Annotated in this window: 56 protein-coding genes (1 of these 56 running past the window's edge); 30 read left to right on the plus strand and 26 right to left on the minus strand. The window is 68.0% G+C overall.

Going from position 1 to position 54,806, the window contains the following annotated elements:
- Positions 1-139: 139 nt before the first annotated feature.
- On the minus strand, positions 140-1,276 hold the full coding sequence (locus R5H32_RS11915; protein WP_318338904.1) for an alkane 1-monooxygenase: 1,137 nt from the start codon (positions 1,274-1,276) through the stop codon (positions 140-142).
- Positions 1,277-1,329: 53 nt separating this feature from the next.
- A complete protein-coding gene (gene mutY, locus R5H32_RS11920) occupies positions 1,330-2,391 on the minus strand; it encodes an A/G-specific adenine glycosylase (protein ID WP_318338905.1) in 1,062 nt (353 codons plus the stop codon).
- Between the two features lie 83 nt (positions 2,392-2,474).
- Between mutY and R5H32_RS11925 the strand changes: the two genes are divergently transcribed.
- From R5H32_RS11925 to R5H32_RS11935, 3 genes are read left to right on the plus strand one after another with little or no spacing between them, the layout of a single operon-like run.
- A complete protein-coding gene (locus R5H32_RS11925) occupies positions 2,475-2,996 on the plus strand; it encodes a DUF721 domain-containing protein (RefSeq protein ID WP_318338906.1) in 522 nt (173 codons plus the stop codon).
- A gap of 4 nt (positions 2,997-3,000) precedes the next feature.
- Positions 3,001-3,684, plus strand: a complete 684-nt coding sequence (locus tag R5H32_RS11930; RefSeq protein ID WP_318338907.1) for a DsbA family protein — start codon at positions 3,001-3,003, stop codon at positions 3,682-3,684.
- A gap of 4 nt (positions 3,685-3,688) precedes the next feature.
- Entirely contained in the window at positions 3,689-4,822 is a 1,134-nt protein-coding gene (locus R5H32_RS11935; protein ID WP_318338908.1) for a CaiB/BaiF CoA-transferase family protein, read from the plus strand.
- A 64-nt stretch (positions 4,823-4,886) separates the two neighbouring features.
- Here the strand turns inward: R5H32_RS11935 and R5H32_RS11940 are convergent, their stop codons facing one another.
- From R5H32_RS11940 to R5H32_RS11965, 6 genes are all read right to left on the minus strand, one after another.
- Positions 4,887-5,333, minus strand: a complete 447-nt coding sequence (locus R5H32_RS11940; protein WP_318338909.1) for a hypothetical protein — start codon at positions 5,331-5,333, stop codon at positions 4,887-4,889.
- 62 nt (positions 5,334-5,395) lie between these two features.
- Positions 5,396-6,400, minus strand: a complete 1,005-nt coding sequence (gene lpxK / locus R5H32_RS11945) for a tetraacyldisaccharide 4'-kinase (RefSeq protein WP_318338910.1) — start codon at positions 6,398-6,400, stop codon at positions 5,396-5,398.
- Complete coding sequence (locus R5H32_RS11950; RefSeq protein WP_318338911.1) at positions 6,400-7,629, minus strand: 3-deoxy-D-manno-octulosonic acid transferase; 1,230 nt, start codon at positions 7,627-7,629, stop codon at positions 6,400-6,402. The genes lpxK and R5H32_RS11950 overlap by 1 nt, the downstream gene beginning before the upstream one ends.
- 12 nt (positions 7,630-7,641) lie before the next feature.
- Positions 7,642-7,887, minus strand: coding sequence for a DUF4170 domain-containing protein (locus tag R5H32_RS11955; RefSeq protein ID WP_318338912.1), 246 nt, complete (start codon positions 7,885-7,887; stop codon positions 7,642-7,644).
- A 203-nt stretch (positions 7,888-8,090) separates the two neighbouring features.
- Positions 8,091-8,870 carry a 3'(2'),5'-bisphosphate nucleotidase CysQ gene (locus R5H32_RS11960; RefSeq protein ID WP_318338913.1) on the minus strand — a complete coding sequence of 260 codons (780 nt, stop codon included), beginning with the start codon at positions 8,868-8,870 and terminating at the stop codon, positions 8,091-8,093.
- A complete protein-coding gene (locus tag R5H32_RS11965) occupies positions 8,857-10,203 on the minus strand; it encodes a TldD/PmbA family protein (RefSeq protein WP_318338914.1) in 1,347 nt (448 codons plus the stop codon). The genes R5H32_RS11960 and R5H32_RS11965 overlap by 14 nt, the downstream gene beginning before the upstream one ends.
- A gap of 166 nt (positions 10,204-10,369) precedes the next feature.
- On the opposite strand from R5H32_RS11965, the gene R5H32_RS11970 reads away from it, so the two are divergent.
- The gene (locus R5H32_RS11970; protein WP_318338915.1) at positions 10,370-11,383 is read left to right on the plus strand and encodes a hypothetical protein; all 1,014 of its coding nucleotides are present in this window, start codon (positions 10,370-10,372) and stop codon (positions 11,381-11,383) included.
- Positions 11,384-11,449: 66 nt separating this feature from the next.
- Here the strand turns inward: R5H32_RS11970 and R5H32_RS11975 are convergent, their stop codons facing one another.
- Positions 11,450-12,937, minus strand: a complete 1,488-nt coding sequence (locus R5H32_RS11975) for a DUF2125 domain-containing protein (protein ID WP_318338916.1) — start codon at positions 12,935-12,937, stop codon at positions 11,450-11,452.
- A 134-nt stretch (positions 12,938-13,071) separates the two neighbouring features.
- On the opposite strand from R5H32_RS11975, the gene R5H32_RS11980 reads away from it, so the two are divergent.
- The 4 genes from R5H32_RS11980 (at position 13,072) to R5H32_RS11995 (ending at position 15,532) form a co-directional block, all read left to right on the plus strand.
- The gene (locus tag R5H32_RS11980) at positions 13,072-13,686 is read left to right on the plus strand and encodes an enoyl-CoA hydratase/isomerase family protein (RefSeq protein WP_318338917.1); all 615 of its coding nucleotides are present in this window, start codon (positions 13,072-13,074) and stop codon (positions 13,684-13,686) included.
- Between the two features lie 135 nt (positions 13,687-13,821).
- Positions 13,822-14,115 carry a (2Fe-2S)-binding protein gene (locus tag R5H32_RS11985; protein ID WP_318338918.1) on the plus strand — a complete coding sequence of 98 codons (294 nt, stop codon included), beginning with the start codon at positions 13,822-13,824 and terminating at the stop codon, positions 14,113-14,115.
- The gene (gene bfr / locus R5H32_RS11990) at positions 14,063-14,548 is read left to right on the plus strand and encodes a bacterioferritin (protein WP_318338919.1); all 486 of its coding nucleotides are present in this window, start codon (positions 14,063-14,065) and stop codon (positions 14,546-14,548) included. Before R5H32_RS11985 ends, bfr begins: the two co-directional genes overlap by 53 nt.
- Before the next feature lie 18 nt (positions 14,549-14,566).
- Positions 14,567-15,532 (plus strand): ornithine cyclodeaminase family protein, encoded by a 966-nt coding sequence (locus tag R5H32_RS11995; RefSeq protein ID WP_318338920.1) that lies wholly within the window; start codon positions 14,567-14,569, stop codon positions 15,530-15,532.
- A gap of 1 nt (position 15,533) precedes the next feature.
- Here R5H32_RS11995 and R5H32_RS12000 read toward each other — a convergent pair whose 3' ends face one another.
- Entirely contained in the window at positions 15,534-15,839 is a 306-nt protein-coding gene (locus R5H32_RS12000) for an HNH endonuclease (protein WP_318338921.1), read from the minus strand.
- 70 nt (positions 15,840-15,909) lie between these two features.
- On the opposite strand from R5H32_RS12000, the gene R5H32_RS12005 reads away from it, so the two are divergent.
- Together R5H32_RS12005 and R5H32_RS12010 are read left to right on the plus strand one after the other, a co-directional pair.
- On the plus strand, positions 15,910-17,088 hold the full coding sequence (locus R5H32_RS12005) for a TIGR03862 family flavoprotein (protein ID WP_318338922.1): 1,179 nt from the start codon (positions 15,910-15,912) through the stop codon (positions 17,086-17,088).
- Positions 17,089-17,181: 93 nt separating this feature from the next.
- Complete coding sequence (locus R5H32_RS12010; RefSeq protein WP_318338923.1) at positions 17,182-17,436, plus strand: YMGG-like glycine zipper-containing protein; 255 nt, start codon at positions 17,182-17,184, stop codon at positions 17,434-17,436.
- A gap of 129 nt (positions 17,437-17,565) precedes the next feature.
- Here R5H32_RS12010 and R5H32_RS12015 read toward each other — a convergent pair whose 3' ends face one another.
- The 4 genes from R5H32_RS12015 to R5H32_RS12030 all read right to left on the minus strand — a co-directional run bounded on the left by R5H32_RS12015 (position 17,566) and on the right by R5H32_RS12030 (position 21,837).
- Positions 17,566-18,639, minus strand: a complete 1,074-nt coding sequence (locus tag R5H32_RS12015) for a Hint domain-containing protein (protein ID WP_318338924.1) — start codon at positions 18,637-18,639, stop codon at positions 17,566-17,568.
- Between the two features lie 120 nt (positions 18,640-18,759).
- Entirely contained in the window at positions 18,760-19,356 is a 597-nt protein-coding gene (locus R5H32_RS12020) for a glutathione S-transferase family protein (RefSeq protein WP_318338925.1), read from the minus strand.
- Between the two features lie 73 nt (positions 19,357-19,429).
- Positions 19,430-21,472 carry a DNA helicase RecQ gene (gene recQ, locus R5H32_RS12025; RefSeq protein WP_318338926.1) on the minus strand — a complete coding sequence of 681 codons (2,043 nt, stop codon included), beginning with the start codon at positions 21,470-21,472 and terminating at the stop codon, positions 19,430-19,432.
- 71 nt (positions 21,473-21,543) lie between these two features.
- Entirely contained in the window at positions 21,544-21,837 is a 294-nt protein-coding gene (locus R5H32_RS12030) for a YggT family protein (RefSeq protein WP_318338927.1), read from the minus strand.
- Between the two features lie 138 nt (positions 21,838-21,975).
- Here R5H32_RS12030 and R5H32_RS12035 point away from each other — a divergent pair, with 138 nt between their 5' ends.
- The 5 genes from R5H32_RS12035 (at position 21,976) to R5H32_RS12055 (ending at position 26,396) form a co-directional block, all read left to right on the plus strand.
- On the plus strand, positions 21,976-22,539 hold the full coding sequence (locus tag R5H32_RS12035) for an acyl-CoA thioesterase (RefSeq protein ID WP_318338928.1): 564 nt from the start codon (positions 21,976-21,978) through the stop codon (positions 22,537-22,539).
- Positions 22,540-22,603: 64 nt separating this feature from the next.
- On the plus strand, positions 22,604-23,968 hold the full coding sequence (locus R5H32_RS12040) for an MFS transporter (protein ID WP_318338929.1): 1,365 nt from the start codon (positions 22,604-22,606) through the stop codon (positions 23,966-23,968).
- 16 nt (positions 23,969-23,984) lie between these two features.
- Positions 23,985-24,875, plus strand: coding sequence for a penicillin-insensitive murein endopeptidase (mepA, locus tag R5H32_RS12045; protein ID WP_318338930.1), 891 nt, complete (start codon positions 23,985-23,987; stop codon positions 24,873-24,875).
- Positions 24,876-24,901: 26 nt separating this feature from the next.
- Positions 24,902-25,738, plus strand: a complete 837-nt coding sequence (locus tag R5H32_RS12050; protein ID WP_318338931.1) for an esterase-like activity of phytase family protein — start codon at positions 24,902-24,904, stop codon at positions 25,736-25,738.
- 34 nt (positions 25,739-25,772) lie between these two features.
- Positions 25,773-26,396, plus strand: coding sequence for a queuosine precursor transporter (locus tag R5H32_RS12055; protein ID WP_318338932.1), 624 nt, complete (start codon positions 25,773-25,775; stop codon positions 26,394-26,396).
- Between the two features lie 417 nt (positions 26,397-26,813).
- On the opposite strand, the gene R5H32_RS12060 is transcribed toward R5H32_RS12055, so the two are convergent.
- Positions 26,814-27,608: a transporter gene (locus R5H32_RS12060; RefSeq protein WP_318338933.1), complete on the minus strand. Its 795-nt coding sequence runs from the start codon at positions 27,606-27,608 to the stop codon at positions 26,814-26,816.
- Positions 27,609-27,955: 347 nt separating this feature from the next.
- On the opposite strand from R5H32_RS12060, the gene arfB reads away from it, so the two are divergent.
- Both arfB and R5H32_RS12070 read left to right on the plus strand, forming a co-directional pair.
- A complete protein-coding gene (arfB, locus tag R5H32_RS12065) occupies positions 27,956-28,375 on the plus strand; it encodes an alternative ribosome rescue aminoacyl-tRNA hydrolase ArfB (protein ID WP_318339127.1) in 420 nt (139 codons plus the stop codon).
- Positions 28,376-28,527: 152 nt separating this feature from the next.
- Positions 28,528-29,946: an oligosaccharide flippase family protein gene (locus R5H32_RS12070; protein ID WP_318338934.1), complete on the plus strand. Its 1,419-nt coding sequence runs from the start codon at positions 28,528-28,530 to the stop codon at positions 29,944-29,946.
- Between the two features lie 40 nt (positions 29,947-29,986).
- Here the strand turns inward: R5H32_RS12070 and R5H32_RS12075 are convergent, their stop codons facing one another.
- Positions 29,987-30,553 carry an acyltransferase gene (locus R5H32_RS12075; RefSeq protein ID WP_318338935.1) on the minus strand — a complete coding sequence of 189 codons (567 nt, stop codon included), beginning with the start codon at positions 30,551-30,553 and terminating at the stop codon, positions 29,987-29,989.
- Positions 30,554-30,747: 194 nt separating this feature from the next.
- Here R5H32_RS12075 and R5H32_RS12080 point away from each other — a divergent pair, with 194 nt between their 5' ends.
- Complete coding sequence (locus R5H32_RS12080) at positions 30,748-31,956, plus strand: glycosyltransferase family 4 protein (RefSeq protein ID WP_318338936.1); 1,209 nt, start codon at positions 30,748-30,750, stop codon at positions 31,954-31,956.
- A 19-nt stretch (positions 31,957-31,975) separates the two neighbouring features.
- Here the strand turns inward: R5H32_RS12080 and R5H32_RS12085 are convergent, their stop codons facing one another.
- The 3 genes from R5H32_RS12085 to R5H32_RS12095 form a co-directional block, all read right to left on the minus strand.
- Entirely contained in the window at positions 31,976-33,355 is a 1,380-nt protein-coding gene (locus R5H32_RS12085) for a hypothetical protein (RefSeq protein WP_318338937.1), read from the minus strand.
- A gap of 122 nt (positions 33,356-33,477) precedes the next feature.
- Positions 33,478-34,113, minus strand: a complete 636-nt coding sequence (locus tag R5H32_RS12090) for a polysaccharide biosynthesis/export family protein (RefSeq protein ID WP_318338938.1) — start codon at positions 34,111-34,113, stop codon at positions 33,478-33,480.
- A 116-nt stretch (positions 34,114-34,229) separates the two neighbouring features.
- Positions 34,230-34,919 (minus strand): sugar transferase, encoded by a 690-nt coding sequence (locus R5H32_RS12095; protein WP_318338939.1) that lies wholly within the window; start codon positions 34,917-34,919, stop codon positions 34,230-34,232.
- A gap of 118 nt (positions 34,920-35,037) precedes the next feature.
- On the opposite strand from R5H32_RS12095, the gene R5H32_RS12100 reads away from it, so the two are divergent.
- The 5 genes from R5H32_RS12100 to R5H32_RS12120 all read left to right on the plus strand — a co-directional run bounded on the left by R5H32_RS12100 (position 35,038) and on the right by R5H32_RS12120 (position 39,628).
- Complete coding sequence (locus R5H32_RS12100; RefSeq protein WP_318338940.1) at positions 35,038-35,175, plus strand: hypothetical protein; 138 nt, start codon at positions 35,038-35,040, stop codon at positions 35,173-35,175.
- A 223-nt stretch (positions 35,176-35,398) separates the two neighbouring features.
- Positions 35,399-36,289: an ExeA family protein gene (locus R5H32_RS12105; protein WP_318338941.1), complete on the plus strand. Its 891-nt coding sequence runs from the start codon at positions 35,399-35,401 to the stop codon at positions 36,287-36,289.
- Complete coding sequence (locus R5H32_RS12110) at positions 36,286-37,821, plus strand: lipopolysaccharide biosynthesis (protein WP_318338942.1); 1,536 nt, start codon at positions 36,286-36,288, stop codon at positions 37,819-37,821. Before R5H32_RS12105 ends, R5H32_RS12110 begins: the two co-directional genes overlap by 4 nt.
- 42 nt (positions 37,822-37,863) lie before the next feature.
- Positions 37,864-38,685: a CpsD/CapB family tyrosine-protein kinase gene (locus R5H32_RS12115; RefSeq protein ID WP_318338943.1), complete on the plus strand. Its 822-nt coding sequence runs from the start codon at positions 37,864-37,866 to the stop codon at positions 38,683-38,685.
- A gap of 73 nt (positions 38,686-38,758) precedes the next feature.
- Positions 38,759-39,628: a glycosyltransferase gene (locus tag R5H32_RS12120; protein WP_318338944.1), complete on the plus strand. Its 870-nt coding sequence runs from the start codon at positions 38,759-38,761 to the stop codon at positions 39,626-39,628.
- A gap of 67 nt (positions 39,629-39,695) precedes the next feature.
- On the opposite strand, the gene R5H32_RS12125 is transcribed toward R5H32_RS12120, so the two are convergent.
- Positions 39,696-40,832 (minus strand): right-handed parallel beta-helix repeat-containing protein, encoded by a 1,137-nt coding sequence (locus R5H32_RS12125; RefSeq protein ID WP_318338945.1) that lies wholly within the window; start codon positions 40,830-40,832, stop codon positions 39,696-39,698.
- A 37-nt stretch (positions 40,833-40,869) separates the two neighbouring features.
- On the opposite strand from R5H32_RS12125, the gene R5H32_RS12130 reads away from it, so the two are divergent.
- Both R5H32_RS12130 and R5H32_RS12135 read left to right on the plus strand, forming a co-directional pair.
- Positions 40,870-41,472 (plus strand): hypothetical protein, encoded by a 603-nt coding sequence (locus tag R5H32_RS12130; RefSeq protein WP_318338946.1) that lies wholly within the window; start codon positions 40,870-40,872, stop codon positions 41,470-41,472.
- Positions 41,473-41,947: 475 nt separating this feature from the next.
- Positions 41,948-42,208, plus strand: a complete 261-nt coding sequence (locus tag R5H32_RS12135) for a hypothetical protein (protein WP_318338947.1) — start codon at positions 41,948-41,950, stop codon at positions 42,206-42,208.
- A gap of 100 nt (positions 42,209-42,308) precedes the next feature.
- Here the strand turns inward: R5H32_RS12135 and R5H32_RS12140 are convergent, their stop codons facing one another.
- Together R5H32_RS12140 and R5H32_RS12145 are read right to left on the minus strand one after the other, a co-directional pair.
- A complete protein-coding gene (locus R5H32_RS12140; RefSeq protein WP_318338948.1) occupies positions 42,309-44,549 on the minus strand; it encodes a LamG-like jellyroll fold domain-containing protein in 2,241 nt (746 codons plus the stop codon).
- A 237-nt stretch (positions 44,550-44,786) separates the two neighbouring features.
- Positions 44,787-45,335 (minus strand): acyltransferase, encoded by a 549-nt coding sequence (locus R5H32_RS12145; protein ID WP_318338949.1) that lies wholly within the window; start codon positions 45,333-45,335, stop codon positions 44,787-44,789.
- Between the two features lie 222 nt (positions 45,336-45,557).
- Here R5H32_RS12145 and R5H32_RS12150 point away from each other — a divergent pair, with 222 nt between their 5' ends.
- Positions 45,558-46,529, plus strand: coding sequence for a glycosyltransferase family 2 protein (locus tag R5H32_RS12150; RefSeq protein ID WP_318338950.1), 972 nt, complete (start codon positions 45,558-45,560; stop codon positions 46,527-46,529).
- A gap of 78 nt (positions 46,530-46,607) precedes the next feature.
- The gene (locus tag R5H32_RS12155) at positions 46,608-48,134 is read left to right on the plus strand and encodes an O-antigen ligase family protein (protein WP_318338951.1); all 1,527 of its coding nucleotides are present in this window, start codon (positions 46,608-46,610) and stop codon (positions 48,132-48,134) included.
- A 9-nt stretch (positions 48,135-48,143) separates the two neighbouring features.
- Here the strand turns inward: R5H32_RS12155 and R5H32_RS12160 are convergent, their stop codons facing one another.
- Complete coding sequence (locus R5H32_RS12160; RefSeq protein WP_318338952.1) at positions 48,144-49,052, minus strand: rhodanese-related sulfurtransferase; 909 nt, start codon at positions 49,050-49,052, stop codon at positions 48,144-48,146.
- Between the two features lie 36 nt (positions 49,053-49,088).
- Positions 49,089-50,321, minus strand: coding sequence for an Hsp70 family protein (locus R5H32_RS12165; RefSeq protein WP_318338953.1), 1,233 nt, complete (start codon positions 50,319-50,321; stop codon positions 49,089-49,091).
- Between the two features lie 141 nt (positions 50,322-50,462).
- Between R5H32_RS12165 and pncA the strand changes: the two genes are divergently transcribed.
- On the plus strand, positions 50,463-51,071 hold the full coding sequence (pncA, locus tag R5H32_RS12170; RefSeq protein WP_318338954.1) for a bifunctional nicotinamidase/pyrazinamidase: 609 nt from the start codon (positions 50,463-50,465) through the stop codon (positions 51,069-51,071).
- Entirely contained in the window at positions 51,072-52,364 is a 1,293-nt protein-coding gene (gene pncB, locus R5H32_RS12175; protein ID WP_318338955.1) for a nicotinate phosphoribosyltransferase, read from the plus strand.
- A gap of 5 nt (positions 52,365-52,369) precedes the next feature.
- Here the strand turns inward: pncB and R5H32_RS12180 are convergent, their stop codons facing one another.
- Entirely contained in the window at positions 52,370-53,734 is a 1,365-nt protein-coding gene (locus R5H32_RS12180) for a tetratricopeptide repeat protein (protein ID WP_318338956.1), read from the minus strand.
- A gap of 91 nt (positions 53,735-53,825) precedes the next feature.
- Positions 53,826-54,539 (minus strand): helix-turn-helix transcriptional regulator, encoded by a 714-nt coding sequence (locus R5H32_RS12185; RefSeq protein WP_318338957.1) that lies wholly within the window; start codon positions 54,537-54,539, stop codon positions 53,826-53,828.
- A gap of 79 nt (positions 54,540-54,618) precedes the next feature.
- Here R5H32_RS12185 and R5H32_RS12190 point away from each other — a divergent pair, with 79 nt between their 5' ends.
- A protein-coding gene (locus tag R5H32_RS12190; protein WP_318338958.1) for a hypothetical protein crosses the window boundary here: on the plus strand, positions 54,619-54,806 show its 5' portion. It continues 58 nt past the right edge of the window; 188 of the gene's 246 nt are visible here — the first part of the coding sequence; the start codon lies at positions 54,619-54,621; its stop codon lies off the right edge, out of view.

Genomic DNA, 54,806 nt, shown 5'->3' on the forward strand with positions numbered 1-54,806 from the left:
AGGACGGCCAGGTCGACGAGGAGGGCGCCCCGGAGAGCCTGCTCCAGAAAAACGGCCTCTTCCGAACCCTCTACGACCACCAGTTCGGACACGCGGAAGCCCGCTGACGGCGGCCTCAGCCGCGGCCGATCCGCCGGCGTCAGCTCGCGCCCGCGGGCATCGGCAGGCGGCCGGAATTGTAGTCGGACCACTCGGCTATGTCGGGATAGTAGGTCTTGCGCCAGGCCCGGACGCGCGGGTTCATGCGTCGGCGCCAGAGCGGCGGCACCATCGCCAGCGCCGTCATCGCCGGGTAGCCGAAGGGCAGCTGCGGAGCTTCGTCGGCGCCGTAGGTCTGGAGCAGCGGGAAGCGGCGGTCGGGTTTGTAGTGGTGGTCGGAATGGCGCTGGAGGTTGATCAGCATCCAGTTCGTGACCTTGTGGTCGGTGTTCCAGGAATGGCGCGGCAGGACGCGTTCGTACTTGCCCTCGCCGAGGTGGCGGCGGGTCAGGCCGTAATGCTCGACATAGTTGACGAGTTCGAGCTGCCAGACCGCCACGAAGGCCTGCCAGGCGAAGAGCGCGAGCCCCGCCCAGCCGCCCACCGCATAGGCGAGCGCGAGGGCCGCGAACTGCAACGCGCCGTAGCGCCAGAACGGGTTCGACGGGTGCAGCGCCGTGCGGCCGGCGCGGGACAGAAGCTGCCTCTCGGCCCGCCAGGCGGAGCCGGGACCGTCCTTCAGAACCCGGAAGAAGGCGCGGTGGAAGCCCTCGTTGTAGCGCGCCGTGACCGCGTCGCGGGGGGTGCCGACATAGCGGTGATGGACAAGCAGGTGCTCGGTCCGGAAATGGCTGTAGAGCACGGTGGCGAGGAGGAGGTCGCCGAGCCAGCGTTCGAGCCGGTTCTTCTGGTGCATCAGCTCATGGGCATAGGTGATGCCGATCGAGCCCGAGATCACGCCGAGGCCGAAGAAGAGCGCGATCTTTTCCCATGTGGCGAGGTGATCCGCGCGGGTCACGTACCAGATGAGGCCGTAGAGCGTGGCCGCCTGTATCGGGAACCAGATGATCGTGATGAACCGGTACCAGAAGAGATCCGCCTCGGGCGTGTCGGGGTCGGGGTTGCGGGTCTCGTTCCCGGCGATTGCGTCGAGGATCGTGGTCCCGATCCAGCCGTAGATTGGCAGCAGCCAGACGGTCCAGCCGCCGACCCCCGCGCCGATCAGGGCGAGCGGAACGAGGACCAGCGACAGCCAGAACGGCGCCGCCGAGGTGAAGCGGGAGATCGGTTGGGACATGGGTGTTCCGCTCGCTGTCATCGCCGGCAGTCTAGGGGTGGCGGCGGGGCGGCTCAATCGGTCAGAAACGCGCGGGACGCGAGGTCATGGACCTTGCGCATGACGGTCGGAAGGTCGGCGGCGCGGAAGGCGTCGCGGGGGACGAAGTGGCCGCGCTCGGGATTCGTGCCCTCAGGCAGGCGGGCGGTGCGGACGGTCAGGATCAGGTGGAAATGGGTGAAGGTGTGGCGCACCTCGCCCGCGATCTCCTGCCAGTCGGCGGCGGCGGGCGGTGCGGGGGCGGGCGCGGTCTCGGCCCAGTCGCTGCCGGGCCAGCCGAGCATGCCGCCGAGAAGGCCGCGTTCGGGCCGGCGTTCGAGTAGGGCCGCGCCATCCTCGCGGGTACCGACATAGGCGATGCCGAACCGGGTGGGCTTCGGTTTCTTGGCAAGCTTGCGGGGCAGGTCGGTCGCGATGCCGGAGGCGTGCCCTGCGCAGAAGGAGCGGAGCGGGCAGATGCCGCAGGCGGGGTTTCTCGGGGTACAGATCGTCGCTCCGAGATCCATCATCGCCTGGGCGTGGTCGCCGGGGCGTGTCTCCGGCGTCAGGCGGCGGGCGAGCGCGGTCAGCTCGGGTTTGGCTGGGGGAAGCGGGGTTTCGACGGCAAAGAGACGGGCGGTGACGCGTTCGACATTGCCGTCGACGACGGTCTCGGGCTCGTCGCAGGCGATGGCGGCGATCGCGGCGGCGGTATAGGGGCCGATGCCGGGCAGCGTGAGGAGCGCGGCGCTCGTCTCGGGGAAGCGGCCATCGTGGTCCGCGACCACGGCGCGGGCGCATTTCAGGAGGTTGCGGGCGCGGGCGTAGTAGCCGAGCCCCGCCCACTCGGCCATGACCTCGCCGTCGTCGGCCTCGGCGAGCGCCGCGACATCGGGCCAGCGGCTGGTGAAGCGGTGGAAGTAGTCGCGCACGGCGGCCACGGTCGTCTGCTGGAGCATGACCTCGGAGAGCCAGACCCGGTAGGGATCGGGGCGGTGGCCGGCGCGGCGCTCCGCCGGGCCGATGCGCCACGGGAGCGCACGGGCATGACTGTCGTACCAGGCCAGAAGGGCGGTGCCGATCTCCTTCTCTCGCAAGTTTTCGCTCCCGTTGCCGTCAATTCGGTGGGCAAGCTCGTGCCCCGCGCCTAGAATAGCGACGGGCTCGGGAAAGGACAGGGATGAGCGGTGCGACTCCGGATCGGCGCGGGCGCGGCTTTCAGTCGGCGGCGCGGCTTCTCAAGGAGCGGATCCGCGTGGCCGGCGAGTCGCGCGGCTTCGCGGTCTCGCGGCTTCTCACCCATTGGGCCGAGGTCGTCGGCGAGGAGATCGCGGCGATGGCGCTGCCGGTCAAGATCGGCTACGGGCGCGAGGGGATCGGGGCGACGCTGACGCTTCTGACGACGGGCGCCGCCGCGCCGGTCCTGCAGATGCGGCTTCCGAAGATCCGCGAGCGGGTGAATGCCTGCTACGGCTACAACGCGATCTCCAAGGTGGTGATCACCCAGACCGCGCCCGTGGGTTTCGCCGAGGGTCAGGTCGCGTTCCGCCCGGCGCCGAAGGCCCCGCCGGCGCCGCCCGATCCTGCCAGCATCGACGCGGCGCGTACACTTTCCGGTGAGATCGGCGACCCGACGCTCCGGGCGGCGCTTGAAGCCCTGGGCGAAAAGGTCTTATCTCGGCCGGGAAAGAGGAAAGGCTGATCCCATGTCCAAGACCTATCTGATTGCCGGCGCCGCTGCGCTTGCCGCCGTCGCTGGCGGCACGTTCTGGATGACGCAGCCCGGCACCGCGCCGGGGGCCAATGTCACGACCTTCTCCACCGCCGCCGTCGCGCAGGAGGCCACCGAAAGCTCGAAGGCCGCGCTCGTGCCCGACATGGTGCTCGGGCAGGCCGAGGCGCCCGTCGAGGTGATCGAATACGCCTCCTTCACCTGCCCGCACTGCGCGAGTTTCCACGAGACGGTCTTCGATCAGCTCAAGGCAAACTACATCGATACCGGCAAGATCCGCTTCGTCTACCGCGAGGTCTATTTCGACAAGTTTGGGCTTTGGGCGGCGATGGTGGCGCGCTGCGACGGCGCGGAGAAGTATTTTGGCATCGCCGACATGCTGTTCGATGAGCAGAAGGACTGGCTGGCTCCCGGCGAGGCGGCCGGGATCGCCGAGAACCTGCGCAAGGTCGGGCTCAAGGCGGGGATCGGGGCGGAGGCGCTCGAAGCCTGCCTGAACGACAACGAGATGGCGCAGGCCATGGTCGCGACCTACCAGGGCAATGCCACGAAGGACGAGATCAACTCCACGCCCTCCTTCATCATCGACGGGCAGAAGTATTCCAACATGTCCTACGAGGATTTCGCCAAGATCCTCGACGAAAAGCTCGCGAACTGAACCGATGGCGCCGCTTCAGGGCCTGAAGGTCGTCGAGCTCGCGCGGATCCTGGCCGGTCCCTGGGCCGGCCAGACGCTCACCGATCTCGGGGCGGAGGTGATCAAGGTCGAAGCGCCCGAGGGCGACGACACCCGGGCCTGGGGCCCTCCGTTCATCGAGCGGGAGGGCGACCGGTCGGCGGCCTATTTCCACGCCGCGAACCGCGGCAAGAAGTCAGTGACGGCCGATTTCCGCACCCCGGAGGGGCAGGCCTTCGTCCGCGACCTCGTGAAGGACGCCGATATCCTGATCGAGAACTTCAAGGTCGGCGGGCTGAAGAAATACGGGCTCGACTACGAGAGCCTCCGCGCGGTCAACCCGCGGCTGATCTATTGCTCGATCACCGGCTTCGGCCAGGACGGGCCCTATGCCCACCGCGCCGGCTATGACTACATCATCCAGGGCATGTCGGGGCTGATGAGCATCACCGGCGAGCCCGACCGCCAGCCGCAGAAGGTGGGCGTCGCGGTGACGGATGTCTTCACCGGCATCTATTCCGTGGCCGCGATCCTTGCCGCGGTACACCAGCGGGCGCGGACCGGCGAGGGCCAGCAGATCGACATGGCGCTTCTCGACGTGGCGACGAGCGTGATGGCCAACCAGGCGATGAACTACCTCGCCTCGGGCACGCCGCCGATGCGGATGGGCAATGCCCACCCGAACATCGTGCCCTATTCGGTCTTCGACTGCGCCGACGGCTGGATCATCATCGCCACCGGCAATGACGGCCAGTACCGGCGGCTCTGCCGGATCCTCGGGCTCGACGCGCTGGCCGAGGCGCCGGAGTTCCTCAAGAATTCGGACCGGATCGCCAACCGGGCGGAGCTCACGCGGCTGATCACCGCGAAGACGGTGTCTTGGCAGAAGGCCGATCTGCTCGCCGCCTGCGAGGCCGACGGCGTACCGGCGGGGCCGATCAACGACATGGGCGAGGTCTTCGCCGATCCGCAGGTCTTGGCGCGCGGGATGCGTGTGGAACTGGACGGCGTGCCGGGCGTGCGTTCTCCGTTCCGGTTCTCGGGAGCCGAGCTCGCACTGGACCGGCCGTCGCCGAAGCTTGGCGAGCATGACGCGGACGTGAAGGCCGGTCGCGGCTGAACGCGGCGGAGCCGGGGGTTTTCCACCCCCGGACCCCCGGAGGATATTTCCGAAAAGGTGAATGTCAGAGACCGCAGCGTTCGCGGAAGGCGAGGCGGGCGGCGCCGGTGCCCTTCATGTCGGTGCGCAGGAATTCCTGCCGCGGCAGCGCGCTGTCGATGATCATCGCGGTGCCGTTCTGGAAGTGGTCGAGGATCTCGTCCGAGATGTAGAAGCGGCCGGAGAGGGACGGTCCGGCGATGGCGACGTCGACGGGGTAGCGGGCGGTGCGGCCGTCGGCGAGCTCGATCCACAGCATGAGCGAGCGGATGCCGGCGAAGCGGCCGCCGCCGGCCGCGTCGGTCAGGCGGAAATCGAGATAGCCCTGCTGGCCGCGACGGCAGCTGAACTCGACGGCAAGGCCGCTGGCGGACTGCCATGAGCGGGCGGCATCGCGCGTCTGCTCTGTCTCCCAGGCTAGGGCCGGAAGGGCGGCGATGAGGAGGGCGGGCACAAGAGCGGTCGGTTTCATGGCGGCCTCCGGGTTGGAGACAGGATAGCGCGGATGCCGCCCCGCTCCAAATCCGGGCGTGTTCAGCGGGGCGGCAGCAGCCGGTCGAGGGCGGCGTCGAGCGTCGACCAGTCGTCGAGGTCGAGCCGGACCGGGAGGGTCAGCACCTTGGGCCGGAAGTCGGACGGCAAGCGCACGGCATCCTTCTCGGTGGTGACGAGCTGCGCGCCGAGGGCGAGGGCATCGGTCTCGAGCCGTCGCAGCAAAGCGGGGCTCAGGGGCTGGTGGTCGTCGAAGGGCTCGGCGCGGGCGATATCGGCGCCGAGGGTTTCGAGCGTGGCGAAGAACTTCTCGGGATGGCCGATGCCGGCGAAGGCCAGGACCCTGAGACCGGGCCAGTCCATCCCGGTCCGGAGCGGCGCGAGCTGGCCGGTCAGATGCGGGATCCCGATCGCGTGACCCCAGGTTGCGGCGAAGTTTTCCTGCGCGGCGGCAGGGCCGATCGAGAGCAGGACATCGGCGCGCGCGAGCCCTGTGGCCACCGGTTCGCGCAAGGGTCCGGCGGGCAGGCAGAGGCCGTTGCCGAAGCCCTTCGCCGCATCGACGACGACGATCGAGAGATGCTTGGCGAGGGCGGGGTTCTGGAAGCCGTCGTCGAGAATGATCAGGCGGGCGCCGGCCTGCACGGCGGCGCGGGCACCGGCGGCCCGGTCGCGGGCGATCCAGGTCGGGGTGAAGCCCGCGAGCAAGAGGGGCTCGTCGCCGCAGTCGGCGGCCGTATGGCGGCGCTCGTCGACGCGGACGGGGCCGGCGAGGCGGCCGCCGTGGCCGCGGCTCACGACATGGGCGGTCAGGCCGCGCGCCGCGAGCCGCTGGGCGAGCGCGATCACGGTCGGCGTCTTGCCGGTTCCGCCGGCATTGAGGTTGCCGACGCAGATCACCGGCACGCCCGGATCGGCGGCGCTGCCAGCGCCGGCGGCGAGGCGCCGGGCCGTGGCGGCGGCGTAGAGCCGCCCGAGCGGGGCGAGCAGCCGGGCCTGCCAGGCCGGCCGGGCGGGATCGCCGTGCCAGAAGTCGGGCGCACGCATCAGGGCGCCTCCCGCGCCGGATGCGCGTCGAGTGTCGCGAGCGCCAGATCTACCACCCGTTCGGCCACCTCGGCGCCGCCGGAGGAAGCTGCCCAGGCGTTGTGGGCCAGGACCGCCGCCCTGTCGGGCGCAATCAGGTCGCTGACCGCGGCCCCCAGCGCCTCGGGCGTGGCGATGCGGCGCACTGCGCGGGCCTCGGCGAGGCGGGCATAGGCATGGGGGTAGGGGCCGGGATAGGGGCCGTGCAGGATCGCCGAGCCCAGTGCCGCCGGTTCGAACGGATTGCGGCTCGCGCCGCCCTCCGACAGCGTGCCGCCCATGAAGGTGACCGGCGCGAGCCGGTACCAGAGACCGAGCTCCTCCTCGCTGTCGGCGATGAAGACCTGGACCTCGGGTTCGGGTTCCTCATCTCGGGACCGTATGGCAGTGATCCAGCCCTCGCGGGCGATGCGGTCGGCCAGTGCCGGGGCGCGGTCGGGTTCCGACGGGACGAGGATCAGCAGCATCCGGTGCGCGAGCCGCATCGCATGGGCCTGGGCGGCGATGACCGCCTCCTCCTCGGTCTGCGGGCAGGCGACGGCGAGCCAGACCGGGCGGGTCTGGAGAAGGTCGGCGAGCGCGGCGCGCTCGGCCTCGTTGCCGGGCAGGGGATCGGTGGTCTCCTCGATCCGGCCGGCGATGTCGATGGACAGGTTCCGGCCGCCGAGGGCGCGGAGCCGGGCCGCGGTCTCGGCGTCCTGGGCGAGGATCCGGGTGAAGCGGGCGAGAAGCGACGCCGCCATGCCGGGTCGCCAGCGCCAGGCGGCGGCCGATTGCGGGGTCAGGCGGATGTCGGCGAGGATCAGCGGGACCGCGCGGGCCGCGGTCTCGGTGACCAGCGCGGGCGGCAGGCTGGCGCCGGCGAGGATCGCGAGATCGGGGCGCCAGTGGTCGAGGAAGGGCCGAAGCGCGGGCAGCCGGTCGGGCGGCAGCAGGTCGGACCGGGTATTGGCGGGAAAGCCGGCGAGGTCGGGCGGTGTCTGCCCCTCGCCGGTGACTAGGAGCCGCAGTTTCGGACGGGCGCGCTGGAGCCGCTGGGTCAGCTGCGCGAGGCTGCGCAGGGTGGCGCCGCGGCCGACATGGAGCCAGACGAGACGGCCGTCGGGGCGCGGAGCGCGCGGCGGGACCTCGCCCGGCGCCGCGCGGGACGCCGCCAGGAGGTAGAGCGCGAGGGCGAGTGAGCGTCCCATGCCGGTTAAGGCTCAGAGGCCGAGTTCCTCGGTCGGGCTGGCCGCCGCCGCCTCGTCCCGCAGGCGGTGGATATGGGCGATGAAGTAGCGGGTGTGGGCGTCGTCGACGGTGCGCTGGGCTTCCGCCTTCCAGGCGTTGTAGGCGGTTTTGTAGTCGGGGAAGATGCCCACGACGTGGATCTTCTCGGGATCCTTGAAGACGGTCTTGGTCGGGTCCACCAGTTCGCCGCCGAAAACGAGGTGCAGGCGTTGGGTCATGGGGCTCTCCGGGCTATGGGGTTCGGTTTCGCGCGCCACCCTATGCCAAGGGACGGGGCGCCTCAAGGCGGCTGGCAGGGAGCGGGCTGTGGTGCCAGGCCGCGGCGGCGGAGCGGGGGGCTGTCTGCCCCCCGGATTGCCCGGGGCGGGCAATCTCTCCCCGAGGATATTTCTGCAAGATGAAAGGGAAGGCGGGTGTGCGCTCAGTCCTTGAGGGCGCCGCGGAGTGCCGTCCAGAGCGGGTCCGGAGCGGCGATGACGCCGGCTGTACGGGGATCGGCGGCATTGAAGCGAAGCGGACGGCCGGTGCGATCGGTGACAGTGGCGCCGGCCTGCCGCGCGATCAGATCGCCCGCGGCGATGTCCCATTCCCAGCTCGGCCGGAGCGTCAGCATCGCGTCGTAGCGGCCCTCGGCCACGAGGCAGAGCCGCCAGGCGAGCGAGGCGCGGAACTTCTGCCGGAAGGGTGGCGGCGCGCCCTCCCTCCAGTGCTCCGGGGAGAGGTTCGGCTTTGCCGTGAGGAGCGTGGCGCCCTCGGCCCCGGTCCTCACGGAGGCGCGGATCGGGGTGCCGTTCAGCGTCGCCGGCCCCGCCTCGGTCGCGGCGTAGAGCATGTCTTTCATCGGCAGGTAGACGACCCCCGCGCTGATCCGGCCGCCTTCGGCCACGGCGAGCGAATGGGCGAAGCTCGTGTCGCCCTCGATGAAGGCGCGGGTGCCGTCGATCGGGTCGACGATGAAGGTGCGCTCGGTACCGAGCCGGGCGTGGTCGTCGGGGGTTTCCTCGCTCAGCCAGCCGTAACCGGGTCGGGCGGCGCCGAGTTCGGCATGGAGCATCCGGTTCACCTCGAGGTCGGCCTCGGTCACCGGGCCGGCGCCGCCGGGCTTGTGCCAGATTCCGGGCGAGCCGCGGAAGAAGCGCCGTGCAATCTCGCCGGCGGCGCGCGCCGCCTCGGTCAGGAGGTCGAGGTCACTCGCCGGCAAGGGTGAGCCCTTCGACGAGGAGCGAGGGGACGACATGGCTGAGATGGGCGCGCGCGTCGTTCGCGGGCGTGATGCGCATCAGCATCTCGCGCAGGTTGCCGGCGATGGTGCATTCGTTGACCGGATAGGCGAGCTGGCCGTTCTCGACCCAGAATCCGGAAGCGCCGCGCGAATAGTCGCCGGTCGTGGGGTTGATCGAAGAGCCGATCATCGAGGTGACGAGAAGGCCGGTGCCGATCTCGTCGAGGAGTTGCTCGCGGCTCTTGTCGCCCTGCGTCAGCGCGATGTTGGAGACCGAGGGCGAGGGCGGCGAGGAGGTGCCGCGCGAGGCCGAGGCGGTGGATTTGAGGCCAAGCCGGCGGGCGGTGCCTAGGTCGAGCGTCCAGGTCTGGAGGATACCGTCGCGGACGATGTCGCGGGCTTCGGTCGGCAGGCCCTCGGCGTCGAAGGGGCGCGAGCCGGGGATGCGCGGGCGGTGCGGGTTCTCGAAGACCGAGAGGCCGCGGGGCAGGACCTGTTCACCCATCGCGTCGCGGAGCCACGAGGCGCCGCGCACGATCGCGCTGCCGTTGATCGCGCCGAGGAGATGGCCGATCAGCCCGGCCGAAATGCGCTCGTCGAAGACGACCGGATAGGCGCCGGTCTTCGGTTTGCGCGCGCCGGCGCGCGATACCGCCCGCTCGCCGGCGAGCTGGCCGATTTCCTCCGGGCTTGGCAGGTCGGACTGATAGACGCGGGACTCGGCGGCCCAGTCGCGCTCCATCTTCAGCCCCTCGCCGCTGATGGCGACGGCCGAGGACGCGCGCGAGGTCCGCGCGTAACCCCCGGCGAAGCCGTTCGTCGCGGCGAGGTGGAGGCGGCGGTGCGAATAGCTCGCCGAGGCCGACTGGACCTGGCTCACGCCCTTGACGGCGAGGGCGGCTGCCTCGGCGCGGCGGGCATCGTCCTCGAGCATGGCGGCGGCGGGTTCGGCGGCGGGATCGGCGAGGTCGAGCGCCGCGAGATCCCAGGCGGACGCAAGCTCACCCGGATCGGCGAGGCCGAGGCTCGGATCCTCGGGCGCCTCGCGGGCCATCGCGACGGCGCGCTCGGCCATCTCGGCGATGGTCCGTTCGGAGATGTCGGAGGCCGAGACGCAGGCCTGCCGCTGGCCGATCAGGACGCGGAGGCCGATTTCGATCCCCTCCGCGCGCTCGGCCTGTTCGAGCCGCCCGCCGCGCACGTCGACGGAAAGCGCGGTGCCGTCGACGGCGATCGCGTCGGCGGCTTCGGCGCCAGACCTGGTGGCGGCGGCGAGGAGGGCCTCGGTCAGGGGGGCGAGCCGGTCGGTCATGCGGTCGGATCCTGTGTCTCGGAACGTTTCCTAGGAGGTAGTCCGGGCCGGGATCACGCGCAAGGGCGCGATGGTGCGGGGCTGACCGTCGTCAATGCGGCGGCTGGACGGACGGCTACTTTGGACACTCGGGTCCGGCACGGGGCCGCAAAGCGAAGGGCGGATCATGGATCAGCACAGTTTGTCGGGGCTCTCGCCGGAAGAGCTATATGCGGGCTTCACCGCGGCGAGGCGGTTGGTGAGCAGCGCGGTCGAGGCCGAGCATGCGGAGGGACGCGACGCCGAGATTCGCACGGCCTGGCTGGAGGCGCGGCGAAAGGCGCTCGACCGCGACGTGCTGGGAAAACTCGGGCTGACGCATGAGGAACTGGCGATGCAGGCCGAAGCCGAGGAGACCGCCTATCTTCGGCATGCCGGTGCGCGCCTCGAGGGGCAGGCTCGGCAGAGCGACGATCCCGGTTTCGGGCTGCGATCGGTGCCTGCTCCCGGGACGGTGCCGGCGCATCCTTATGCGGTCGTCGCGGTGGGTCGGAGCCGGGATACGATCGCCAATTTCGCGGCCGAGGCCTCATCCAATCCGGATGCATGGACCATGGCCGGCTATTCCGAACGGCAGGAATTCTTTCTCGACATCCGGGGAAAGGGCACCGGGCTTTACGATTTCTCGGTCATCCCCGAATACAACTCCTTCGACTGGATGGAGATCCAGTGGTATTTCCTGCACATTCCGTTCGGCGATAGCGACTGGAGCTGCAGCGCGCGGCCGTGGCTGCACGGCGCCTACCGGGTCTGGAGCGACGACTGGTTCCTGACCAGCCGTTTCGCCAGCGTCGCGATGACGGCGCGATTGTGCCTGTTGCCGTTCGGTTTTCCCTCGCCCAAGTACCACGACGCGCAAGTCACCAGTGCTGTGGCGATCGACGAGGGGGGCCAGAACATCGACAAGGCGCGCTGGGGCGGCTGGTTGCCGAAGCTCGCGCCGCTCACGCCGCTGCCCAACCACCGGCAGAAGGCGCACTGGATCATCGTCTCGGTCTTCGGGCAGGTTACGGTGCGCGGGCTCGCCCATGCCCGCCTCGACTTCAAGCGGTTCTGGACCTCGACCGGTTCGAAGGAGGGCGGCAGCTACCGCGAGACGAAATACGGTGTCTATTGCCCGCCCGCGACGATCCACTGGTGACGGCGGCGGGACCAAGGCAAAACCGCCCGCGGCGGGCGCGGGCGGTTTCGGCCAATGTGGCGGAGGTTACTGGATGCGCTGGCCGTTGGCGTAGACGCCGCCATCCTCCTTGAACTCGATCTTCGAGGTCAGCGTGTCCTCGCCCGAAGGCACTGCGAAGAGGCCTATCATCATCTTCGCGCCCATCGCCTGGTCCTCGGGCAAGAAGCCCATCGCCACGAGATTGTCGATCAGACCGTTGCCACCGACGAGTTGCAGGTCGACCGCGCCGCGCGGCTGCGGCATGGGAGCGGAGTTGTCGAAGGTCAGCGCGCCCGAACCGGTGAGCTCGGCACCGGCTGCCGTCAGCTGGATCTGATTGATGTCGAGCGACTCGACCTCGCCCGGGCTCGCGTCGGCTGGCGCCGGCGTGTGCATGTCGAAGACGTCGAACAATAGCTTCGCCGCGCCGGACAGGTCGACGATCAGCGTCGCCGGATCGCGCGGCAGCTGGGTCGTCGGGTCGAACATCGCCCAGATCCCCTCGGAGATCTCAAGGTCGATGAGCTTCACGAGAAGGCCGAAGGGCTGCGCCTCCTCGCCCTTAGAGACAGGCACCTTCATGTCGAACGCGGTCTCAGCGACCGAGAGATCGAGCGGCACCGGTAGGGCGGACGCCTGGACCGCGATCTGAGCGGCCTGGCCGGTGCCGCCGTAGCGCATCCCGTCGCGCGACATCGCGAAGTTGACAGAACCGGCGCCGCCGGTGGACTGCACGTTCAGCGTGTCGGCGCCGTCCTTGCCATCGATGACATAGCCGCCGCCGATGAAGTTGAACGTGCCCTCCATGGTCATCCCGGCCTGAAGGGCGGCGCTCATGTCCTCGAGGTCAACCGCGTCCGGCATCGTCGCGGTCGAGGTGCCGCTCAGTCCGGTGAGCGAGCCCGACGCGGCGAAATCTGTCTCGGCCTTGGGATCCTTGCCGGAGACGGCGAAGTCGAGCTTCTCGGCCGTCATCGTCGAACTCACGTTGCGCGCGCCCTCGGTCACCATCCGGTAGTTGCCGGCGTTCCCGGTCAGGGTGGCGTCCAGTGTCATCGGGATGGCATCACCCTCGACCTCGGTCTGCTCGGTGCGGATGCCGATCGTGTCGGCGGTGAAGTCGAAGGTCATGTCCGTCGCTTGGCCCGAGACGAGCATCGCGAGGCCGGACTGGGTGATCTTCATAGCCATGTCGACCGCCTCGCCGGTCGCCGGCTTGGCCGTGATCGCGATCGGGATCTCCTCGGACATCGTGACCTCGACCCTGCCGTCGCCGAGTTCCTTGAGCCGGACTTCGGCGACCGTAGCCGATGTGCTGCCCTCGGGCGTCTCGGAGGCGAAGACGGCATCGGTGATCACAAGCGTGTCGCCCTCGGTCACGCTCGACCCGGTGGTGACGGTCTGGCCGAGATCGCCGTAATAGTCGGTGAGGCCCTGCCAGACCTCGGCCGCGGTCACATCGGCCTGGACCGCCGTGGTCCCAAGAAGAAGAGCGGTCAGCGCGCCTGCGCCGCGGCCTGTCCAATGTCTCATGTCTTTGCCCGTGTCATTACCCGTTTCGGGCCGTACCATCGGCCCGTGAGCGGGCCGGGTCAAGTGTCCGGGCGGTATGGAATTCCGCCCGGGGATGCTGCTAGAGGTACACGATCAGGTGAGCGGAGGCGCGGATGATCCGGCTGGAGAAGGACGGCGGGCTGTGGCGGGCGGTCATCGCGCGGCCGGACAAGGCGAACTCGCTGACGAAAGCGATGCTCGCGGAACTGGCAGAAATCGCCGAGGCTGCGGGGCGCGAGGAGGCGCGGGCGCTGGTCCTGACCGGCGAGGGCAGGGTCTTCTCCGCCGGCGCCGATCTCGAAGAGGCGCGCGCGGGGCTCGCCACCGATCCGGTCTGGGAACGGCTCTCGGGCGCGATCGCGGCGCTGCCCTGCCTCACGGTCGCGGCGCTGAACGGCACGCTCGCGGGCGGCGCCTTCGGCATGGCGCTCGCCTGCGATCTCAGGATCGCGGTGCCCGAGGCGAAATTCTTTTACCCGGTGATGAAGCTCGGCTTCCTGCCCCAGCCCTCCGACCCGGTGCGGATGGCGCGGCTCGTCGGGCCGGCGCGGGCCAAGATGATCCTGATGGCTGGGGCGAAGGTCGGCGCCGCCGAGGCGCTCGACTGGAGCCTCGTCGACCGGATCGTCGCGCCCGAGGCGCTGGCGGCCACGGTTGCGGAGCTGACTGCCGACGTGCTCGGCGCCGACATGGCGCTGGTCGGCGCGATCAAACGGCTGGTCGGTTGAGGCGCCCCGCCGGGCTTGACTAATCCGATTGTTTTTGTCAGGAAGTTCGCGCGCCCCGGTTCCGGGGCGCTGTCGCGAGGCTTGGGGACCGATGCGCGCAACACGGACAAATCGACGGCCGAGAGGCGGGACGCGATGATCGTCTGCCATTGCATGCACATCAGCGATCACGACATCCGCGCCGCGGTCGACTGGATGCGGGCCGCCGATGCGCGTACAGTGATCACGCCCGGCCGCATCTACCACGCGCTCGGCAAACGCGCCGATTGCGGCGGCTGCCTGCCGCTGTTCGTCGAGACGATGCGGGGCTGTGACAGCCTTGAGGTTCCCGCGCCGCTGCGCGGCCTTCGCCGGTGCGAGCCGAAGGGAGGATCCGATGAAAGGCGACAAGAAGGTCATCGAGTACCTGAACTCCGCGCTGCGGAGTGAGCTGACCGCGGTCAGCCAGTTCTGGCTGCACTACCGTTTGCAGGAGGATTGGGGCTACGGCCGGCTGGCGCGGAAATCGCGCGCTGAGAGCATCGAGGAGATGCACCATGCCGACAGGCTGATCCAGCGCATCATCTTCCTCGAAGGCCATCCGAACCTGCAAAAGCTCGATCCCCTGCGCATCGGCGAGACGGTCCGCGAGGCGCTCGACAGCGATCTTGCCGCCGAGCACGATGCCCGCAAGCTCTATATCGAGGCGCGCGACCATTGCGACAAGGTGGGCGACCATGTTTCGAAGAACCTCTTCGAGGAGTTGATGGCCGACGAGGAAGGGCATATCGATTTCCTCGAGACCCAGATCGGGCTTTTCGACAGGCTTGGCGAGGAACGCTACGGGCTCCTCAACGCGCTCCCGGTGGACGCGGCCGAGTAACACTATGGGAGTCGCGCGATGAGTGAGGAAGGCGGGCTCGTCTATCTTTCCGATACGGTTCTGGACGGGCTCGGCATCTCGACCGCCGATGTGGTCGCGGCGGTCGAGCGCGCGGTGCTCGCGCGGGCGCAGGAGCGGCTCTGGACCGCTCCGAAGTCGGCGGTTCTTCCGGGGGACGGGCGCTACATGATGGCGACGCTCGCTGCGGCCGACGATCCCGGCGTGATCGTTGTGAAGTCGGTGATGGTCGCGCCCGGCAATGCCGCGCGCGGACTGCCCGGCATCAACGGCGCGATCCTCATCCTCGACAGCGAAACCGGGGTCCTGAAGGCGGTGATGGACGCCAACTGGGTCACCGCGGTCCGGACCGCCGCCCTGAGCGCCGTGGTCGCCAAGCGGCTCGCCGACCCCAAGGCGCAGAGCGTCGCCTTCATCGGCTGCGGGGTGCAGGCGCACAGCCACCTTGCGGCCTTTGCCGAACTGTTCCCACTGCGCGAGATCCGCGCGTTCGGGCGTGGCCGGGCCAGGGTCGACGCGCTCTGCGAGGCGGCGCGCGGCCTCGGGCTGGAGGCGCGCGCGTTGCCCGCGCGCGAGGCACTCGACGGAGTCGATCTGGTGGTGAGCTCGATCACGCTCGACTATTCGGTCGCGCCCTCCCTCGACGCGCGCTGGCTGAAGCCCGGCGCCTTCGCGACGATCACCGACCTCGCGATTCCGTGGGCGCCCGCGGGCATGCCGGCCTTCGACACGGTGATCATCGACGACCGCGTGCAGGAGGCGGAAAGCGCGAAGCCGATGGTCGATCCCGGCCTCGTCGCCGGCGACCTGACCGAGCTGATCGGCGGCAGGATCGCCGCTAGTTTCGCGCCCGACCGGCGCGCGGCCTTCGTGTTCCGCGGGCTCGCGGTCGGGGATTTCGCGCTGGCGGCTCTGGCCTATGACCGCGCCGTCGCCTCCGGGGCGGGCACGCGCGTCGCCGGCTGACCTAGCGCCCCCGCCGGGGCCCCGGCACGCGCGATCGGAAGCCGGGCGGGCGCTTGGCGACCCAGTCGATGAACTTCGCCAGCCGCGGATGGGCGCGCAGCGCCTCGACCGTGGCATAGTCGCGGGCAAGCTCGGTCTCGCTCAGCGTGGCATGGATCTCGGCGTGGCAGATCGCGTGCAGAAGCACCGTCGGGCCGCCCTTGCCGCCGCGCAGTTTCGGCACCAGATGGTGCAGGCTCTGCGCCACATCCGCCGGGATCGGGCGGCCGCAGAGCGGGCAGAGGGGCGGGTCGGGCTCTTGTGTCATGGCGGGCTTCCTGCGACAGGATGGCGAATGCGGGCCGGGGGAACAAGGCGGCGATGAAGCGGGAACGGCGATGCGGCAGGTGACGGATGCGCTGGTGATCGGCGCCGGGCCGGCCGGGCTGATGGCGGCCGAGGCGCTTGCCGCCGCGGGTCGGCGGGTGGTGATCTGCGAGGCCAAGCCCTCGCCCGCGCGCAAGTTCCTGATGGCGGGCAAGTCCGGGCTGAACCTGACCAAGGACGAACCCTTCGCCGACTTCGCGGCGCGCTACGACACCGACTGGCTCCGGCCGATGCTGGAGGCGTTCGGTCCCGACGCGGTGATGGACTGGGCGCGCGGGCTCGGCCAGGAGGTGTTCGCGGGCTCCACCGGGCGGGTCTTTCCGGTGGCGATGAAGGCCTCGCCGCTCCTGCGCGCCTGGCTTGCGCGGCTTGCTGGCGCGGGCGTGGCGCTGCGCACCCGCTGGCGCTGGGCGGGGTTCGAGAAGGACGGGTTGGCCTTCGAGACACCGGAGGGGCGGCAAATCCTGCACCCGGCGGTGACGGTGCTCGCGCTCGGCGGCGCGAGCTGGGCGCGGCTCGGCTCGGATGCGGCCTGGGTGCCGTGGCTGGCGGCGAAGGGCGTCGACATCGCGCCGTTCAAGCCGGCCAACATGGGGTTCCGGGTCGAGTGGTCTGGGCACATGGCGCGGTTCTTCGGCGCGCCGGTAAAGGGCGTGGCCCTGCATGCGGGCGGTCAGGTCGAGCGGGGCGAGTTCGTGATCTCGGCGCGCGGCATCGAGGGCGGCGGCATCTACGCGGTGTCGCGCGCGGTGCGCGAGGGCGCGGCGCTGACGCTCGACCTCGTGCCGGAGCGGAGCCTTGCCGAGGTCGCGGGGCGGCTCGCGCCGGGGCCGGGCAAGGAGACCATCGCGAACTGGCTTCGGAAGACGCTCAAGCTCGACCCGGCGCGGATCGCGCTCCTGCAGGAATGGGGGCGGCCGCTGCCGAAGGACGAGCGGCTGGCGCGGCTGGTCAAGGCGCTGCCGGCCCGCCACGCCGGGCCGCGCCCGCTCGACGAGGCGATTTCGGCCGCCGGCGGGATTCGGCGCGCGGCGTTGAGCGAAGGCTTGGAGTTGCAAGGGCTTCCCGGTATCTTCGCCTGCGGCGAGATGCTCGATTGGGAAGCGCCGACAGGGGGATACCTTCTGACGGCCTGCCTTGCGACCGGGCTCTGGGCGGGGCGAGCGGCGGCAAAAGATCGCCGGACTTGATGCCCGTCAAGGGAACCGGTGCGCGGCTGGCGCAGTTTGGGCGGTGAACTCGCAATTTTGACAAGGACGGATAGTCCGGAAATGGAGGATAGAATGAAGAAGTTGATGCTGATGCTGCCCATCGCCCTGTCGCTCGCGGCCTGCCAGACGACCGAGCAGCGGAGCACCGCGACCGGTGCGGTGGCCGGTGCGGCGCTTGGCGCCGCGGTGGCGGACAACGCGGTCGAGGGCGCGATTATCGGTGGGCTCACCGGCGCGGTCGCCGGCAACCTGATCGGCAGGGCGAACACGCCGGGCGACTGCGTCTATCGGGACGCCAACGGCAATCAGTATGTGGCATCCTGCTGATCGCGTAGCGATGAGCTGAGAAAACGGATTCGGGGCGGCGCTGCCTTTCGCCTTCGCCGCACGAATGACTGGAACCGAACCGCCGCGCTGACGGGTGCCGTCGGCGCGGCGGTCTCGTTCGGGCAAGTATCACGCGACGAGGGCCGTCTCCGTGTGGCCGGCGCGCGCGCCGGTCGCCGGTCCGGCCGGCTCCCCGAAAATCCTCTGGGCCAGAACTTCGGCCTCGTGGGGCTTGAGGCTGGGCATCGCGTCCGCGCGTGCGAAACAGGCCATCAGGGCGTCTCTGGACAACGCGGCCAGGAGCGCGCTTCGCGCCGCGGACGACAGGCCGTCGAAGCTTCGCTGTGCGAGCTGGAAGCTCTCGGTAACCATGCCGTTCGACACCACCATGTGGTGGCCATCGAGCAAGAGGTGGTAATAGCTCACGTCCCCGAGCGGCATCACCCGTTCCGCCACGGTCCCGACCAGGTCCTTGGCGGCGACGAGAACCCGCGCCTCGCCGAAGAGGAGCATGGCCTCGGCATCCTCGATGACGATCCGATGCCGGGCCGAGACCTGGAGGTCGGCATTCGGCACGCCCGGAGCGATCATACCCGCCGGAATGCGGATCGGCCGGGATTCGGGCGCGCGCAGCATCTCGTCGAAGCTGACGGTGCTGCTGGCGATCCAGAGGATCGGCTTGACCTCGCCCGTCTCGGTCAGGACGAGATCGCCGGCCTTGAGCGTCTCGACCTTGCGGCAGCCGTGGGGCGTCAGGATGTCGGTGCCGGCGCAGAAGCAGACATGGATCGGCGGCGGAGCCAAGTTGACGTTCTTCAGGGGAACCGCGCCGTTGCCGAACTGGTTCATCAGCGTTTGCGTGCCGCTGCCATCGGTGACGAAATAGAACCGCTCGGTGACGCCCTTGATCACCGTCGAGATCGCGGTGATCTGATGACCTTCGAGCGGATCGGGCACCTTGCCGTTGGCCAGGGGCAGGGTGCCGGTCATCTCGACCTTGAAGTTGTAGGTCGTGCCGTTGATGGTTACCGTGGTGTCGGGGTCGACCTTGCCCGCGTTGTATTCGAGGATGATGTCGCCCGACGGCCCGCTGCTGTTGAAGGTCAAGAGCACGGTGGGTTGTTTCGTCGTGTTCTCGATGTTCAAGGAAGCGTTGTTGGCGGACGATTCATCGCCGCGGGCATAGAAGCTGATGCTGGACATATGTTTACTCCAAGAGCCGGGTCCAATCCCCGGCTCTGTGGGGCCTCTCTAGCACGGGCGGCTTTCTCAAATATGGCAAACCGAGGCGCGAAAAAAAATATCTCCGGCACGGCGGCCGGATCACTCCCCGGTGCGGGCCATCGCGCGCTTGTAGGCCGGGCGGGCGCGCATCCGGTCGAGATACTCGGTCAGCCGGTGCTCGGTGATCGGGAACTTGGCGCCGAGCGCCCAGTTGCCGCAATGGGTCAGGATGATGTCGGGCACCGTCATCATCTCGCCCATGACGAAGGGCCCCTCGCCTATCCGCTGGACGAGCGTCTTCTGGCTGCGTTCGAATTCCCAGCGCAGCGTGTTCTTGATCGCGGCATGGCGCAGCTCCTCCGGGAGGACGAAGCTGTGACGCGCGGCCATCCAGAGATTGGCGTCGAATTCGTCGAGCAGGAACTGCGTGAGGCTGTCCTGCCGGGCGCGGTCGAGCGTGCCGGCGGGATGGGTGAGCTGGCCGTGCTTGTCGGCGAGGTACTGGATGATCGCGGTGGAATCGGTGATCGGCGTGCCGTCCTCGATCAGCACCGGGACCTTGCCGGCCGGATTGAAGGCGGTGACACCCTTAGAGCGCGGCGGCGCGGCGATATGCTCGAACGGAATCCCGAGTTCCTCGAGCATCCACAGGACGCGCATGGCGCGGCTGCCGACTGTGCCGATCACGGTGTACATGCTGTCTTTCTCCGCCTTTGAGTCATGGAGACATGGGCGCGCGAGGGGCGCAAGAGGCAAGGTGCGAGGTAGGTCAGCCGGCCTCGAGGATCTCGAGGAAGGCGGGTCCGAACCGTTCGGCCTTGAGCGCGCCCATGCCGCCGATCCGCTCGAGGTCGTCAAGGCAGCGCGGCCGGGTCTCGGCGATCTTCCGGAGCGTCGAATGGGTGCAGGTCAGGTACTTTCCGGTGCCGTCCTCGCCGCGGGCGAGGTCCGCCTGCGCGGCCATCAACCGGTCGAAGACGTCGCCCTCGGCGCGCCCGGCGAGCTTCATCCGCGCCGGATGCATCGCCTCGATAGCGCCCGTGATGACCGCAAGGAACGCGGCGCCGTAGCTTTCGAGCTTCTTCGCGCCGACCCCGCTCACCCGCGCCATCTGGTCGAGCGTCCCGGGCCGGGTCTCTGCCATCTCGATAAGCGTGCGGTCGGGGAAGATCACATAGGCGGGCACACGCGCCGCCTCGGCGAGCGCCCGGCGCTTGGCCTTGAGGGCCGAGAGGAGCGGCGCGTCCTCCTCCGACACGAGCGTCTTGACCACCGGCTTGCCCACGGCCTTGCGGATCGTGTCGCGGCGCAGCGTGATCTGCGCCTCGCCGCGCAGGATCGGGCGGGCGTCGTCGGTCATGCGGAAGGCGCCGTGGCGCTCGGGATCGGGGCGGATCAGGTCGTGGCCCATCATCTGCCGGAACACCGCCTGCCACTGCGGCTTCGGCAGGTCGCGGCCGACGCCGAAGGTGGGCAGCGCGTCGTGCTGACGCTGGCGCACCTTGTCGGTCGGATTGCCGGTCAGGATGTCGATCAGGTGCCCCGCGCCGAAGCTCTCGCCGGTTCTCAGGATCGCCGAGAGCGCCTTTCGCACCGCATCTGTGCCATCGAACACATCGGGCGGCGTGTCGCAGAGGTCGCAGGCGCCGCAGGGCCCGGCCTCTTCGCCGAAATACCCCAGAAGCCGCTGGCGCCGGCAGGAGGTCGCCTCGGCGAGGCCGAGAAGCGCGTTCAGCCGCGCATGGTCGGCGGCCTTGCGGTCGGCGGGTGCCAGCCCCTCGTCGATCTGGGCGCGGCGCAGGCGGATGTCGTCGGGACCGTAGAGCGTCAGCGTCTCGGCCGGGGCGCCATCACGGCCGGCGCGGCCGATCTCCTGGTAATAGGCCTCGATCGATTTGGGCAGGTCGGCATGGGCGACCCAGCGGATGTCGGGCTTGTCGATGCCCATGCCGAAGGCCACCGTGGCGACGACGATCAGCCCGTCCTCGCGCTGGAACCGCGCCTCGACCTCGCGGCGGTCGTCGGCCTCCATGCCGCCGTGATAGTGGCAGGCGGAGTGGTCTTCTTCGCGCAGGGCCTGCGCCAGCGCCTCGGTCTTGGCCCGCGTCGCGGTGTAGACGATGCCCGACTGCCCGCGCCGTGCGGCGGCGAAGGCGAGGATCTGGCGGCGCGGCTGGTCCTTGACCTCGAAGGCGAGGTGGATGTTGGGGCGGTCGAAGCCGCGCAGGAAGGTTTCGGGCTCGGTCCCGTCGAAGAGGCGGGTCACGATCTCGGCCCGCGTCTCCTCGTCGGCGGTGGCGGTGAAGGCGGCGAGGGGCACGTTGAGCGTGCGGCGCAGTTCGCCGATCCTGAGGTAGTCTGGGCGGAAGTCGTGGCCCCACTGGCTGACGCAATGCGCCTCGTCGACCGCGATCAAGCTGGTGCCGATGCGGCGAAGAAGCGTCAGCGTGCCACCCGAGGCGAGCCGTTCCGGTGCCATGTAGAGAAGCTTGAGCCGTCCTTCGTCGAGGGCGGCGAAGACCGCCTCGGTCTCTTCCTCGGTATTGCCAGAGGTGAGCGCGCCCGCCGCGACGCCCGCCTCGCGCAGCGCCCGGACCTGATCGCGCATCAGCGCGATGAGGGGCGAGATCACCACCGTCACGCCCTCGCGCAGGAGCGCCGGAAGCTGGTAGCAGAGCGACTTGCCGCCGCCCGTCGGCATGATCGCGAGCGTGTTCCGGCCGTCCGCCACGGCGGTCACGATCTCGGACTGGCCGGGACGAAAGGCGTCAAATCCGAAGACGGAGGAAAGCAGTCCCTCGGCGCGGGTCATTGGCTCGCGGTTCTTGTTGGCTCGATGGCCCGACCCTGTCATACGAGGCGGGCCGGGGCAAGACTCCCGGCTCAGAAGCCGTAGAAGAAGCCCGCGTTGTTGGCGAGAGTCTGCTGGACGATGATCAGGAGGATGAAGGCCACCAGCGGCGCGAGGTCGAGCCCCGGCGTCTGCGGCAGGATCCGGCGGATCGGCGCATAGACCGGCTCCAGCAGGCGGTTCAGCGCGTACCAGATCTGCGAGACCATCGGCTGGCGGATGTTCAGGACCTGGAAGTTGATCAGCCACGACATGATGATATGGGCAATCATGATGAACCAGATCACTTGTAGGATCAGCATCAGCGCCTGAAACAGCGATACCATGGAGGGCTCCGGCCGGTTGGGTCGGCCCAGAGGTAAGCCGCGCGCGGGATTTCTGCAACCTCGTAACGCCACGTCGCGGGTTGACGTCTGGGCAACTCTGCCCAAGTTGCGGTGCGTAAACCAGCCGGGAGAGCCCCGATGTACCCCTTCGTCAGAATGGCCAAGGAGATCTGGACCAGCCGCCGCCAGCCGCGGCTCGGCCTGACTGAGCCGCATGTCTCGCACCATGTCTGCTGGCCCTGGGATCTCGACCTCTGGGCCGAACTGAACAACGGCCGGACGCTCACGCTCTTCGATCTCGGGCGGATCCCGCTCGCGGTCCGCACGGGTCTCGTGGGCGTTCTCAGGCGCAATGGCTGGTCGATCACGGTGGCGGGAAACTCGCTGCGCTACCGGCGCCGGGTCCGGATGTTCGACCGGGTCGAGATGGTGAGCCGCTGCATCGGCTGGGACGCGCGCTTCCTCTACATGGAGCAGAGCATGTGGCGCGGCGGCGACTGCACCAGCCACATGCTGCTGCGCTCGGCGGTCACCTCGCGCAAGGGCATCGTGCCGACTGCCGAGGTGCTGGCCGCACTCGGGCGCGACGAGGAAAGCCCCGAACTGCCCGCCTGGGTCCGGGCCTGGATCGCCGCCGACGCGACGCGGCCCTGGCCGCCGGAGCGCGCGCTGCTGGAACCTCCGCACCGCCGCGCCGCCTGATCGGCATCGCTTGCGCTCGGACGGCTTTTCGGGCTTGATCCCGGCAAAGCGAGCGGGGGCAGGCATGACGGTTTCGGCGCGGAAGCGGATCTGGGGCTGGTGGTTTTTCGACTGGGCGAGCCAGCCCTATGCGACGTTGCTCCTGACCTTTATCTTCGGTCCCTATTTCGCCGAGGTGGCGCGTGCGCATTTTGCCGGCCAGGGCATGGATGCCGAGGCCGCGGGCGCGGCGGCGCAGGCCTATTGGGGTTGGGGTCAGACCGCCTCGGGCGTGCTGATCGCCTGCCTCGCGCCGATCCTTGGCGCGGTGGCCGACCAGTCGGGCCGGCGCATGCTCTGGATCTGGATCTTCTCGGCCTTCTATGTCGTCGGGGCCTGGATGCTCTGGAACCTGGTACCGGGCGAGCCCGATCTCCTGCGCGCGATGATCTTCTTCGGCCTCGGCCTCATCGGCATGGAATTCGCCACGATCTTCACCAATTCGCTGATGCCCGGCCTCACCGCCGACGAGAACATGGGCCGGGTCTCGGGCTCGGGCTTCGCCTTCGGCTATCTGGGCGGGATCATCTCGCTCGCGATCATGCTGGTGTTCTTCGTCGCCGAGCCATCGGGGCAGACCCGCGTGGGCCTTGCGCCGGGCTTCGGCCTGCTCGACTACACGGCGCGCGAGGATGCGCGCATCGTCGGTCCCTTCACCGCGCTCTGGTACGCGGTCTTCATGGTGCCGTTCTTCCTTTGGGTGCGTGAGCCCCGGACCGCATCAAGGGGCATCAATGTCGGCCGCGCGATGGCGGAGCTCTGGCAGCTCCTGAAATCGCTCAAGGTGCGGCGCAGCCTCGCCGCCTATCTCCTGTCGTCGATGTTCTACCGCGACGCGCTCAACGCGCTTTACACCTTCGGCGGCGTCTACGCCTCGGGCGTACTCGGCTGGTCGATCGGCAAGATCGGCCTCTTCGGCGTCGTCGCGGCGATTTCGGCCGCGCTCTTCAGCTGGCTCGGTGGCAAGATGGACAGCGCGAGGGGGCCAAAGCCGGTGATCACGCTGTCGATGGTCGTTCTGATCGCGGTCTGCCTCGTCATCGCCGGCATGTCGCGCGAGGCATTCTACGGGATCCCCTTCGCCGAGGGCTCTTCGATGCCGGACACCGTTTTCTACATCTGCGGAATCGTGATCGGCGCGGCGGGCGGCACGCTGCAGGCGTCGAGCCGCACCATGATGGTCTTCCACACCTCGGCCGAGCGCGCGACCGAGGCCTTCGGGCTCTACGCTCTTTCGGGCAAGGCCACCGCCTTCCTGGGGCCGTTCTCGGTCGCGATATTCACCACACTGAGCGGGTCGCAGCGGATCGGAATCGCGATACCGTTGATCGCGCTCTTCCTTCTTGGCATTCTGCTCCTGAGCTGGGTCAATCCCCGGGGTGAACGATAAAGCGCGAGAGGCAGGCATGATCGGACGAGCCTTCGGCATTCTGGCAATCCTTGGAACACTTGCGGCGCCGGCAGCGGCCGAGCCCCGGGCGAACCAGCTTTTCGGCGCCAAGCGCAGCGCGTCGGCGCATCAGCCGGCGGCGATCGGCACCTATGCCAAGGGCTGTGGCGCGGGGCTGGTCCAGCTGCCCGAAAGCGGCCCGACCTGGCAGGCGATGCGGCTGTCGCGCAACCGCAACTGGGGGCACCCGGCGCTGGTGCAGTATCTCGTCGACCTTTCGGCCCATGCGCGCAAGCTCGGCTGGGCCGGGCTCTACGTCGGCGACATGAGCCAGCCGAGGGGCGGGCCGATGACATCGGGCCATTCTAGCCACCAGATCGGGCTCGACGCCGATATCTGGATGCTGCCGCCCGCGCGGCTCGACCTCAGCCGGGGCGCGCGCGAGAAGATCAGCTCGGTCTCCGTTCGTACCGCCGACCAGAAGCGCGTGAACGGCAACTGGACCGCGACCCACCACCGGCTTCTTGCCGCCGCAGCCTCGGATTCGCGGGTCGACCGGATTTTCGTCGCCGCCGCGGTGAAGATCGAGATGTGCAAGAGCGCGCGGCCCTCCGACCGCAAGTGGCTGCAGAAGATCCGCCCGATCTACGGCCACGACAGCCATTTCCATGTGCGCCTGAAATGCCCCAAGGGCTCGCCCGGCTGCCAGACCCAGACGCCGACCGTGGCAGAGCTGTCGAAGGGCGGCGACGGCTGCGACGAGACCCTGACCTGGTGGGTCACCACCTATCTCGACGAGCTGAAGAACCCGCCGAAGGGGCCGAAGGGACCTCGCAAGAAGGGTGCGCGCGACTACACTATGGCCGATTTGCCGCGTCAATGCGCCGCCGTACTCGCCTCGGACTGACACTGGCTCTGGTCTCGGCGCAAGCCATGGCCGCGGCCGCAGAGCCGCGGGCGCAGCTTGTCGGATCCTACGACTGGGAGATGCCGGACGAGGGCTTCGGCGGCTTTTCCGGGCTGGACGTCGCTGCGGATGGCATTTCGTTCGTCGCGCTTTCGGACAGCGGTGCGACGGTCGAGGGGCAGTTCCAGCGCGACCCGGAGGGACGTGTGACGGAGGTTTCGGCCGGACCGGTCGAGAAGCTCCTGGCTCCGAACGGAAAGCCGTTGCGTACCGCCAAGGCCGACGCCGAGGGTCTGGCCTTCGCACCCGGTGGCGGCATCTATGTGTCGTTCGAGCTCTTTGACCGGATCGCATACTATCCCGACCGACTCCAGCCACCGGAGCGCGAACTCCACCCCGCGATCTTCAAGGACATCGAATACAATTCCGGCCTCGAAGCTCTGGCCATAAACGCCGCGGGCACGCTCTACACCCTGCCCGAACGGTCGGGCGCGAAGGGCCGTCCGTTCCCGGTGTTCCGCTATCGCAACGAGACATGGGACCAGCCGTTCACGATCCGCCGCGATCCGGGCTGGCTGCCGGTCGGCGCCGATTTCGGACCGGACGGGCGGCTTTACCTTCTCGAACGGGACTTCTGGCCGGTGGTCGGGTTCAAGAGCCGGGTCCGCCGTTTCACGATCGACGACGACCGCATCGCGGCCGAGGAGACCGTGCTCGAGACCAGCGCCGGGGTGCACGACAATCTCGAAGGCATCGCGGTCTGGCGCGACGTCGACGGCGCGATACGGCTGACAATGATCGCCGACGACAATTTCCTGTGGGTGCAGCGGACAGAGATCGCCGACTACCGGATCGACGAATAACCCCCTTATCGCCCGGCAAGGAGACGGAGCACGCATGACCCGCAGTCTGATCCCCGGCATCCTCGCCATGGCGACGATCGTCGTCGCCTCGAACATCCTCGTTCAGTTTCTCTTTGGCCAGTGGCTGACGTGGGGGGCATTCACCTATCCCTTCGCCTTCCTCGTCACCGACCTCACGAACCGCCTGCAAGGTCCCGCCGCCGCGCGCCGGGTGGTGGCGGCGGGCTTCGTCGTCGGCCTCGTCTGCTCGCTCGTCGGAACGCAGATCGAGGGCGCTTTCGGCCCGCTCGTGACCTGGCGGATCGCGCTGGGGTCGGGGCTGGCGTTCCTCACGGCGCAGATGGCCGATGTCGGCATATTCGACCGACTGCGCCAGGGCCGCTGGTGGCGGGCGCCCCTGGTCTCCACACTGGTGGGATCCTCGCTCGACACGGCGATCTTCTTCTCGGTGGCCTTCTCCGGGGCGCTGGGATTTCTCGAGCCGGGCAACGACGTGAGCTGGGCGGGCGAGACCCTGCCGCTGCTCGGGATCGGGCCGGACGTGCCGCTCTGGGTGTCGCTGGCGGTCGCGGACTGGCTGGTGAAACTCGCGCTCGCGCTTGTCGCCCTCGTGCCGTTTCGGCTGATTATTGCAAGATTGACGGAAAAAGTTGTGTGAAAGTTTTTGACAAACACAAAATCTGTGGCACGCTATTGGTAACGGCAACGCAGCGAAAGGAGGTGATCCAGTGTCGAGAGTGATATTGGAGAGAGGTGTCGGGACAGTCAGGGGGGCCGTGGCCTGAGGGCAACCCCATGGGTTAAGAACCCTGACTGGGCCGGTCGATCTTCGACACCCTAACTGGCCCATCTCCGTAGATCTCGGAGGGCCGTTCCTAATCGGAACGGCCCTTTCCGTGTCGGGACAGCGCGACAAGAACCTTAACTACCGCCGGTGCGGCAGGGCTCATGCAGTGCGGGCATTCTCGCGATGGCCTGCCGCCGAGATTCCACGTTCGGCCTTGCGCGTGGTGCCGAGGCAAGACCGCAGCGAACGCCGGTGTCGGCTTAAGTCAACCTTCGTGGGATCGCGCTCTTACCTGGGAAACAGGAGCGTCACGGTTAGCCTGGCGGCCCACCCGTCGGGACCATTCTGCGGCCCGTCTGCCCAATACTTGACGCCTCCACCGATGCTGACGGGCTGGTTTCCGAATGCCGTCAGCTTCGAGATGGTGAGGTTGATCGGCACCGAGGCATAGTCTGTGTCCCAGTTGTATGTCGTTTCAGTGTTCACCGCGAACGTCCAAGCCGTCGGCGTGGTGTAGGACAGGAATGGTTGCAGGAACGTGTTGTTGATGCTCGTCGCGCCGGACCCATCGCCAACGTCCCAAAGATGATTGGCGAGCGCGCCGTAGGTCCAGGGGCCGGCTTGCTTCAGGGCGACGCCAGTGACCCCCGCCGCGAACTGATCCGCGCCAAGATTGTTCGTCGCGGTCGGCAGCAGGAACACCGGACCGGCGCCCCAGATCAGCCCGCCGGCAGTCGGGCGTTGCGGAGAGAAGAAGAAGCTCTGCACGACGTCCCCGACTCCGGATTGCGAGGAGCCGGGGATGACGTCGGACTGATCAATGACGGGCAGGATCGTCCGCGAGATCAGGTTCCAGTCGTCATTCAGCGTGATCGGAACGACGGGCTGGATGTTCAGCGTCGACCGGGTGCCGTTGCCGTTCGGGCCAAAGCCTTCGTCGTAGTTGTACTGGAACGGAACGCTGATCAGCGATGCGACGGGGTTGCTGAGTTGCTTGGCCAGATCTGACGCTTCCTGCGCATTGACCAGACCGGCGGGCATGGTCGCGAAAATCAGGAAACCGGCAATGGTTCTATGCAGCATGATTTTTGCTCTCCTGCCAATAATGCGGAAACGGGGAAGTCTGCGTCCAGTTTGACCGGTCGGTCCCAATCAAGGCAAGGAAATACCGCCATGGCACCGCGGGCGCGCCTGACTGACACGGTCACCACGTCACGGGGGGCTTTCCCGTGCCGGCTTGCCTTGCGAGGGCGCCGTTGCCTGGGAATTGCGCTTCCGCAGCCGCCACCGGAACCGCGGCTGTGCTTGCACGCGCTTCCGTAAATGATCGCTGTTGCGCCCCGTGCCTGAGCGCGGCGCGGATCCCGCAACGGTTCGGACCAGATCCCGAGATGTTGGACACGCGCCTTGCGCCAGCCTATGACCGGATCATGCTGCGCATCACCGACGAGATCACCATCGCCGACTGGGAACTGACCGAGAGCTTCAGCCGCTCCTCCGGGCCGGGCGGGCAGAACGTCAACAAGGTCGAGACCGCGGTCGAGTTGCGCTTCGAGGCGGAGCGCAGCCCGCATTTGCCGGAACCGGTGAAAAAGCGGCTGAAGCGGCTTGCCGGGCGGCGCTGGACCAATGACGGCGCGATCGTGATCCGCGCCGAGGAGACCCGCAGCCAGGCCCGCAACCGCGAGCTCGCGCGCGAGCGGCTGACCGAACTGATCCGCGCCGCGCTCGTCGCGCCGAAGCGGCGGATCGCGACCAGGCCGACGCTTGGCAGCCAGCGGCGGCGGCTTCAGGCCAAGACCGCCCGGGGCCAGGTCAAGACACTGCGCGGGAAGGTCGAGGAGGATTGACCCCGATCCGCTGGCAAAGCCGCCCGGCCGCGCGGATCGGCCACAATTGCGCAACATGTGGCGCCGCAGCGGTCGGCGCCGAAGACAGCGCCGGAAGAAGCGTGCTTATATGCGGGCAAAGTGACTGAAGCGATCGGGGCTGACCGGATAACATGCTGAAGAAGGCTGCCATGCTTGTATCCGGTAACGCGCTCGGGTCGGTGCTTCTGCTCGCACGCAACCTGATCGTCGCGCGGCTCGTGAGCCCCGAGGATTACGGCATCGCCGCCACGTTCGCGATCGTTATGTCTGTCGTGGAGATGCTCTCGCAGTTCGGGCTGAGCCAGATGATCGTCGTCGACAAGGACGGCGACGAGCCCCGGTTCCAGGCCGTGATGCAGGGCTTCCAGTTCGCGCGCGGCGCCCTCGCGAGCCTCGTGCTTTTCGCGATCGCCCATCCCACCGCGCGCTTTCTCGGCATCGAGCATGTCGCCTGGGCCTACCAGGTCGTCGCCGTCGTCCCGCTGATAAACGGGTTCCAGCATTTCGACATCCACCGCCTCAAGCGGCACCTGAACTTCCGGCCGTTCATAATGTCGCAGTCGATTCCGCCCCTGGTCGCGCTGCTCGCGATCTGGCCGCTGGCGCTTCTCTATGGCGACTACCGGATCATGCTGGTCTCACTGCTGGCTCAGGCGGTCGTGATGGCGCTCCTGTCACATCTCGTGGCCGAGCGGCGCTACCAGCTCGGCTTCGATCTCGCGCTGATCCGGCGCGCGACGGTGTTCGGCTGGCCGCTTCTGCTCAACGGCGCGCTTCTGTTCGGCGTCTTCTACGGCGAGCGGGTGATCGTCGGGCGCGAGCTCGGCATGGCGGCGCTCGGGGTCTTTTCGATGGCGGTCACGCTGACGCTGACGCCGACGCTGGTGATGGCCGGTGCCAACCAGTCGGCCTTCCTGCCGAATCTGAGTTCGGCGCGCGAACGGCCGGCCGCGTTCCAGTGGCTCGGTGTGGCGGCGGTGGAGGCGGGGCTGGCGTCGGGGATCGCCCTCATTCTCGGCATCGTCTTCCTGGGTGGGCCGGTGGTCCATCTGCTGCTCGGAGAGAAATACGCGGCGCTCCTGCCGCTTCTCGTGCCCGTCGCGGTGCTGCAGGCGCTCCGGATGGCCAAGACCGGCAGCACGACCGTCGCGCTGTCGCGCGGGCGTACCGGCAACGCGGTGGCGGCGAACCTCCTCCGGGTGCTGTCGCTGCCGGTCTCGTGGCTCGTCTTGCACCGCACCGGCGACGTGATGCTCCTGATCTGGATCGCCGCCGGCGCCGAGGTCCTGGGCTATCTCGTGTCGCTCCACCTCGCGGCGCGCAGGACCGGGCTCAGGCTCGGCCCGGTCGTGCGGCCCTCGCTCCTCGCCGCGTTGACCTACGCCGCGGCGCTCGCCGCCAACTGGGTCGAGCCGCCGCGGCCCGACCTTGCCGGTCACCTGCTGCGCTGGCCGCTGCTGGCGGTGGCGATCTGCGGCTTGGCCGCGCTTGCGTCCATGAAGGCGCTGAGGGGCTACCTCCTCCGGCAGATCCGCAAGCGCGCCGCCTGAGCGGGAGGGCCCGAGTGTCGCGACCCGTCTGGCGGCCGCTTCACGATTGGACGCGACGCTGGCCGACGATCGCGGCGGGATTGCCGGCGACGATCGCGTTCGCGGGGATGTCGGTACGAACGACCGCGCCCGCGCCGACGATCGCACCGTCGCCAATTGTCACCCCGGCCAGCACCACCGCGCCGTAACCGAGCCAGACGTCGCAGCCGATGCGCACGGTCGCCTCGTTCATCGCCTGATCCGTGACTGGGCTGCCGTCGTTGTAGCGATAGCTGGCCGCCGTCACCATCACCGAGGGTGCGATCAGTGCGTCGGCACCGATCTCGATCCGGGCCGCGCCGGGACCGGCCCAGAGGCTGGTGTTCGCGCCGACATGCACGCGGTCGCCGATCACGATGTTCTTGCCGTTGGAAAAGCTCACGGTCGGGCTGATGCTGACTCCCTGTCCACGGGTGACCTGTCTCAGTTCGGTGACATGAGTGTAGTTGTAATAGTTCAGCACCTTGATGGCATGCGCATAGGCCCGCGGGTCGAGCGCCGCGCGGATGAGCCGGGCGAACCTCTGCAGCCTGCTCGTGCGGACTTTGTGGATACTGTCACTCGTCATGCGGTCGTCTCTTGGCCGAAGTGTCTAGCGCAGGAGAGCGGAAATTGCGTCGCGGGTAAACCGGTTCTTGCGCAAACCCGCCTTTCCGCGCGCGCCTCTGGCCGACGCCGCGGTCGCTTGTTAGCATGGCCGCAATCCGGAAAGGATCGTCGCGGAGCACGATCCGATGGAATGACGGGACGCGGGAGAGAGAGATGAGTGCGAGTGCGGCGCGGCGCGCCCTTATCGTCGTCGAGAACCTGCCGGTGCCGCTCGACCGCCGGGTCTGGCTCGAGGCGACGACGCTCGCCGCGGCGGGCTACGAGGTCAGCGTGATCTGCCCGACCGGGCGCGGCTGGGATCTTCACCGCGAGGTGATCGAGGGCATCCATATCTACCGATACCCCGAGCCGCCCGAGGCGCATTCCGGTGCCGCGGCCTATGCGAAGGAATACCTGCATTCGCTCTATCACTGGTTTCGGCTGGCCCGCGAGGTCCGGCGCGAGCGCGGCTTCGACGTGATCCAGGGCTGCAATCCGCCCGACCTCATCTTCCTTCTGGCACTCTGGTACCGTCCGCGCGGGGTGCGCTACCTCTTCGACCATCACGACGTCTGCCCCGAGCTGTTCGAGGCGAAGTTCGGCAAGCGCGGCCTTCTCTACCGGGTCATGCGAATCTGGGAGCGCATGACCTTCGCCTGCGCCACCGTGTCCATCGCCACGAACGAGAGCTTCCGCGAGATCGCGATCCGGCGGGGCGGCATGGCGGCCGAGGACGTGTTCGTCGTCCGCTCCGCCCCGAAGATCGAGAAGTTCGAGATCCGCCCCGCCGATCCGGCGATGCGCAAGGGGGCGGGCACGGTGATGGGCTATGTCGGCGTGATCGGCCAGCAGGAGGGGATGGATCTTCTCGTTGCCGCCGCCGATCACCTGATCCGAAAGATCGGGTACGCGGACGTGCATTTCCTCATCGTCGGCTTCGGACCGGAGCTGCCCAATGTCGAGGCCGACGTGGCGCGGCGCGGGCTCGGGGCGCATTTCACCTTCACCGGACCGCTCTATGGCGAGGATCTTCTCCGCGCGCTCAACAGCTGCGATATCGGCGTCTCGCCCGACCCGAAGAACGCGATGAACGACATCTCCACCATGAACAAGGTCATGGAATACATGACGCTGGAAAAGCCGGTGGTGCAGTTCGACCTGAAGGAGGGGCGTGCCTCGGCCGGGGAGGCGTCGCTCTATGCGCGCGCCAACGAGCCGGAGGACTTCGCGTCGAAGATCGCGGCGCTGATCGACGACCCCGAGGCGCGGGCGCGGATGGGCCGGATCGGCCGCGCGCGGGTCATGGAGCGGCTGAGCTGGGCGCATTCGGCGCCCCGGCTGCTCGCCGCCTATGACCGGATCTTCGCGCGGATCGGGCGCTGACCGTGGGGCGGTTTCCGGCTCAGGGACGGAAACTGAAATCCCGGTCGAGCGAAAGGAACACCGCGTTGGAGCGCGCGTCGCCCGACGCCCCGGAATCCTGCAGGTCGCGCAGCACCACGCCGCCCGTCAGGTCCCAGTCTTGCGTGATCGCGCGCGAATAGCTGGCGTTGAAAGTGGTCCGCGTGACCGTCGGCGCCGTGTTCGTTCCGGCGGGCTCAGACTGACCCCAGGCCAGCGACATGTTGATGCGCGACACGCTGTCGATGATGTAGCCATAGCCGAGCCGGACCCTCGTATCAATGACGTCGTTGCTCAGCGTATCGGTCGATAGCCCGCGATCGACCGCCACGGTAACGGTGCTGTTGCGCAACTGCTGGCCATAGGCCAGCGAGCCGATCACGAAGACCTCACCCGACGGCGAGTCCGCGGCGCCCAGCGAGGCCGAGAACGTACCGGTAGGCAGCTGCAGGTCGCGTCCGAAGCGGAGCGTCTGGGTCCTGCCATTCTCGTTGATGCTGGAATCGGCGGAAACGAAGGCGGTGCCGTTGGTCATCACCTTGGTCAACTTCAGAGAACCGGTGATCCCATCGCGCGTGGCCGTGCCGAAGATCGTGTCGGTCTCAACGTCGGTCCAGCCGATCTGGGCGTCGAGCAGCAGGACCGGATTGATTTCCTGCGTGACGCCAAGCGTGTAATCGAGCGTCCGGCGATCGGTCTGGACGGTATCGTCGGCGGAGTAGTCGTCTATCGAGGCGCCGAGGCGCAGTTGAGTCACCGGCGACACCCGCATCGACACGCCAGCCGCGGCCTGGTCGGTTCGGTTGTCGACGAGGTTGGGATCGGTGACGTTAGTATAGGTCTGCTCGTCATGATCGACCGAGAGGTTGAAGCCGATCGGATCGTTGATGCCGGTCTGCAAGGCGGCGCCGTAGGTCTTCGTCTTGATCCTTCCGCCCCCACCGAGAAGCGCGTTGGAGATTGGATCAACCTGCTCGACCAGGAACGGGTCTAGAAAATCCCTGTCGACATCACGAAAGCGTCCGTAGGCCGTCAGCACACTGTTGCCGGTGTCGCGCCGGTAACGAAACCTGACGTCGGGGTCTTCAAAGCCGCTTGCCGAGTTTCCGGCAAAATCGGCGAAGCGGAACACACCCGACGCGTCGAGCCTGAAATCGTCGATCTCCGTGATGTTCGACACGCCGAACCGGAGCGTGTTGTCGAAGACCGCGCTGTCGCCGGGGCTGACGGGATCCAGCCCGAAGTTGTCATCGTACGTCACCTTGGATTCGACATTGACGTCGACCTGAAGACCGCCAGTCGAAGCCGTGCCTGCGGCCGCCGTCTGCGGGGTCGCCGTCGGAGCCGTCGCTGCAACGGGCGCCGGGGTAACGCCGATCACCGCCGGCGATCCCGGAATCGCAACCGCGCCCCCCTGCTGCGGGAGCGCGGCTCCGGGCCAAATAACTGCTGTGACCGCGAGGGTTGCGATCCCGGTCCTGGTTGTCCCCACTTTTCCTGCCTTTACTCGAAGAGCCTGCGCTCGGGTACTACGATGACGTCGCCTTCATGAAGGACGATCGACGGGGCTTGGGCGCCCGCTTTCACCGAATGGAAGTTGTAGCGATAGACCTTTTCCGTGCCGGTCGACTTGTCGAGGCGGCGCAGCTGGATGCGCTTGGATGCGGCGAACCTGGTCAGGCCGCCGGTTTCGGCAAGAAACTGCAGCAGCGTCGTTCCCTTGGCGACATCGCGGCGGCCCTGGCTCGTGACCTCGCCGAGCGCGTAGATCGCGATCGTCGGGCCGACGGCGATCGTCGCGGCGGCAGCCTGGGCGTTGGCGGCGTTCACCGCCGTGGTCACGGGGTTGAGCTGGCCGACCGACAGGAACACGGTGGGCGGAGAGGCGAAGTTCGATGCGAGCGCGGTCGTGATCGAGGAGCGCAGCCCCTCGATCGTCTGGCCCGTGGCGCGCACGGTCCCGACGAGCGGCAGGCTGACGGTGCCGTCCGGCAATACCAGCAGGCTTCGGTTGAGGCTCGGATCCTCGAGGACCTCCATCTGCAGGAGATCGCCCGCCTGAATTCGGTAACCGCTCTGCGCCCATGCGGCGGGAACGAGGAGAACTGCGACTATTAGGCCCAACAGTGTTCTGAACATTTCTCACATCCATTGAGGTACGAATCACTCAAAGGGTACGAGCAAACCCCGGCAGGTCAAATCGTTAACTTGCTGTCAGTCTGGAATATTCAACCCTGAGGCCATTGCGCGACAGGTCAGTATCCTGTGCCCTTCAGGACCACGCGGACGGTTGCGACGAGGATTTTTACGTCGGTCCGCAGAGACAGCGTCTCGTCATAGAGCCGGTCGAAATCGGACCGTTTGGCGAAGGTGGTCTCGTTGCGTGCGGAGACCTGCCAGGGGCCGGTGACGCCTGGACGCAGCGTGTAATAGGCGGTGCCGTCGTAGAGCACACGCTGGCTCGGCATGAAGGGGCGCGGGCCGACAAGAGACATCTGCCCCAGCGCCACGTTCCAAAGCTGCGGCAGCTCGTCGAGCGAGGTCTTGCGCAGGATTCGTCCGATCCAGGTGATCCGCGGATCGTCCTTGAGTTTCTGGGTGCTGTTCCATTCCAGCCGCGCCTCGGCGTTGTGCGACAAGTACCCCTCGAGCCGGCGGTCAGCGTCAGGCACCATCGTGCGCAACTTTAGCATGCGGAACACGCGGCCGCCGCGGCCGACCCGCGGGCTGAAGTAGAACGGAAACGATCCGTCGAGCGCCACGATCACCGCGAGGGCCGCAATGAGCGGCACCGCCAGGACCGCCGCAAGAAGAACCAGGATGAGATCGAATACCCGCTTCAGTCCGTTCCGATAAACGCCGGTCCGCTTCACGCGAACCGCTGAGCCGTGCCCTTTGCCCGACAAGTCGAATTCTTCTGACACGTCATTGACCTGAAGCGTCATGCCTCTCCGCCCCGTTTCGGAACGCGCGCTTGATGCGCGCGAGCGGCCAGCCGGGCTCCAATAGCCTTGGCCTTCCGTCCATGAGACGGCCACCACCCACATTTATTCATATCATTGAATGATCATTTTCGAAATCTTCATTTCCGAATTCGCCGACTGGTCGGCCGGAGCCCGCGCGAAAAGCCGGCGCCCGGCCCGGTTGCGCGCCTTTTCGCCCATATGCGCACGCCATCTGTTTCTGGATATGATACAGTGAATGGGATTTCGTCGATTGATGAGGCGAGTTTACGATTTTCGGGGGGCGCAAGGTGCTGCGAATCGACGCAACGGTGAGAAACTTGCTATGAATGTGGGGAGCACGGCCTCAGGTTGAGTCATCGCAGGACCGTTTACGCGATGAGTTCGGGGCTGCTACGATTGGAAAAGGCATTGCGGGCAGCCGCACGGCGCAACGGAGCCCGGCTTCGAATGGTTTGTGGATGAACAAGGTCGCGGAGACCAGGACGGAAGAGACGAGTAGCGTCGGCTTCTACATGAACTTCTTCGGGTTCCGCGAGCGCCCCTTCACGCTCGTTCCCGATCCCGATTTCCTGTTCTGGTCGCCCCAGCACCGCCGGGCCTATTCGGTGCTCGAATTCGGCATCCTGAGCCGCGCGCCGATCACCCTCGTCACGGGCGGGGTCGGCTGCGGCAAGACCACGCTCCTGCGCGAACTCCTGCGGCAGTTCGAAGACAGCGTTACCGTCGGCCTGATCTCCAACAGCCAGGGCAACCGCGGCGAGCTGATCCAGTGGGTGCTGAACGCGGTCGGCGTGCGCTTCGATGCGGGGCATGGCTATGTGCAGCTGTTCCAGCAGCTCCAGGACTACCTGATCGAGGAATATGCAGCCGGGCGCCGGGTCGTCCTTATCTTCGACGAGGCGCAGAACCTGTCGCGCGAAAGCCTCGAAGAGCTGCGCATGCTGACCAACATCAACTCCGGCAAGGACGAGGTGCTGCAACTCGTGCTCGTCGGCCAGCCGGAACTGCGCGACATGGTGCTCGATCCGTCCTTGCGCCAGCTTGCACAGCGGATCGCGGCGAGTTTCCATCTCGTTCCGCTCGACGAGCAGTCGGTGGTCGAACTGATCGCACATCGGCTGAAGGCGGCGGGCGGGACCGGCGCCGAGGTGACGGTGCCGGCGGCGCGTCTGGTCCACAAGGTGACGCACGGCGTTCCGCGGCTGGTCAACCAGCTGTGCGACATGGCGCTGCTCTATGCCTGGAGCACCGACAACCACCATGCCGACGAGAGTGTCGTTCAGTCGGTCCTCGATGACGGCGTGTTCTTTGCGGCCCAGATCGCGGCAGAGGAAGAGAAGCACAAATGAACCTGGACCTGTCTTTCTACTTCGCGATCTTCCTGCGGCGGCTGCATTACTTCATCGTGATCTTCGCGCTGGTGACCGCGGCGTCCGTTGCCGCGGCGCTGCTCCTGCCCCCGGTCTTTTCAAGCTCCGGCTTGCTTCTGCTCGAAGGTTCGCAGATCCCGGCCGCACTGGCCGCCCCGACCGTGCAGGCCGCGGCGATGGAGAAGTTCCAGACCGTCGAGAACCGCCTGATGACGCGGACGAACCTGATCGAGATCGCGCGCCGCAACAATGTCTATGAGAATATCGCGTCGATGTCGCCGGACCAGATCGCCGACGCCATGCGCAGCAACACGCGGATCAACAAGAGCACGGGCCGCGGCGAGGCCACGACGATGTGGATCGAGTTCAAGGGTGACAGCGCAGAGACCGTCGCCGCCGTGGCCGGTGATTACGTCAAGTTCATCCTCGACTACGACCTCGCCTCCCGTACGGCTAGCGCCGAGAGCACGCTCGAGTTCTTCGAGAACGAGGTGGAGCGGCTCGACGGCGAACTCGACCGGATGAGCGCCAAGATCCTCGATTTCCAGACGAACAATGCCGACGCGCTGCCCTCGACGCTGACCTTTCGGCTCGGGCAGCAGACGCTTTTGCAGGGGCGGCTTGCGACGCTTGAGAACGACATCGCCACGATGAAGGACCAGAAGGCGCGGATGATCGCGATCTTCCAGTCGACCGGGCAGATCAGCAATGCCACGACCGCGGGCCAGACCCCCGAGGCCCAGCAGCTCGACGCGATGCGCGCACAGCTTAGCGACATGCTCGCCGTGTTTGCGCCGTCCAACCCCAAGGTCAAGGTTCTGCAGCAGAAGATCGCCCAGCTCGAAGAGGTGGTGAAGGCCCAGCTTCCGGGTGACGGAAGCGGCAATCCGGCGGCGACGATGCTCGATGTCCAGCTTGCCGATCTGGACACAAGGATCGCTCTGGCCGAGGAGCAGCGCACCAAGCTTATCGACGAACTCGCGGTCCTTCAGGACACGATCGACCGGACGCCGGCCAACCAGGTCGCGCTCGACGCGCTCGTGCGAGACCAGGCCAACGTCCAGCAGCAATACGATGCCGCGGTGGCGCGCCGTTCGCAGGCCGCGGCGGGCGAGCGGATCCAGGTGCTGGAACAGGGCGAGCGGATCTCGCTGGTCGAAACGCCGTCCGTGCCGGATGGCCCGGTCAGCCCGAACCGCACCCTTATCGTGGCCGGCGGCATGCTCGCCGGCATCGGGCTCGGCCTCGCGGTGATCGTGCTTCTGGAGCTGCTGAACCGCTCGGTCCGGCGCCCGAAGGACTTGATCGACCAGTTCGGCATCACGCCGATCGTGACGATTCCCTATATCCGCACGCCGTCAGAGACGATGCGGCGACGCTCGGGCTTCGCGGCGCTTATGCTGGTCGCGATCGTCGGGATTCCCGCGATCATCTACGCGGTGCACATCTATTACCAGCCGCTCGACGCGATCTTCGCGACGGTGGCCGAGAAACTGGGGCTGAGTCTGTGATCGTACGGGCAGTGCGACCGCTGGCGCGGAGGTGAAGTAGCGATGGAAAAACTCGAAGCCGCATTGGCCAAGGCCCGCGAGATGCGCCGCTCGGCCCTATCGGCGACGCCCCCGGTCCGGGACAGGGCGGGCGCGCGCGATCGGTCCGTGAACGACTGGCTGACGCTGCCGGAGATCTCGCTGACCCCCGAAGCCATCACCCGAGGCCGCATTTCCGCTTTGGCGGGTGGGCGCGACGCGACGCCCTATGATCTCTTGCGGTCGCGCACCTACCGCCTGATGAAGGAAAAGGGCTGGAGCCGTCTGGCCATCACCTCGCCCGGGACGGCCTGCGGCAAGACGACGATCGCGCTGAACCTCGCGCTCAGCCTGGCACGGCAGCGCGATCTGCGGGTGATGTTGCTCGATTTCGATCTGCGGCGGCCCTCGCTGCACCGGATGCTCGGCCATGTTCCCGAAAACTCGTTCCACGAGGTTCTCGAAGGCCGGGTCGCCTTCGCAGAACAGGCGATGCGGATCGGCTCCAACCTTGCGATCGCGCTGAACACCAGCAAGTCGCTCGACCCATCCGAACTCATGCAGAGCGCCGCCACGCGCAGGACCCTAGACGAAATCGAGCGCAACTGGCAGCCGGACCTGATGATCTTCGATCTCGCGCCGATGGACGCGGGCGACGACTACGTCAACTTTCTCGGCAATGTCGATTGCGCGCTGCTGGTCGCGGCCGCCGAAAGCACGACGCTCGCGAATATCGACATCTGCGAGAAGGAGCTTGCCCAGCTCACCGACGTGCTCGGCATAGTGCTGAACAAGTGCCGCTATTCCGACGATTCGGTCGGTTACAACTACGAAGCTTACGGCTGAGGTCGCGCGCGTGGAGATCCGCTCCGGGGAGGCCCCTTCCGGCGATATGGCGTCGCGCGAAAACGGGGGCGGCATGCCCGCCGAAAGCGTCATCATTCCCCATTACAACGACACGCGGCGGCTGCGCCGGTGCCTCGCGGCGCTATTGGCCGGGGACACGGCGGGGGCAGAGATCCTCGTCGTCGACAACGGCTCGACCGAGCCGCTCGACGCGCTGAAGGCCGAGTTCGCCACCGTCCGCTTCATCGAGGAGCCGAAGCCCAGTGCTGCCTCCGCCCGGAATTGCGGGGTGCGCGAAAGCCGCGGCGGGAGGCTTTGCTTTATAGATGCCGACTGCGTTCCGGCACCGGACTGGCTCGCCGCCGCGCGCCGCACCACTGGCGACGCCGACATCGTCGGCGGTGCGATCGACGTCTTCGACGAAACGCCGGGGCCACGCAGCGGCGCCGAGGCCTTCGAGACAGTCTTCGCCTTCAACTACCGCGACTATATCGAGCGCAAGGGCTTCTTCGTCACCGCCAATCTCGTCACCTCCCGCGTGGTGATGGAGGCGGTCGGCCCCTTCACGCCCGGCGTCTCGGAAGACTTGGAGTGGTGCCTGCGGGCGAGCGACATGGGCTTCCGGCTGGCCCTTGACGAGAATCTCAGGGTGGCGCATCCGACCCGCGCCGACTGGCCTGCGCTAGAGCGCAAGTGGCTTCGGATCGCGCGCGAGATGTTCGTCATGCACAGCGCCGCCCATCCCGGCGCGGCTGGCCGGTTCGTCTGGTTCCTTTGGGCGCTGGTGATGCCGGCGAGTATCGCCTTGCATCTGCCGAAAATCCTGCTTTCGCCGAAGCTCCGCGGCGCGGGCGAGCGGCTGCGCGGCGCGGGGACGCTGGTCCGACTGCGGTTTCTTCGCAGCTGGTGGATGCTGCGTCAGGCGCTGGGCGCGTCGGTCTGACCGTTAAGGCATGAAAAACCCCGCCGGTGTTCCGGCGGGGTCCAAGTCGTCTGCGCGGCCCGTGGCGTCAGAAGTTCTCGTAGGCGCCGGCGTCCGGTGCCTTGCCCTTCGGCCGGCTCCCTCCCACGATGTCGGACGGCGGCGCGAGCTTGGCCGTGCCCGCGTCGATCGCCAGGGCGCTCGACTTCAGCGTGAAGTTCTGGGTGGCGACAGAGGTGAACTCGTTCGCGCTGTTGGTGACTTCGATATTGTTGGTCACCACGACGTTGTTGGTGGCGTCCGGCTTGGTGTTGATGCGCGTCACCAGGTTGTTCGCGACCGTGGTGTTCTTCGACGGCGTGCCGTTCTTGTGGTAGCCGATCAGGATCCACGGAGCCTTGTCCGCAGAGCCGTCGGGACGCAACACCGTGTTGTTCACCACGGTCGAGTTGAGCGCCCCTGCGATCGTGATGCCGTGATAGGCCGAGGAGGTGATCAGGTTGTTGCGGATCAGGATGCCGTCGAACATGCCGTCGAACATGCCGATGCCTTGCAGCTTGCAGCGCAGCGGATTGGTCGCAGTGGACGTCCATTCGAACAGCTTGTTGTTCTCGATCAACAGGTTCCTAACCGTACCGGTGCCCACCTTGCCGTCGGCGCCGCGCGAGAACGACTGGAAACCGTCGGCATGGTTGCCGTTGATCTGGAAGCAGTTCTGGACCTTGTTGTTGCGCACGATCGAGTTGTCGCCGAGCGCCCGCATCCCGTCACCCGAGAAGCCGTCGATGATGTTGTCCTCAAGGAGCACGTTGGTGCCCAGGCCCTGAAGCCCGTGGTAGAGCCCGGTGATCCGGCTTCTGGCGACCGTGTTCCGGTTGCCGTCGATGAGGAAGCCGTTGCGCTTGTTGGCGAACCAGGTGGAGGAGTTCCACTGCATGTAGTTCGCGGCGTCCGCGACCGAGCGCACGTCGAGGTCGAGGAAGGCTATATCGGCGGTGTCGCCGTAGGTGCGGACCAGCGTGCCGGCGCCCGCCGAGGACGAGGTCGCCCAGACCTTGAGTTCCTGCACCACGACGTTCGCCGTGTTTCGCATCTGGATCGACTCGACATGGGCGGTCTGGCCCGGAACCGGCGCGATCATCACCGGCGAGGTGAACCGCTGGTCGCGGATCAGGACCGCGCCGTGATAGCCGTCCATCAGGAAGATCCGGTCGCCACCCTTCACTTGGCCCGACGACAGAAGCGCCGAGAGGCTCTGCCAGGTGCTGCCCGGTGCCGGCGCCGCCGTCGAGGTGTTGGTCGTGTTGGGTGCCGTTGTGGTGGTCGTGGTGGTCGTCGTCGGCGCGGTCGAGGTCTCGGTGTTCGTCCCCGATGACGCGGTCTGCGTGTCGGACGTTCCCGACGTGTTCGTGGGCGACGTTGTCGTCGCGGTTGTCGTAGTATCCGGCGCTGGCTGCGTCGCCGTGGATTCGCTTGTCGCTCCGGATACCGGCGTCTGCGCCTCTGCGGACGACGTACTCGTCGAGGAATCTGTACCGATGCTGCCGCCGGTCGTGGTGCTGCCGGAACCCGTTGCGGTTCCGGTTCCGGTCGAGCCGCTGCTCGAGTCTTGCACCGAGGTGCTGGTGCCGGAGGTCGTATCCTGCACAGAGGTGCTGGTGCTGGACGTCGGGTCGCTGCTCCAGGCGTTCGAGTTTATCTGGGTGTCCGCGCTGGTGTTGCCGGGACGGCGCGCGCGCAACCATTTGCCGGCGGTGGTGCCGGAGGCTGCGGTTTCCTTGTGCCGGACCCGGAGCGACTGCTCAGGCAGCGCCAGAGGGTCGACGGTGACATTGGTCTGGCCCAGCTTGGCGCCCGCTGACTGAAGTGAAATCGCCGATAGGGCCGTACCCTTGACCGGGCCGGGATTGGCCGGTTGAACGTAGAAGTCGGTCGCTTGGACCGCAGTGGCACAACATGCCGCGCTGATACTCAGAACCATCAATTTGCGTGCGAGATGCATAGAAGTGTTCTTTCGTGCCGCGAGTGTATCTTTTTTCAAAACAATGCGCGACAACGTGGCAAACGTTGGGCACAATTAAGTTTCGATGTGCCCGATTAGGCCGAATTGGCCCAAATAAACAATCAAAGAGCCTCGGAAGCAGCATCTTTCCGCTGATCTGGCGGTCCCGCGCGTTCAAAAATGGGAAACAGTCGGGCGGCGCGCTCCGGTTTTCGCCGATGTTAACACAAGCCGTTCATAACTTTTCGGTCGGCGGATCGCGCGACGAATGCTTTCCCCCGGACATGACCAGGACAGGCAGGCCGGACCGCCCCGGTCCGGCGATCAGGAAGAGAGAGATGGACAAGTTTTCCGACTACCCGACCAGCCTTACCGCCCCGGCGCGCGATGCGGCGGCGGTGGTGCCGAGCGACGCAGCCGACCTTCCGGTGCTGCCGAGAGCGCTTTACGTGGGCGTGAGCGGCGACATCTCTGCGCGCCTTGCCGGCGGCCAGGCGGTGCTGTTTCGCAACGTGCCCTCGGGAAGCGTGCTCGCGGTGCGGGCGCGCGGGGTCAACGCGACTGGCACGACGGCCTCCGGGATCGTGGCGCTCTGGTGATCCGAAGCCGGGCGCGTCTGGCTGCGTCCGGACCGGTGCAAGGCATAAGGGCCGGCGGGTGGATCCACCCGCCGGCCCTTTTCCTGTCCGCGCACCCCGGTCAGGTCGCGTTGGCGCCGAGCTTCCAGGCGTCGGCATTGGTCGCGGACGCCGGGCCGAGGATCTGCTTGTAGGGCGTGGTCGCGGGCGCGGCGCCGGTCACCGTGGCGCTCCGCCAGACCCGCAGATACTCGACGTCGCCGACGAACTGCAGCGTGGCGTTATTGCGCGCAAGGAAGCCGAGCGCGCGGGTGCTCTGGAAGACGCCGTTGCCCGAGCCGGTAAACGGCACCGTCGCCACAAGCGCGCCGTTGATCGTAACGCGCAGCACTGCGGCGACCTGATCGGCGGCGCAGACCAGGTCGTACCATACATTGGCGGCCAGCGCGGTCGCCACGGTATGCGCGCTGCGCATCTTCGTCCCGGCGCCGTCCTCGACCGTGAACCGCAGCGCGCCGTTGTTCATCAGTTCCACGTCGAAGCCGGTTGAGACCTGGGTGAACAGGATCGCCGTCGTCGTGGGCAGCGCCGGCACGCGGAACCGTCCGGCGAAGGTGCGCGCGCTCGTGCCCGCGGGCAGGTTGACCGGGTCGAGGAAATAAGGCCCCGTCGCCGAGGTGGCGAAGCGCGGCGTCGCGACCGGTAGCGTGTTGGCGACGACCGCGGCATCGGCGAGCGGCCGCACCGGCACGCCGTCGAGCCCCGCCGCGCCGAGATCGACGATCGGCAGGTTCTTCCAGGTCCCGGCGATCTGGTCCCCGGGGAAGCCGATCATGCCGGTGGCGCCGCCGTTGCCGTACTGCACCGTGTCGGCGTAGCTGAAGCTGCCGGAATTGGGCAGGATCCGCACCCTTCCTGCGACGATGCTCGCCTTCACCGCCGGCAGCCCGTTGATCTGGAAGCCCATCACCTCGGTCCAGTGCGGCTGGCCCGAGCCGAGCGCCGCCTCGCCGCGCTTCAGCCGCGTCGTGGTCACCGGCCCGGCCGAGGACCAGAGCTCGACCCAGGCGCCCGAGGGCTCCCAGAGGCATTGGTCGAAGACCGGCGCCGCCCAGCCCGACAGCCCCGCCGCCTGCAGGATCGCATGGGCTGTGAACCGCGCCCAGGCCTGGCAGCCGTCGGGCGTGTTGCCTGCCGGATGCGAGAGATCGGTCCAGCCGCCCGCGCCGTCGGCATAGCCGTTGACATAGGTCACCGGCTCGATCCCGCAGGGCAGGAACATCGTCGCCCCCGGCATCGCCAGCATCGCCCGCCAGCTCTTCCGCGCGGCCTCCTTGTTGGCGAGGTTTAACTGGTCGCCGCCGCCGGCGTAGTGGGTGGCGTCGCGCATGTCGGCGTCGATGTCGAAACGGTGCGGGCCATAGGCGACCCAGCGCGTATGGGCATAGTCGTAGAGCTCGCCGAACCAGTGGTCGGCGCGGTAGCTCTGGCCGCTGCCGTAGGTGATCGTTGCGGGGAAGCTCACCGCCGTGCCGTCGGTCTTCTTCCCGGAAAAGAGCGGGAGCATGGCCTCGCCGTAGCTCGCACCAAGATTGCCGGGGGCGGCGAACCACGACATCGCGGCGAGCCCGACATGCTGGCCGTCGGCGGTGGCGAAGGCGTGCAGCGCGCGGTCGGCGGCCCAGGAGCGCGCCGGGTTGGCGTCGTCGACGAGGTCGCGCGGATCGGTGCCGGGGACGGTCTGGAAGATCACCGCGAACTTCTCGCCAGGCCGCGCCGCTATGAGCGTCGCGGCGAGCGCGGCGGCAGCGGCGGTCAGCGGCTGGGCATTGGAGATGAACTGCCGCGCGGGGGTGCCGGCCGCGCCCTGGAAGATCTGCACCGCCTCGGGATCGGCGACGGGTGGCGGCGTCGTGTTGTCGTGGAAGGTCGAGAGGATCCGGTCGGGCTCGGACTGGCCCCAGATCGCGATGACATGGCCGACGCCGAACCGCGCCGCGCCCTGGGCGGCGATGCCGGGCAGGGCCTTGAGCCGCACCTCGGGCCGGAACCACGAGGAACTGCGCGCCACCGTCAGGGCGCCGCTCCAGGTGCCGGCGCCGCCGATCGTGGCGATCTCGGTCCAGGCGGTGGTCGCCGCGCCGCCATCGTCGAGCGAGACGGCCCGGGCCTCGACGACGGCGCCGGGCGTGCCGGTGCCCCTGACGGGCACGGCGGCCAGGGCGCGGCCGAAGCCCGCGCCGCTGTCGAAGATCGTGCGGTCGCGGCTGAACGCGGTGAGCGAAAGCGCCCCGGCCGGCGGCGGCGTCGCGCCGTCGCGGGGCGGGGTCTGGTCGAGGGAAAGCGAGGAGATGGAGATCATGCGGAGTTCCGTCTTGCGGGACGGCGCCGCCGGCTCGGCCGGAGGGCACAAGATCCGCGGCGCTCGTCCGGATGGCTTGCGCCGTCTCGCCGCCGGTCCGGATCCGCCGCAGAGGCGGCGACTCGGTCCCGGCCGCGGGCGGCAGGTCACCGGTCCTCGATACCATCGCCCGGACGGGTGTTGCGACGCGCAGGTCCCGCGCGTTCGCTCGGTCAGGAAACGGTCAATCAGTTGGCCTCAGGTCAGGCCCCGCGACGCGAGATCGCTTTCGGTGGCATCGGCATCGAGGAACCGGCCGTAGGGGCCCACCTCGATGTCGCGCCGGAGGATCCGCGCCGGGTTGCCGGCGACGACACAGCCCGGCGGCACCGATTTCGTCACCACCGCGCCGGCGCCGACGACGCAATTGTCGCCGATCTCGACCCCCGGCAGGATCATGCTGCGCCCGCCGATGAAGCAGTTCGCGCCGATCCTGGTATGGAGGTACAGCCCCCGCGTCCGGTCATGGGTGAGGATCCGCGCCTCGAAGGCGATGTAGGAATGCGGGCCGACATGGACCCCGATCGGAAAGGTCCGGTCGAACTTCGCCGAGAGCGAGAACTGCGCCGTCGGGTCGATGTCCATCCCCCAAAGCCGCCGCAGCGCGGACCGGCGCAAGGTCACAAGGATGTTGCGCAGCCCGCTGAGCCGGTTGAGCCCGCGCCGCCGCGCCTTCACCTGCGGGCCGGTCGGTGCGGCAGGCCTTCCCGGCGTCGGTTCGGCGATCGTGGCGTCGCTGTCTGGCACCGGACCCTCCTGACTCTGGCAATCCGGTCACGGCGGGACCGGTCCTCCGACAGACCCGCAGAATAGTTAACAAATTGGAAATATTCAATCAACGCGGCGCGTTTCGTTGCCCGATGCCGCGAAGGATCGGGCGGTCGTCGACGCCAGCCCGATCGCGGCTCGCGCGCGGGGACCGGGCGCGCTATAACGGACAAGTGTGCCGTCAGTGTCAGGTCCGAGACAGTGAATACCCTCGAAACCCAGTTGAGCCAGTTCGATACGACTGACAGCCTGACCGTGATCATGGTCAGCTACAACACCCGCGCACTCACACTCGCGGCGCTGCGGACGCTCTTCGCCGAGACCCGGAACCCGTTCCTTCGGGTCGTCGTCTTCGACAACGCCTCCTCCGACGGCTCCGCCGACGCGATCGCCGCCGCCTTTCCCGAGGTCGAGCTGATCCGCAGCACCGAGAATGTCGGCTTCGCACGCGCCAACAACATCGTTGCCGCGCAGGCGGAAACCGAATGGCTCCTTCTGCTCAACCCCGACACAGAGGTCCATGACGGCGCCATCGACCGGCTCCTCGCCTTCGCCAAGGCCCATCCCGACGCCGGCATCTACGGCGGCCGGACCGTGTTTCCCGACGGTTCGCTCAACTTCGCCTCCTGCTGGCGGCGGATGACGCCCTGGAGCATCTTCTGCGCCGCCTCCGGGCTCACCACCCTCTTCCCGCGCACCTCGCTCTTCCATCCCGAGGCGATGGGCAGTTGGCGCCGCGACACGGTGCGCGAGGTCGACATCGTCGTCGGCTGCCTGATGCTGATGCGGCGCGAACTCTGGGCGCGGCTCGGCGGCTTCGACCTGCGCTACTACATCTACGGCGAGGAGGCGGACCTTTGCCTGCGCGCGGCGCGGCTCGGCTGCCGGCCGATGATCACGCCCGATGCCGAGATCATGCATCTCGTCGGCGCCTCCAGCAAGACGCTGGGCGACAAGCTCCTGTTTTTGGCCAAGGCGCGGGTGACGCTGATCCGCGATCACTGGCCGCGGGCCTGGGTGCCGTTCGGGCTGGCGATGATGTGGACCTGGTCCGCGACGCGGGCGGCGGGATACGGCCTCGCGGCGCGTCTGCTCGGCGGCCGGATGAAGCAGCGTGCCGAAAGCTGGGTTCGGCTGTGGCGGGCGCGGTGCGAATGGATGAAAGGTTACTGACATGGCACAATGGCGGCACTGGACAGGTTCCGGCCGCCGGCTGAGGAACTTGTCAGTCCAATGTGAGGTTTCGACGGCGTGACGGTTGCGGAAACGACAGGCCCCCGCGGCGCGCGGAAACCCGCCTCGGCCGACCAAGCCGCAAGGTGGGCGATCGCGGTTCCGCGCCTGCCGGTTCTCGTATGGGTCTACCTGCTCGCGCTGCTTATGCCCTTCATGGTAGACGTGGGGCCGCTCAAGCTCTCCCCGCTGCGGCTTCTTTTGCTGTTCACAACACTTCCGCTGCTCGTCAATCTTTTTATGGGGCGCTACGGCAAGGTCCTTCCGGTTGACGTGATCTTCGTTCTGCATGTGATCTGGATGGCCATTGCGCTTCGCATCACCAGCCCCTCGACGGCGACCGAAGCCACCGGCTCCATGGGGGTCGAGTTCCTCGGCGGCTACGCGATCGCCCGCGCCTACATCCGCACGCCCGGCGCGTTCATTGCGCTGATCCGGGTGCTCCTGCTGCTGGTCCTGCTGTCGCTGCCGCTGGCGTTCTTGGAAACGCAGACCGACCGCTCGGTGCCTATCGAGGTGGTTCGCGCGCTCGGCCTCAACGCGGTCCAGGACGTCAACATCGAACCGCGCATGGGGATGTTCCGAGCCCAGGTCTTGTTCGCCCATCCGATCCACTACGGCCTCTTCTGCGCCTCGGTCTTCGCGCTGACCTTCGTCGGGCTGCGCAGTGTGATCGGGTTCGGAGGGCGGCTGTGGCGCAGCGTCTGCGTCTGCTTCTGCGTCGTTTTCTCGGTGTCGAGCGGCGCGCTCCTGTCGGTGATTCTGCAGGCGATGCTGATCGGCTGGAGCATCGCCTTCCGCCAGATCCGCAGCCGCTGGCTGCTTCTCGGCCTGCTCTTCGGGTTGTTGTACGTCGCCATAGACCTCCTCTCCAACCGGTCCCCGCTCAGGGTGTTCATGACCTATGCGACCTTCTCGGCGCACACGGCCTATTATCGCCTCATCATCTTCGACTGGGGCATGATCAACGTCTGGAACAATCCGATCTTCGGCCTCGGCTTCAACTACTGGGTGCGCCCCTCCTACATGCGCTCCGGATCGATGGACAATTTCTGGCTGGTGATCGCGGTGCGCTATGGGATCCCCGCGTTCGTGCTGATCGTGCTCGGCTATCTCGATGCGATCTTCCGGGTCGGGCGGCGCCGGCTCGAACCGGGCTCCGCGATAGCGGACCTGCGGTTGGCCTGGATGATCACCTTCGTCGGCCTGAGCTTCACCCTGACCACGGTCCATATCTGGACCTCGCTCTATTCCTTCGTCTTCTTCCTGATGGGGGCGGGGCTGTGGATCGCGACCATCCCCGAAGAGGCGGCCGCGCGCGGCGCGGAGGGCGCGCCCGATGCCGGGCCGCCACCCCGGACCGTCTGGTCGCGCGAGATCGAAGCCGCGCGGTCGGCCGGAAGAGAGCCGCGCCGGACAGAACCCGCCGAGGCGGCGCTGACGCCGCCGGACCTCGCCACCCGCCAGGCCAGACGTTACACCCGCTTCGAGCCGGGGCCCGACCCCGACGACCAGACCTCCGAAGCGCCGCGCCCGCGGCGTTGAGCGCCGGAGCTAGCCGCGCGGCCCCAGATGAAGATCGCCACGGTCCTCGGCCAGCGCGACCTGGCGCTGGCGCTCGCGGAACCGGGCGCGCTGCTGGGACGAATACTCGTCGATGCAGGCCGGGCAGGAGACGCCTTCCTCGTAACCGGGACCGGCCATCGCCTCGGCGGTGAGCGGCCGGCGGCAGGCGTGGCACATGCCGTGCCCGCCCGGAGCCAGCCCGTGCCCGACGCTCACGCGCTGGTCGAAGACGAAGCAGGCGCCGTGCCAGAGGCTCTCGGTCTCGGGCACCTCCTCGAGGTATTTCAGGATCCCGCCCTTGAGGTGATAGACCTCCTCCACACCCTCGCGGATCAGGAAGTTGGTCGATTTCTCGCAGCGGATGCCACCGGTGCAGAACATCGCCACCCGTTTGCCCGAGAAGCGCGCGGCATTGTCGCGCCACCAGCCGGGAAACTCGCGGAAGCTCTTCGTGCCGGGATCGACCGCGCCCTCGAAGGTGCCGATCGCCACCTCGTAATCGTTGCGGGTGTCGATCACCACGACATCCTCCGTCGCGATCAGCGCGTTCCAGTCCTCGGGCGCCACGTAGCGCCCGGTGCCGGCGGTCGGATCGACCTCCGGCTCTCCCATCGTCACGATCTCGCGCTTGAGCCGCACCTTCATCCGGCCGAACGGCATCTCCCCGGCCGGGCTCTCCTTCCAGTCGAGGCCGGCGCAGCCGGGCAGGGCGCGGATATGGTCGAGGACCGCGCCGATCCCCTCGCGCGTCCCGGCGATGGTGCCGTTGATCCCCTCGCGCGCGAGGAGAAGCGAGCCCTTCACCCCGTGCTCCTCGCAGACGGCGAGAAGCGGCCCGCGCAGCGCGGCCGGATCGGGGAATGCGGTGAATTGATAAAGCGCGGCGACGGTCAGCATGGCCGCGTGATACGGCCCGCGCGCGCCGCAGGCAAGTCAGGCTTCGTCGGCGGTGCAGATCGCGAGGCCGCGCACGACGGCGGTGAAGACATCCGACCGCTCGGCGGCGGCGTGGGGAAGGGCGGCGCGCACCTCGGCCTCGACGACCGCGAGAAGGCTCGACCCGCCGACGAAGATCACCCGTCCGACCGCGTTCGGCCAAAGACCGGCAAGCGCCAGCACCTCCCCGATCGCGCCGCTGATCGCGCGCGCGGCGGGAAATAGCGTGCTGGCCAGCTCGCCCGCGGTCAGGACCGGCCGCAACCCCCGCTCCACGAGCGCGAGGTCGATCCCCGCCTCGGCCGCGCCGTTCGCGCCGATCTTCGCCGCCTCGACCGCGAAGGCGACATCGTGGCCGGTCTCGTTCTCGATCACCCGCGCGAGCCGGCCGAGCCGCTGCGGCTCGACCGCGAGCCGGGCCATCGTCTGGACGCTGCGCAGCGTCGAGGGACCGTAGAGGAAGGCGATCTTCTCCCACGACGCGAGGTCGTGGAAGATGGCGCGCGGCACCGCATGGCGGCCCGGCCCGATCTCGTTGCGAAGTTCGCCGCCAAGGCCGAGAAGCGGCATCACCTTCTCAAGGCTCAGCGCCTTGTCGAAATCGGTGCCGCCAAGGCGCAGCCCGTGGCTCGCGAGGACATGCATCGCACCCTCCCGACTCTCGAACAGCGTGAAGTCCGAGGTGCCGCCACCGATATCGACGATGAGCCCGATGCCCTTGCCGGCACCGGCGGCGCGGGCCGCCGCCTCCGGCTCGTTGACGAAGCGGATCTCCTCGAAGCCCGCGTTCAGGTAGCATTCCCGCAGGTCGATCTCCGCCTGTGCATTGCGTTCGGGGTCGGCGCTGTGGAACCTCACCGGCCGCCCCGAAACGACGCGGCGGAACCCGGTCCCGGCCTCGGCCTCTGCCCGCCTGCGGATCTCCGCGAGGAACTGCGCCACCACGTCGAGAAGCGTCAGCCGCCGGTTCAGGAACTGCCGCCGCTCGCGGGCGAGCGGCGTGCCGAGCACGCTTTTCAGCGCCCGCATGAAGCGCCCCTCCTGCCCGTCGATCATCGCGCCGACGGCGGCACTGCCGAACACCGTGCGCCGCGCGGCATAATCGAGGAAGATCGCCGTGGGCAGCGTTTCCTGCCCGGCTTCCAGCGGCACGATCCGGGGCTCGCCCGCGCCAAGGATCGCGGCGGCGGTGTTCGAGGTGCCGAAATCGATGCCGATCGCGGGGGACATGGGAAACCTGTCGGATGTCTCGTGGGGAGGCGGCAGGTAGCAGAGCGCGCGCCGCGCCGCAAGATGGCCGCCCTCACGGGCCATTGACCTGAGACCGGGCGCGGCCTAGCAACAGGGAATGCCAAGGGAGAGGGGACCGCGATGCGCCCGAAGACCGAAGCCCTGATCGTGATCGACGTGCAGAACGACTTCTGCCCCGGCGGCGCGCTTGCCGTCGCCGACGGCGACGCGATCATCCCCCGCATCAACGAGCTGATGGGCGAGTTCGCGGTCAAGGTGCTGACCCAGGACTGGCACCCCGAGGATCACGCCTCCTTCGCCGCGAACCATCCCGGCGCCGAACCCTTCAGCCTGACCGAGATGCCTTACGGACCGCAGGTGCTCTGGCCCATCCATTGCGTCCAGGGATCGGACGGGGCCGCCTTCCATGCCGGCCTCGCCACCGACCTCGCCGACCTCGTGATCCGCAAGGGCTTCCGCGCCGCCATAGACAGCTATTCCGCCTTCTTTGAGAACGACCACGCCACGCCCACGGGCCTAGAAGGTTACCTCAGGACGCGCGGCGTCACCGACCTGACGCTCGTCGGCCTCGCCACTGATTTCTGCGTCGCCTATTCGGCGATCGACGCGGCGAAGCTCGGCTTCAACGTCACCGTGCTCGAAGGCGCATGTCGCGCCATTGACCTCGACGGCTCGCTCGCCAAGGCGCGCGCCGACATGCGTGCCGCCGGTGTGCGGCTGGAGGCCTGAATGGTCGACATCGCCACCCGCGTCTACAACCACGCATTCAAGATCGACCCGATCGTCCGGTCGCTCATCGACACCGATTTCTACAAGCTCCTGATGTGCCAGTCGGTGCACCGGAACCGGCCCGACACAACCGTCACCTTCAGCCTCATCAACCGCACCAAGTCGGTCCCGCTCGCCAAGCTCATCGACGAGGGTGAACTGAGGGAACAGCTCGACCATGTCCGCTCGCTCTCGCTCACGCGCGGCGAGTCGACCTGGCTCCGCGGAAACACCTTCTACGGCAAGCGGCAGATGTTCTCGCCCGCCTTCATGGAGTGGTTCGAGGCGCTGCGGCTGCCGCCCTACCATCTCGAGCGCAAGGGCGACCAGTACGAGCTGACCTTCGAGGGCAAGTGGCCCGAGGTGATGCTCTGGGAGATCCCCGCGCTCGCGATCCTGATGGAACTGCGCTCGCGCGCGGTGCTCGCGACGATGGGCAAGTTCGAGCTGCAGGTGCTCTACGCCCGCGCCATGACCCGGCTCTGGGAGAAGATCGAGCGGCTCCGGCCCATCGAGGGCCTGCGCATCGCCGATTTCGGCTCGCGCCGTCGGCATTCCTTCCTCTGGCAGGACTGGTGCGTGCAGGCGATGATCGAGGGGCTGGGCGAGGCCTTCGTCGGCACCTCGAACTGCCGCATCGCGATGCGCCGCGACATCGAGGCGATCGGCACCAACGCGCATGAACTGCCGATGGTCTATTCCGCGCTGGCCGAGACCGACGAGGATCTCGCCAAGGCCCCCTACCGGGTGCTCGCCGACTGGCACGAGGAGCATTCCGGCAACCTGCGGATCATCCTGCCCGACACCTACGGCACCGAGGGCTTCCTCAAGCGTGCGCCCGACTGGCTCGCCGGCTGGACCGGGATCCGCATCGACAGCGGCGATCCCGCGACCGGCGCCGAGACCGCGATCCGCTGGTGGAAGGAGCGCGGCGAGGATCCGACCCAGAAGCTGGTGATCTTCTCGGACGGGCTCGACGTCGAGAAGATCGAGGAACTGCACGCCCGCTTCGCCGGCAAGGTCCGGGTCTCCTTCGGCTGGGGCACGCTTCTCACCAACGATTTCCGCGGCCTCACGCCGGGCGACACGCTGGCGCCGTTCAGCCTCGTCTGCAAGGCGGTGGCGGCCGAGGGGCGGCCGACGGTGAAGCTCTCCGACAATCCGCGGAAGGCGATGGGGCCGGCCGACCAGATCGCCCGCTACAAGCGGGTCTTCGGCGTCGGCGATCAGGAAGCGATCGACGTCATCGTCTGACTTGCTCAGGCCGGCGGTGCCGTCAGGTCGGCGCGCCTTGCCGCCTCGCGCCAGCCGAGGAACCGTTCCGGCGGGATCGCCCGGCGCCCGGCGACGCGCTCCACGACGAGGCGGACGTCGTCGAGGCTCCCGGCCTTCAGCGCGGCATCGACGAAAAGCTGTTCCAGCACGTCCTGCTGGGCATGGCTGCCGCCAAGCTGATACATCCCGCCAAGCGCGGGCCGCATCAGCTCGACCGCCCTGTCGTGGTGCCCGGCGGCATGGGCCAGCAAAGCCTCCGAGATCGGCAGCACATAGTCGCGCACCAGCGGCGGCAGCGTGCCGCGTCCATTGGCGAAGCCGCGCATCGCCTCGACCATGCGCCCGGCGGCCTCGGTGCGGCCGGTCGCCGTTAGCGCCATCATCCAGTGCGGCAGGGTGAAGGCCGACACGCAGTCGCCGATCCGCGCCTCGGCCTTGTCGGCGAGCTCGACCCAACGGTTTCCCACATCAACGCCGAGCCGCTGCAGCCGGAACAGCATCGAGGCCGCGTTCTGCACGTCGATATAGACGTCCGGGGAGGCGACGGTCAGCGGCGCGTTGAGGTTGCGGAACCGGGTATCGTAAAGCTCCAGCACCCCGGCATGGTCGCCATATTCCAGCTTGAAGAGCGCGCAGTGCCACCAGAGGTGGTGCTGCATGTTGTGGCTGCCCTCCCAGTTCGGCGCGAGCGCGGTGAGCCACCGGATGCCCTCGCTCCGTCGGCCCTGACTTTCCATCACATGGGCGACGGCATGGGCCGCCCAGAGGTCGCCGGGATCGAGCTCGATCGCCCTGCGCCCGGACGGCTCCGCCGCGACATAGTCGCCGACCTCCTCATGCGCGAAGGCGTGGCAGGCGAGCATCGCCGAATAGCTCGGAACCTCCTCCGACCAGGCCGGCAGCACGCGGTCGACCGACGCGACCATCTCCTGCGGCCGGCCGAGCCAGAAGTAGAGGAAATGCGCAAGACGGAAGGCCACAACATCGAGCGGGTGATCGCGCAGGATCGCCTCCCAGGTCGCCAGCGCTCGGTCGAGGTCGCCCTCCGCCCAGGCGGCCAGCGCCGCGACATGGCTGCGCTCGCGCTCGGTGACGTCCGTGCAGAGCGCCGCCGCCTTGCGGGCCTGCTCGGCGGCGGTGGGCACCATCGCCTCCTTGAAGGCGAGCATCGCGAAATAGCCCTTCATGCACTGCGCCAGCGCGAAATCCGGATCGGCGGCCAGCACCGCCTCGAGCCGCTCGCCGGCATCGGCCCGCTGGGTCAGGTAGCCGGCGACAAGATGGTCGAAGGCGGTCGCGGCCTGTCCGCTTTTGGTCGAAAGAACAAGTCCTCTGGCGTCAAGATACATGGCGTCGATCCTCGCAGGCGATGGCGGGAAGTCCGGCTTTGTCCTTGAAGCATTAGGCGGAACGGGGTGGCTTGGCCAGCCTCACGCCGGGTTAGGCCGCGCCGCCGGCCGCCGCTTCTCTCAGATCCAGCCCGAACTCCGACCGGAACCCCGCCACGCCCTTCGGCGTGACCGCCACACGGTCCGAACCCGGCTCGCGCCTGAGCCAGCCGGTGCCGACGAGGCCGCGGAAGATCGCCGCGCCGACCGCGCCGCCGATATGCGTCGTCTGCCGCGACCAGTCGGGACAGAGCCCTAGGAACCGCCGCGGCTCGGCCTCGATCCGGGCGACGTCGACGCCGAGCGCCCCGAGCCAGGCCGCGCCGGTCCCGGTCAGCGCGAGGCCGCGCGCCGAATGGCGGATGTAGTCCTTGCCGATCGCCGCGCCCGCAAGCTGCCCGCCGAGCCGCCCGGCGAGATGGTCGAGGCACATCCGCGAATGCACCCGGCCCCGGTCCCAGGGCAGGGGCTCCGGTTCCCGGTCCGACAGCCTGCGCACCAGCGCCTCGATGCCTTCGAGGATCTCCGCCACCGCCGGGTCGCCGAGGCTGTAGAAGCGCTTTCGCCCGCGCGCGTCGATCCGCACCAGCCCGGCCTCGGCCAGCCGCGCGAGATGGCCGCTCGTCGTCGAGGGCGCGAGCCCGGCCACTTCCGCGAGGTCGCCGGCCGAGACATGGCCGTCGTCCCTCAGCGCGTAGAGGATGTTGGCGCGGGCCGGATCGCCGATCAGCCAGGCAACCTCGGCAATGGCGGTGAGTCCGTTCATGTTTCGGTTTTACCCGAAATGTTGGCATCGCTCAACCGTCTAGGATCGTCGTCGGAAATCCTTCCGGAAAGGAAATGTCATGCTCTACGACGACACCGATCTCCACCTTCGCCATCTGTCGGAACCGCGCCGCGGCGGCGTCGCCCCGTCGCGCCGCGACGTGCTCCTCGACCAGTACCGCGCGCGCCGCGACGCGCAGGCACGGCTCTGCCGCCGCGCGGTTGTCGCTGCCCGCCGCCGCCGCCTGCGCGCGGCCATCGCCAGGGC

This window comes from Defluviimonas sp. D31 (genome assembly GCF_033436765.1).
GTDB lineage: Bacteria > Pseudomonadota > Alphaproteobacteria > Rhodobacterales > Rhodobacteraceae > Albidovulum.

Excerpts from the sequence above, each read along its gene's own strand:
- R5H32_RS11915 (WP_318338904.1), bottom strand. The coding sequence starts at position 1,276 with ATGTCCCAACCGATCTCCCGCTTCACCTCGGCGGCGCCGTTCTGGCTG.
- R5H32_RS11925 (WP_318338906.1), top strand. The coding sequence starts at position 2,475 with ATGAGCGGTGCGACTCCGGATCGGCGCGGGCGCGGCTTTCAGTCGGCG.
- R5H32_RS11930 (WP_318338907.1), top strand. The coding sequence starts at position 3,001 with ATGTCCAAGACCTATCTGATTGCCGGCGCCGCTGCGCTTGCCGCCGTC.
- R5H32_RS11935 (WP_318338908.1), top strand. The coding sequence starts at position 3,689 with ATGGCGCCGCTTCAGGGCCTGAAGGTCGTCGAGCTCGCGCGGATCCTG.
- R5H32_RS11940 (WP_318338909.1), bottom strand. The coding sequence starts at position 5,333 with ATGAAACCGACCGCTCTTGTGCCCGCCCTCCTCATCGCCGCCCTTCCG.
- lpxK (WP_318338910.1), bottom strand. The coding sequence starts at position 6,400 with ATGCGTGCGCCCGACTTCTGGCACGGCGATCCCGCCCGGCCGGCCTGG.
- R5H32_RS11950 (WP_318338911.1), bottom strand. The coding sequence starts at position 7,629 with ATGGGACGCTCACTCGCCCTCGCGCTCTACCTCCTGGCGGCGTCCCGC.
- R5H32_RS11955 (WP_318338912.1), bottom strand. The coding sequence starts at position 7,887 with ATGACCCAACGCCTGCACCTCGTTTTCGGCGGCGAACTGGTGGACCCG.
- R5H32_RS11965 (WP_318338914.1), bottom strand. The coding sequence starts at position 10,203 with ATGACCGACCGGCTCGCCCCCCTGACCGAGGCCCTCCTCGCCGCCGCC.
- R5H32_RS11970 (WP_318338915.1), top strand. The coding sequence starts at position 10,370 with ATGGATCAGCACAGTTTGTCGGGGCTCTCGCCGGAAGAGCTATATGCG.
- R5H32_RS11975 (WP_318338916.1), bottom strand. The coding sequence starts at position 12,937 with ATGAGACATTGGACAGGCCGCGGCGCAGGCGCGCTGACCGCTCTTCTT.
- R5H32_RS11980 (WP_318338917.1), top strand. The coding sequence starts at position 13,072 with ATGATCCGGCTGGAGAAGGACGGCGGGCTGTGGCGGGCGGTCATCGCG.
- R5H32_RS11985 (WP_318338918.1), top strand. The coding sequence starts at position 13,822 with ATGATCGTCTGCCATTGCATGCACATCAGCGATCACGACATCCGCGCC.
- bfr (WP_318338919.1), top strand. The coding sequence starts at position 14,063 with ATGAAAGGCGACAAGAAGGTCATCGAGTACCTGAACTCCGCGCTGCGG.
- R5H32_RS11995 (WP_318338920.1), top strand. The coding sequence starts at position 14,567 with ATGAGTGAGGAAGGCGGGCTCGTCTATCTTTCCGATACGGTTCTGGAC.
- R5H32_RS12000 (WP_318338921.1), bottom strand. The coding sequence starts at position 15,839 with ATGACACAAGAGCCCGACCCGCCCCTCTGCCCGCTCTGCGGCCGCCCG.
- R5H32_RS12005 (WP_318338922.1), top strand. The coding sequence starts at position 15,910 with ATGCGGCAGGTGACGGATGCGCTGGTGATCGGCGCCGGGCCGGCCGGG.
- R5H32_RS12010 (WP_318338923.1), top strand. The coding sequence starts at position 17,182 with ATGAAGAAGTTGATGCTGATGCTGCCCATCGCCCTGTCGCTCGCGGCC.
- R5H32_RS12015 (WP_318338924.1), bottom strand. The coding sequence starts at position 18,639 with ATGTCCAGCATCAGCTTCTATGCCCGCGGCGATGAATCGTCCGCCAAC.
- R5H32_RS12020 (WP_318338925.1), bottom strand. The coding sequence starts at position 19,356 with ATGTACACCGTGATCGGCACAGTCGGCAGCCGCGCCATGCGCGTCCTG.
- recQ (WP_318338926.1), bottom strand. The coding sequence starts at position 21,472 with ATGACCCGCGCCGAGGGACTGCTTTCCTCCGTCTTCGGATTTGACGCC.
- R5H32_RS12030 (WP_318338927.1), bottom strand. The coding sequence starts at position 21,837 with ATGGTATCGCTGTTTCAGGCGCTGATGCTGATCCTACAAGTGATCTGG.
- R5H32_RS12035 (WP_318338928.1), top strand. The coding sequence starts at position 21,976 with ATGTACCCCTTCGTCAGAATGGCCAAGGAGATCTGGACCAGCCGCCGC.
- R5H32_RS12040 (WP_318338929.1), top strand. The coding sequence starts at position 22,604 with ATGACGGTTTCGGCGCGGAAGCGGATCTGGGGCTGGTGGTTTTTCGAC.
- mepA (WP_318338930.1), top strand. The coding sequence starts at position 23,985 with ATGATCGGACGAGCCTTCGGCATTCTGGCAATCCTTGGAACACTTGCG.
- R5H32_RS12050 (WP_318338931.1), top strand. The coding sequence starts at position 24,902 with ATGGCCGCGGCCGCAGAGCCGCGGGCGCAGCTTGTCGGATCCTACGAC.
- R5H32_RS12055 (WP_318338932.1), top strand. The coding sequence starts at position 25,773 with ATGACCCGCAGTCTGATCCCCGGCATCCTCGCCATGGCGACGATCGTC.
- R5H32_RS12060 (WP_318338933.1), bottom strand. The coding sequence starts at position 27,608 with ATGCTGCATAGAACCATTGCCGGTTTCCTGATTTTCGCGACCATGCCC.
- arfB (WP_318339127.1), top strand. The coding sequence starts at position 27,956 with ATGCTGCGCATCACCGACGAGATCACCATCGCCGACTGGGAACTGACC.
- R5H32_RS12070 (WP_318338934.1), top strand. The coding sequence starts at position 28,528 with ATGCTGAAGAAGGCTGCCATGCTTGTATCCGGTAACGCGCTCGGGTCG.
- R5H32_RS12075 (WP_318338935.1), bottom strand. The coding sequence starts at position 30,553 with ATGACGAGTGACAGTATCCACAAAGTCCGCACGAGCAGGCTGCAGAGG.
- R5H32_RS12080 (WP_318338936.1), top strand. The coding sequence starts at position 30,748 with ATGAGTGCGAGTGCGGCGCGGCGCGCCCTTATCGTCGTCGAGAACCTG.
- R5H32_RS12090 (WP_318338938.1), bottom strand. The coding sequence starts at position 34,113 with ATGTTCAGAACACTGTTGGGCCTAATAGTCGCAGTTCTCCTCGTTCCC.
- R5H32_RS12095 (WP_318338939.1), bottom strand. The coding sequence starts at position 34,919 with ATGACGCTTCAGGTCAATGACGTGTCAGAAGAATTCGACTTGTCGGGC.
- R5H32_RS12100 (WP_318338940.1), top strand. The coding sequence starts at position 35,038 with ATGATCATTTTCGAAATCTTCATTTCCGAATTCGCCGACTGGTCGGCC.
- R5H32_RS12105 (WP_318338941.1), top strand. The coding sequence starts at position 35,399 with ATGAACAAGGTCGCGGAGACCAGGACGGAAGAGACGAGTAGCGTCGGC.
- R5H32_RS12110 (WP_318338942.1), top strand. The coding sequence starts at position 36,286 with ATGAACCTGGACCTGTCTTTCTACTTCGCGATCTTCCTGCGGCGGCTG.
- R5H32_RS12115 (WP_318338943.1), top strand. The coding sequence starts at position 37,864 with ATGGAAAAACTCGAAGCCGCATTGGCCAAGGCCCGCGAGATGCGCCGC.
- R5H32_RS12120 (WP_318338944.1), top strand. The coding sequence starts at position 38,759 with ATGCCCGCCGAAAGCGTCATCATTCCCCATTACAACGACACGCGGCGG.
- R5H32_RS12135 (WP_318338947.1), top strand. The coding sequence starts at position 41,948 with ATGGACAAGTTTTCCGACTACCCGACCAGCCTTACCGCCCCGGCGCGC.
- R5H32_RS12140 (WP_318338948.1), bottom strand. The coding sequence starts at position 44,549 with ATGATCTCCATCTCCTCGCTTTCCCTCGACCAGACCCCGCCCCGCGAC.
- R5H32_RS12160 (WP_318338952.1), bottom strand. The coding sequence starts at position 49,052 with ATGCTGACCGTCGCCGCGCTTTATCAATTCACCGCATTCCCCGATCCG.
- R5H32_RS12165 (WP_318338953.1), bottom strand. The coding sequence starts at position 50,321 with ATGTCCCCCGCGATCGGCATCGATTTCGGCACCTCGAACACCGCCGCC.
- pncA (WP_318338954.1), top strand. The coding sequence starts at position 50,463 with ATGCGCCCGAAGACCGAAGCCCTGATCGTGATCGACGTGCAGAACGAC.
- pncB (WP_318338955.1), top strand. The coding sequence starts at position 51,072 with ATGGTCGACATCGCCACCCGCGTCTACAACCACGCATTCAAGATCGAC.
- R5H32_RS12180 (WP_318338956.1), bottom strand. The coding sequence starts at position 53,734 with ATGTATCTTGACGCCAGAGGACTTGTTCTTTCGACCAAAAGCGGACAG.
- R5H32_RS12185 (WP_318338957.1), bottom strand. The coding sequence starts at position 54,539 with ATGAACGGACTCACCGCCATTGCCGAGGTTGCCTGGCTGATCGGCGAT.